This window comes from Sporosarcina trichiuri (assembly GCF_030406775.1).
Classification (GTDB): domain Bacteria; phylum Bacillota; class Bacilli; order Bacillales_A; family Planococcaceae; genus Sporosarcina; species Sporosarcina trichiuri.
In genome coordinates this window covers 962,730-1,020,400 of the sequence record NZ_CP129119.1, presented here as the reverse complement: position 1 = coordinate 1,020,400, position 57,671 = coordinate 962,730, and the positions used below count along the sequence as shown (strand labels likewise).

Annotated in this window: 55 protein-coding genes (2 of these 55 cut by a window edge); 38 read left to right on the top strand and 17 right to left on the bottom strand. The window is 54.5% G+C overall.

Annotation, left to right across the window (positions count from 1 at the left end; genetic code table 11):
- The 11 genes from QWT68_RS05405 to QWT68_RS05355 all read left to right on the top strand — a co-directional run.
- A protein-coding gene (locus tag QWT68_RS05405; RefSeq protein ID WP_290150062.1) for a bifunctional enoyl-CoA hydratase/phosphate acetyltransferase crosses the window boundary here: on the top strand, positions 1-235 show its end. Its footprint begins 698 nt before the window's first position; the window shows 235 of its 933 coding nt (coding positions 699-933); the start codon falls outside the window, past its left edge; it ends in the stop codon at positions 233-235.
- Position 236: 1 nt separating this feature from the next.
- Positions 237-1,334, top strand: a complete 1,098-nt coding sequence (locus QWT68_RS05400) for a Leu/Phe/Val dehydrogenase (RefSeq protein ID WP_290150060.1) — start codon at positions 237-239, stop codon at positions 1,332-1,334.
- 42 nt (positions 1,335-1,376) lie between these two features.
- Positions 1,377-2,495 (top strand): butyrate kinase, encoded by a 1,119-nt coding sequence (gene buk, locus QWT68_RS05395; protein WP_040286569.1) that lies wholly within the window; start codon positions 1,377-1,379, stop codon positions 2,493-2,495.
- Positions 2,479-3,906, top strand: coding sequence for a dihydrolipoyl dehydrogenase (gene lpdA, locus QWT68_RS05390; RefSeq protein WP_290150056.1), 1,428 nt, complete (start codon positions 2,479-2,481; stop codon positions 3,904-3,906). Before buk ends, lpdA begins: the two co-directional genes overlap by 17 nt.
- A 19-nt stretch (positions 3,907-3,925) precedes the next feature.
- Positions 3,926-4,933, top strand: a complete 1,008-nt coding sequence (locus QWT68_RS05385) for a thiamine pyrophosphate-dependent dehydrogenase E1 component subunit alpha (RefSeq protein ID WP_290150052.1) — start codon at positions 3,926-3,928, stop codon at positions 4,931-4,933.
- Positions 4,933-5,916 (top strand): alpha-ketoacid dehydrogenase subunit beta, encoded by a 984-nt coding sequence (locus tag QWT68_RS05380; RefSeq protein ID WP_040286566.1) that lies wholly within the window; start codon positions 4,933-4,935, stop codon positions 5,914-5,916. The genes QWT68_RS05385 and QWT68_RS05380 overlap by 1 nt, the downstream gene beginning before the upstream one ends.
- Before the next feature lie 21 nt (positions 5,917-5,937).
- Entirely contained in the window at positions 5,938-7,254 is a 1,317-nt protein-coding gene (locus QWT68_RS05375) for a dihydrolipoamide acetyltransferase family protein (RefSeq protein WP_290150049.1), read from the top strand.
- Positions 7,255-7,371: 117 nt separating this feature from the next.
- On the top strand, positions 7,372-9,051 hold the full coding sequence (locus QWT68_RS05370) for a methylmalonyl-CoA mutase family protein (RefSeq protein ID WP_290150046.1): 1,680 nt from the start codon (positions 7,372-7,374) through the stop codon (positions 9,049-9,051).
- Positions 9,038-11,197: a methylmalonyl-CoA mutase gene (gene scpA / locus QWT68_RS05365; protein WP_040286564.1), complete on the top strand. Its 2,160-nt coding sequence runs from the start codon at positions 9,038-9,040 to the stop codon at positions 11,195-11,197. Before QWT68_RS05370 ends, scpA begins: the two co-directional genes overlap by 14 nt.
- Positions 11,194-12,306, top strand: coding sequence for a methylmalonyl Co-A mutase-associated GTPase MeaB (meaB, locus tag QWT68_RS05360; protein ID WP_290150045.1), 1,113 nt, complete (start codon positions 11,194-11,196; stop codon positions 12,304-12,306). Before scpA ends, meaB begins: the two co-directional genes overlap by 4 nt.
- A 73-nt stretch (positions 12,307-12,379) precedes the next feature.
- On the top strand, positions 12,380-12,820 hold the full coding sequence (locus tag QWT68_RS05355) for a BrxA/BrxB family bacilliredoxin (RefSeq protein WP_040286562.1): 441 nt from the start codon (positions 12,380-12,382) through the stop codon (positions 12,818-12,820).
- Positions 12,821-12,876: 56 nt separating this feature from the next.
- Here QWT68_RS05355 and prli42 read toward each other — a convergent pair whose 3' ends face one another.
- Positions 12,877-12,972 (bottom strand): stressosome-associated protein Prli42, encoded by a 96-nt coding sequence (gene prli42, locus QWT68_RS05350; RefSeq protein ID WP_179860767.1) that lies wholly within the window; start codon positions 12,970-12,972, stop codon positions 12,877-12,879.
- A gap of 109 nt (positions 12,973-13,081) precedes the next feature.
- Between prli42 and mce the strand changes: the two genes are divergently transcribed.
- From mce to rnz, 6 genes are read left to right on the top strand one after another with little or no spacing between them, the layout of a single operon-like run.
- The gene (gene mce / locus QWT68_RS05345) at positions 13,082-13,495 is read left to right on the top strand and encodes a methylmalonyl-CoA epimerase (RefSeq protein ID WP_040286561.1); all 414 of its coding nucleotides are present in this window, start codon (positions 13,082-13,084) and stop codon (positions 13,493-13,495) included.
- A 1-nt stretch (position 13,496) separates the two neighbouring features.
- Positions 13,497-15,044 carry an acyl-CoA carboxylase subunit beta gene (locus tag QWT68_RS05340; protein ID WP_040286560.1) on the top strand — a complete coding sequence of 516 codons (1,548 nt, stop codon included), beginning with the start codon at positions 13,497-13,499 and terminating at the stop codon, positions 15,042-15,044.
- Between the two features lie 12 nt (positions 15,045-15,056).
- On the top strand, positions 15,057-16,193 hold the full coding sequence (locus QWT68_RS05335; protein ID WP_290150041.1) for a M20/M25/M40 family metallo-hydrolase: 1,137 nt from the start codon (positions 15,057-15,059) through the stop codon (positions 16,191-16,193).
- 1 nt (position 16,194) lies between these two features.
- Positions 16,195-16,671, top strand: a complete 477-nt coding sequence (locus QWT68_RS05330; RefSeq protein WP_290150039.1) for a chemotaxis protein CheW — start codon at positions 16,195-16,197, stop codon at positions 16,669-16,671.
- A 53-nt stretch (positions 16,672-16,724) separates the two neighbouring features.
- Positions 16,725-17,909, top strand: a complete 1,185-nt coding sequence (locus QWT68_RS05325; protein ID WP_290150038.1) for a DNA polymerase IV — start codon at positions 16,725-16,727, stop codon at positions 17,907-17,909.
- Positions 17,910-17,929: 20 nt separating this feature from the next.
- On the top strand, positions 17,930-18,883 hold the full coding sequence (gene rnz / locus QWT68_RS05320; protein WP_290150036.1) for a ribonuclease Z: 954 nt from the start codon (positions 17,930-17,932) through the stop codon (positions 18,881-18,883).
- 81 nt (positions 18,884-18,964) lie between these two features.
- Here rnz and namA read toward each other — a convergent pair whose 3' ends face one another.
- Together namA and proC are read right to left on the bottom strand one after the other, a co-directional pair.
- The gene (gene namA, locus QWT68_RS05315) at positions 18,965-19,987 is read right to left on the bottom strand and encodes an NADPH dehydrogenase NamA (RefSeq protein ID WP_290150455.1); all 1,023 of its coding nucleotides are present in this window, start codon (positions 19,985-19,987) and stop codon (positions 18,965-18,967) included.
- 55 nt (positions 19,988-20,042) lie between these two features.
- Positions 20,043-20,873: a pyrroline-5-carboxylate reductase gene (proC, locus tag QWT68_RS05310; RefSeq protein WP_290150034.1), complete on the bottom strand. Its 831-nt coding sequence runs from the start codon at positions 20,871-20,873 to the stop codon at positions 20,043-20,045.
- A gap of 149 nt (positions 20,874-21,022) precedes the next feature.
- Here proC and QWT68_RS05305 point away from each other — a divergent pair, with 149 nt between their 5' ends.
- Both QWT68_RS05305 and QWT68_RS05300 read left to right on the top strand, forming a co-directional pair.
- Positions 21,023-21,967: an MBL fold metallo-hydrolase gene (locus QWT68_RS05305; RefSeq protein ID WP_290150032.1), complete on the top strand. Its 945-nt coding sequence runs from the start codon at positions 21,023-21,025 to the stop codon at positions 21,965-21,967.
- A complete protein-coding gene (locus tag QWT68_RS05300; protein ID WP_290150030.1) occupies positions 21,954-22,712 on the top strand; it encodes an SDR family NAD(P)-dependent oxidoreductase in 759 nt (252 codons plus the stop codon). The genes QWT68_RS05305 and QWT68_RS05300 overlap by 14 nt, the downstream gene beginning before the upstream one ends.
- A gap of 76 nt (positions 22,713-22,788) precedes the next feature.
- Here QWT68_RS05300 and QWT68_RS05295 read toward each other — a convergent pair whose 3' ends face one another.
- Entirely contained in the window at positions 22,789-25,932 is a 3,144-nt protein-coding gene (locus QWT68_RS05295) for an efflux RND transporter permease subunit (RefSeq protein ID WP_290150028.1), read from the bottom strand.
- 114 nt (positions 25,933-26,046) lie between these two features.
- Between QWT68_RS05295 and QWT68_RS05290 the strand changes: the two genes are divergently transcribed.
- The 3 genes from QWT68_RS05290 to QWT68_RS05280 all read left to right on the top strand — a co-directional run bounded on the left by QWT68_RS05290 (position 26,047) and on the right by QWT68_RS05280 (position 28,443).
- Positions 26,047-26,892 (top strand): TetR/AcrR family transcriptional regulator, encoded by an 846-nt coding sequence (locus QWT68_RS05290; protein ID WP_040286551.1) that lies wholly within the window; start codon positions 26,047-26,049, stop codon positions 26,890-26,892.
- 427 nt (positions 26,893-27,319) lie between these two features.
- Positions 27,320-28,240, top strand: coding sequence for an HPr(Ser) kinase/phosphatase (hprK, locus tag QWT68_RS05285; protein ID WP_040286550.1), 921 nt, complete (start codon positions 27,320-27,322; stop codon positions 28,238-28,240).
- A 65-nt stretch (positions 28,241-28,305) separates the two neighbouring features.
- Positions 28,306-28,443 (top strand): YfhE family protein, encoded by a 138-nt coding sequence (locus QWT68_RS05280; RefSeq protein WP_082023329.1) that lies wholly within the window; start codon positions 28,306-28,308, stop codon positions 28,441-28,443.
- Between the two features lie 44 nt (positions 28,444-28,487).
- Here QWT68_RS05280 and QWT68_RS05275 read toward each other — a convergent pair whose 3' ends face one another.
- On the bottom strand, positions 28,488-29,396 hold the full coding sequence (locus QWT68_RS05275) for a S1 family peptidase (RefSeq protein ID WP_290150024.1): 909 nt from the start codon (positions 29,394-29,396) through the stop codon (positions 28,488-28,490).
- Between the two features lie 234 nt (positions 29,397-29,630).
- Here QWT68_RS05275 and QWT68_RS05270 point away from each other — a divergent pair, with 234 nt between their 5' ends.
- On the top strand, positions 29,631-29,870 hold the full coding sequence (locus QWT68_RS05270; protein WP_040286549.1) for a hypothetical protein: 240 nt from the start codon (positions 29,631-29,633) through the stop codon (positions 29,868-29,870).
- Positions 29,871-29,913: 43 nt separating this feature from the next.
- Here QWT68_RS05270 and QWT68_RS05265 read toward each other — a convergent pair whose 3' ends face one another.
- Both QWT68_RS05265 and QWT68_RS05260 read right to left on the bottom strand, forming a co-directional pair.
- Positions 29,914-31,410 (bottom strand): BCCT family transporter, encoded by a 1,497-nt coding sequence (locus tag QWT68_RS05265; protein WP_040286548.1) that lies wholly within the window; start codon positions 31,408-31,410, stop codon positions 29,914-29,916.
- A gap of 148 nt (positions 31,411-31,558) precedes the next feature.
- Positions 31,559-32,968 (bottom strand): purine-cytosine permease family protein, encoded by a 1,410-nt coding sequence (locus QWT68_RS05260; protein WP_290150020.1) that lies wholly within the window; start codon positions 32,966-32,968, stop codon positions 31,559-31,561.
- Positions 32,969-33,181: 213 nt separating this feature from the next.
- Here QWT68_RS05260 and QWT68_RS05255 point away from each other — a divergent pair, with 213 nt between their 5' ends.
- Positions 33,182-33,937, top strand: coding sequence for an SDR family NAD(P)-dependent oxidoreductase (locus QWT68_RS05255; protein ID WP_040286546.1), 756 nt, complete (start codon positions 33,182-33,184; stop codon positions 33,935-33,937).
- A gap of 32 nt (positions 33,938-33,969) precedes the next feature.
- On the opposite strand, the gene QWT68_RS05250 is transcribed toward QWT68_RS05255, so the two are convergent.
- The 4 genes from QWT68_RS05250 to QWT68_RS05235 form a co-directional block, all read right to left on the bottom strand.
- Entirely contained in the window at positions 33,970-34,977 is a 1,008-nt protein-coding gene (locus tag QWT68_RS05250; RefSeq protein ID WP_040286545.1) for a FecCD family ABC transporter permease, read from the bottom strand.
- Positions 34,974-35,969, bottom strand: a complete 996-nt coding sequence (locus tag QWT68_RS05245; RefSeq protein ID WP_290150019.1) for a FecCD family ABC transporter permease — start codon at positions 35,967-35,969, stop codon at positions 34,974-34,976. Before QWT68_RS05245 ends, QWT68_RS05250 begins: the two co-directional genes overlap by 4 nt.
- A gap of 70 nt (positions 35,970-36,039) precedes the next feature.
- Entirely contained in the window at positions 36,040-36,972 is a 933-nt protein-coding gene (locus QWT68_RS05240) for an iron-hydroxamate ABC transporter substrate-binding protein (RefSeq protein WP_040286543.1), read from the bottom strand.
- Position 36,973: 1 nt separating this feature from the next.
- Complete coding sequence (locus QWT68_RS05235) at positions 36,974-37,768, bottom strand: ABC transporter ATP-binding protein (protein WP_040286542.1); 795 nt, start codon at positions 37,766-37,768, stop codon at positions 36,974-36,976.
- A 119-nt stretch (positions 37,769-37,887) separates the two neighbouring features.
- On the opposite strand from QWT68_RS05235, the gene QWT68_RS05230 reads away from it, so the two are divergent.
- Positions 37,888-38,937, top strand: a complete 1,050-nt coding sequence (locus QWT68_RS05230) for an NAD(P)/FAD-dependent oxidoreductase (RefSeq protein WP_040286541.1) — start codon at positions 37,888-37,890, stop codon at positions 38,935-38,937.
- Between the two features lie 62 nt (positions 38,938-38,999).
- On the opposite strand, the gene QWT68_RS05225 is transcribed toward QWT68_RS05230, so the two are convergent.
- On the bottom strand, positions 39,000-39,350 hold the full coding sequence (locus tag QWT68_RS05225) for a DUF3307 domain-containing protein (protein ID WP_040286540.1): 351 nt from the start codon (positions 39,348-39,350) through the stop codon (positions 39,000-39,002).
- Between the two features lie 128 nt (positions 39,351-39,478).
- Here QWT68_RS05225 and QWT68_RS05220 point away from each other — a divergent pair, with 128 nt between their 5' ends.
- Both QWT68_RS05220 and QWT68_RS05215 read left to right on the top strand, forming a co-directional pair.
- On the top strand, positions 39,479-40,621 hold the full coding sequence (locus tag QWT68_RS05220) for a GAF and HD-GYP domain-containing protein (protein WP_290150017.1): 1,143 nt from the start codon (positions 39,479-39,481) through the stop codon (positions 40,619-40,621).
- A gap of 6 nt (positions 40,622-40,627) precedes the next feature.
- Complete coding sequence (locus tag QWT68_RS05215) at positions 40,628-42,394, top strand: adenylate/guanylate cyclase domain-containing protein (RefSeq protein ID WP_290150016.1); 1,767 nt, start codon at positions 40,628-40,630, stop codon at positions 42,392-42,394.
- Positions 42,395-42,508: 114 nt separating this feature from the next.
- Here the strand turns inward: QWT68_RS05215 and QWT68_RS05210 are convergent, their stop codons facing one another.
- On the bottom strand, positions 42,509-43,162 hold the full coding sequence (locus QWT68_RS05210; protein ID WP_040286537.1) for a TetR/AcrR family transcriptional regulator: 654 nt from the start codon (positions 43,160-43,162) through the stop codon (positions 42,509-42,511).
- Between the two features lie 249 nt (positions 43,163-43,411).
- Between QWT68_RS05210 and QWT68_RS05205 the strand changes: the two genes are divergently transcribed.
- The 6 genes from QWT68_RS05205 (at position 43,412) to QWT68_RS05180 (ending at position 52,698) form a co-directional block, all read left to right on the top strand.
- Positions 43,412-44,926 (top strand): BCCT family transporter, encoded by a 1,515-nt coding sequence (locus QWT68_RS05205; protein ID WP_040286536.1) that lies wholly within the window; start codon positions 43,412-43,414, stop codon positions 44,924-44,926.
- 18 nt (positions 44,927-44,944) lie between these two features.
- The gene (locus QWT68_RS05200; protein ID WP_290150014.1) at positions 44,945-46,990 is read left to right on the top strand and encodes a CocE/NonD family hydrolase; all 2,046 of its coding nucleotides are present in this window, start codon (positions 44,945-44,947) and stop codon (positions 46,988-46,990) included.
- Between the two features lie 151 nt (positions 46,991-47,141).
- Positions 47,142-47,495: a hypothetical protein gene (locus QWT68_RS05195; RefSeq protein ID WP_290150013.1), complete on the top strand. Its 354-nt coding sequence runs from the start codon at positions 47,142-47,144 to the stop codon at positions 47,493-47,495.
- Positions 47,496-47,622: 127 nt separating this feature from the next.
- Entirely contained in the window at positions 47,623-51,438 is a 3,816-nt protein-coding gene (locus QWT68_RS05190; protein WP_290150012.1) for an AAA domain-containing protein, read from the top strand.
- 13 nt (positions 51,439-51,451) lie between these two features.
- Positions 51,452-52,213 carry a helix-turn-helix domain-containing protein gene (locus QWT68_RS05185; protein ID WP_290150010.1) on the top strand — a complete coding sequence of 254 codons (762 nt, stop codon included), beginning with the start codon at positions 51,452-51,454 and terminating at the stop codon, positions 52,211-52,213.
- Between the two features lie 2 nt (positions 52,214-52,215).
- Complete coding sequence (locus QWT68_RS05180; RefSeq protein WP_290150008.1) at positions 52,216-52,698, top strand: cupin domain-containing protein; 483 nt, start codon at positions 52,216-52,218, stop codon at positions 52,696-52,698.
- Positions 52,699-52,752: 54 nt separating this feature from the next.
- On the opposite strand, the gene QWT68_RS05175 is transcribed toward QWT68_RS05180, so the two are convergent.
- Positions 52,753-53,754: an LCP family protein gene (locus QWT68_RS05175; RefSeq protein WP_082023326.1), complete on the bottom strand. Its 1,002-nt coding sequence runs from the start codon at positions 53,752-53,754 to the stop codon at positions 52,753-52,755.
- 325 nt (positions 53,755-54,079) lie between these two features.
- Here QWT68_RS05175 and QWT68_RS05170 point away from each other — a divergent pair, with 325 nt between their 5' ends.
- The gene (locus QWT68_RS05170; RefSeq protein WP_040286532.1) at positions 54,080-54,940 is read left to right on the top strand and encodes a YitT family protein; all 861 of its coding nucleotides are present in this window, start codon (positions 54,080-54,082) and stop codon (positions 54,938-54,940) included.
- A 50-nt stretch (positions 54,941-54,990) separates the two neighbouring features.
- Here QWT68_RS05170 and QWT68_RS05165 read toward each other — a convergent pair whose 3' ends face one another.
- Positions 54,991-55,146 carry a hypothetical protein gene (locus QWT68_RS05165; protein WP_179860766.1) on the bottom strand — a complete coding sequence of 52 codons (156 nt, stop codon included), beginning with the start codon at positions 55,144-55,146 and terminating at the stop codon, positions 54,991-54,993.
- 58 nt (positions 55,147-55,204) lie between these two features.
- Here QWT68_RS05165 and QWT68_RS05160 point away from each other — a divergent pair, with 58 nt between their 5' ends.
- The 4 genes from QWT68_RS05160 to QWT68_RS05145 all read left to right on the top strand — a co-directional run bounded on the left by QWT68_RS05160 (position 55,205) and on the right by QWT68_RS05145 (position 57,239).
- A complete protein-coding gene (locus tag QWT68_RS05160) occupies positions 55,205-55,549 on the top strand; it encodes a YunC family protein (protein ID WP_425313923.1) in 345 nt (114 codons plus the stop codon).
- 186 nt (positions 55,550-55,735) lie between these two features.
- Positions 55,736-55,915 carry a hypothetical protein gene (locus QWT68_RS05155; protein WP_144036083.1) on the top strand — a complete coding sequence of 60 codons (180 nt, stop codon included), beginning with the start codon at positions 55,736-55,738 and terminating at the stop codon, positions 55,913-55,915.
- 88 nt (positions 55,916-56,003) lie between these two features.
- Positions 56,004-56,513, top strand: coding sequence for an antibiotic biosynthesis monooxygenase family protein (locus tag QWT68_RS05150; protein ID WP_040286529.1), 510 nt, complete (start codon positions 56,004-56,006; stop codon positions 56,511-56,513).
- A gap of 129 nt (positions 56,514-56,642) precedes the next feature.
- The gene (locus QWT68_RS05145; protein WP_040286528.1) at positions 56,643-57,239 is read left to right on the top strand and encodes a superoxide dismutase family protein; all 597 of its coding nucleotides are present in this window, start codon (positions 56,643-56,645) and stop codon (positions 57,237-57,239) included.
- A 45-nt stretch (positions 57,240-57,284) separates the two neighbouring features.
- Here the strand turns inward: QWT68_RS05145 and QWT68_RS05140 are convergent, their stop codons facing one another.
- Both QWT68_RS05140 and QWT68_RS05135 read right to left on the bottom strand, forming a co-directional pair.
- Entirely contained in the window at positions 57,285-57,575 is a 291-nt protein-coding gene (locus QWT68_RS05140) for a DUF2653 family protein (protein ID WP_290150003.1), read from the bottom strand.
- Positions 57,563-57,671 carry the end of a hypothetical protein gene (locus QWT68_RS05135; RefSeq protein WP_040286526.1) on the bottom strand. Its footprint extends 329 nt past the window's final position, so 109 of the gene's 438 nt are visible here — the last part of the coding sequence; its start codon lies beyond the right edge, outside the window; the stop codon is at positions 57,563-57,565. Before QWT68_RS05135 ends, QWT68_RS05140 begins: the two co-directional genes overlap by 13 nt.

Genomic DNA, 57,671 nt, shown 5'->3' with positions numbered 1-57,671 from the left:
GACAGGACCGGCCGCAGGGAAAGCGGATATCCTGGTCGCACCGAACCTCGAATCCGCGAATATGCTCTACAAGTCGCTCACCTATTTCGCGAAAGCGAAAGTAGGCGGCATGATCCAAGGGGCAGCCGCTCCGATTGTCATGACATCCAGGGCGGACAGTGCCGAAACAAAACTGAACTCGCTGGCACTCGCCTTGCTTGTCAGCAAAAATCAAACCGAAAACGGAGGAAACTAAAATGGAAATCATGAAATATATGGAAACTTATGACTACGAACAGCTTGTGATCTGCCAGGACAAGACAACAGGCTTGAAAGCATTCATCGCCATCCATGACACGACACTCGGACCGGCACTCGGCGGAACACGTATGTGGACATATGACAGCGAAGAAGAAGCGATCGAAGACGCACTCCGTCTTGCGCGCGGCATGACATACAAGAATGCTGCAGCCGGACTGAACCTCGGCGGCGGCAAGGCCGTCATCATGGGCAATCCGAAAACCGACAAGAACGATGAGATGTTCCGCGCATTCGGCCGTTTCATCGAAGGGCTGAACGGGCGCTATATAACAGCGGAGGACGTCGGCACAACAGAAGAGGACATGGACCTCATCCATCTGGAAACGGACTATGTCACGGGTGTCTCCGCTGAATTCGGTTCCTCAGGCAACCCATCGCCGATCACTGCACTCGGCGTCTACAAAGGCATGAAGGCAGCAGCGAAAGAAGCATTCGGCAGCGATTCCCTGAAGGATAAAACGGTTGCTGTCCAAGGCGTCGGAAATGTCGCGTACACAATGTGCGAATACCTCCACAAAGAAGGCGCGAAACTGATCGTCACAGACATCAACCAGGACGCGGTCCAGCGCGCAGTCGACAACTTCGGCGCAACAGCAGTCGACATCGATGAGATCTACAGCCAGGACGCGGACATCTTCTCGCCATGCGCACTCGGCGCGGTCATCAACGACGACACGATTCCGCAGCTGAAAGCGAAAGTGATCGCAGGATCGGCGAACAACCAGCTGAAAAATCCGGAACACGGAGACAGAATCCATGAGATGGGTATCGTCTACGCACCGGACTATGTCATCAACTCAGGCGGCGTCATCAACGTCGCGGACGAACTGGATGGCTACAACCGTGAACGTGCTCTTAAGAAAGTCGACACGATCTACCAGACAATCGAAAAGATCTTTGCAATTTCCAAGCGGGACAGCATTCCGTCATACGTGGCAGCTGACCGTCTGGCCGAAGAACGGATCGAGCGTGTCGCGAAAGCGCGCAATCAGTTCCTGCAAAATGAAAAAAGCGTTCTGTCGCGGCGCAAGTAACAGACCTGCCGGACACGTGTACCGCGAAAGGAGAAAATGGCCATGGCTGCTTCAGGAATGACAATATTGACGATCAATCCAGGATCGACGTCAACAAAAATCGGGGTGTTTGATGACGGCCGGCTGATAATGGAAGAAACCCTGCGTCATTCGACTGAAGAACTTGCACCGTTTCCCAATGTCACCGCGCAGTACGGCTTCCGGAAAGAACTGATCATCCGGTCGCTCGCCGACCATGGAATCAGCACAGCAGCCCTTGCTGCAGTTGTCGGGCGCGGCGGACTGCTCCGCCCGATCGCCGGCGGTACGTACCGTGTCGACGGACAGATGCTGGAAGATCTGAAGCGGGGCGTTTCCGGCCAGCACGCCTCGAATCTCGGCGGCATCCTCGCGAACGAGATCGCCTCGGCAGAAGGGATCCCCGCGTTCATCGTGGACCCGGTCGTCGTGGACGAACTGCAGCCGGTCGCCCGGCTGTCTGGATTCAAACTGCTGGAACGGCATTCGATCTTCCATGCGCTGAACCAGAAAGCGGTCGCCAGGCGCTATGCCAAGGATACAGGCAGGAATTACAGTGATCTGAAACTGATCGTCGTCCATATGGGCGGCGGTATCACTGTCGGTGCCCATGAGTACGGCAATGTGATCGATGTCAACAACGGCCTGCACGGGGACGGACCATTCAGTCCGGAACGGGCAGGGACCGTCCCGGCCGGGGACCTTGTCGATATTTGTTTTTCCGGCAAGTATTACCGTCAGGAAGTGATGGAGATGCTCGTAGGCCAAGGCGGTATGACAGGGTATTTGGGCACGAATGATGCAGTGCAGGTTGAGAAACGGATTGCAGCAGGTGATGAGGAAGCGAAACGTGTCTACGATGCGATGGCCTATCAGGTCGCAAAAGAAGTCGGCAGTGCCGCTGCGGTGCTTCGCGGGAAAGCGGATGCCATCATCCTGACGGGCGGACTTGCATACGGCAGAGGATTTGTGGAAGAGATCAGGAACTATATCGAGTGGATCGCAGAAGTCGCCGTCTATCCGGGGGAAGACGAATTGCAGGCCCTTGCAGAAGGGGCAATCCGTGTTCTCACCGGTGAAGAGGAAGCGAAGACGTATCCCAGTATAGAACAGGAGGCAGCACACGATGGCTCAAGAATATGACGTAGTGATACTCGGAGGAGGGACCGGCGGATATGTCGCCGCAATCCGTTCCGCCCAGCTCGGTCTGAAAACGGCGCTTGTTGAAAAGGGGAAACTCGGCGGCACTTGCCTGCACAGAGGCTGCATTCCGAGCAAAGCACTTCTGAAAAGTGCGGAAGTGTTCCAGCTGGCAAAAGAGAAAGCCGGAGATTTCGGTGTGCGCACGGAACGTGTCTCACTCGATTTCCAGGCGGTCCAGCAGCGGAAACAGTCGATCGTCGACCAGTTGTACAAAGGTGTGCAGGGTCTCATGAAGAAAGGCAAGATCGATGTCTACGAAGGGACCGGCCGGATGCTCGGACCGTCCATCTTCTCGCCGATGCCGGGAACCATCTCGGTGGAGATGAACAACGGAGAGGAAAATGAGATGCTCATCCTCAAAAATCTGGTACTTGCCACCGGGTCCCGCCCGCGTACGCTGCCGGGCCTTGAACTGGATGAACAGCAGGTGCTGTCATCGGATGGGGCGCTTGCCATGGAATCACTTCCCGCGTCGATGCTGATCATCGGCGGGGGTGTCATCGGAATCGAATGGGCATCCATGCTGAATGATTTCGGTGTGGAAGTGACTGTCGTCGAATACGCTGACCGGATCCTGCCGACGGAGGATGCGGACATTTCGAAAGAGATGAAGAAACTGCTCGAGAAAAAGGGCATCCGTTTCGTCACCGGGGCAAAAGTGCTGCCGGATACAATCGAGAAGTCCGAAAACAGTGTTACGATCTCCGCGGAAACAGGCGGCGATCAGCAGACATTCACGGCGGAGAAAATGCTGGTCTCCGTCGGCCGTCAGGCAAATACGGAAGGCATCGGGATCGAGAATACGGATATCGAAATCGAGAAGGGCTATATTAAGACACTGCCCACGTTCCAGACGAAAGAAAGTCATATCTATGCGATCGGCGACTGCATCGGCGGTCTCCAGCTTGCCCATGTCGCTTCCCACGAAGGGATTGCGGCAGTCGAACATATTGCCAACCAGTCACCTGCACCGATGGATTATGAAAAGATTTCCCGCTGCATCTACTCGAGTCCCGAAGCGGCAAGCGTCGGAATCACCGAGCAGCAGGCGAAAGACCGCGGCTACTCAGTGAAAATCGGGAAGTTCCCATTCCAGGCGGTCGGCAAGGCGCTAGTCAACGGCAAAGCGGACGGATTCGTCAAAATCGTCGCAGACGAAGCGACAGATGATGTCCTCGGCGTCCATATGATCGGCGCCGGTGTGACGGACATGATTTCCGAGGCGGGGCTTGCGATGGTGCTGGATGCGACGCCTTGGGAGATCGCGGAAACAGTCCATCCGCACCCATCCCTATCAGAAGTGATCGGGGAAGCGGCATTGGCGGTAGACGGAAAAGCAATCCACATGTAACCAAAAAGGGGGAAACACCATGGCAACGAACCGGCACGAAGAGCTCGGTCTCACAAATGATGATGTGCTCAAGATGTATGAAACTATGCTGATGGCGAGAAAGATCGACGAACGGATGTGGCTGCTGAACCGGGCAGGGAAAGTCCCGTTCGTCATCAGCTGCCAGGGCCAGGAAGCGGCGCAGATCGGCGCAGCGTTCGCGCTCGACGAAGACAAGGACTGGATTGCGCCGTATTATCGTGATATGGGCGTCGTTCTCCATTTCGGCATGACGCCGAAAGATCTTATGCTGTCGGCGTTCGCCAAGGCGGAAGATCCGAATTCAGGCGGCCGGCAGATGCCCGGACACTTCGGGCAGCACAAAAACCGTATACTGACCGGCTCCTCCCCTGTTACGACACAGCTGCCCCATGCTGTAGGGGTCGCGCTTGCCGCGAAGATAAAAGGCGAAGATTTCATTACATTCTCGACACTCGGCGAAGGTTCTTCCAACCAGGGGGACTTCCATGAAGGCATGAACTTTGCAGGCGTGCATAAGCTGCCGACAGTCATCATGGTCGAAAACAACAAGTATGCGATTTCCGTGCCGCTTGAGAAGCAGATCGCCTGTGAGCATGTATCCGACCGTGCAGCGGGCTATGGCATGCCGGGCGTCACGGTGGACGGCACAGATCCGCTCGAGGTCTACAAAGTCATGAAGGAAGCAGCCGACCGTGCGCGGCGCGGAGACGGTCCGAGCCTTGTCGAAGCTGTCTGCTACCGTCTCACAGCCCACTCGTCCGATGACGACCACCGGCTGTATCGTGATGCTGAAGAACTGGAGACGGAACGCAGACTTGATCCGCTGCCGAAATTCGAGGCGTACCTGAAAGAGACAGGAGTCCTGACAGACGAAAGCCGGGATGAGATCGAGACGCGTATCATGAAAGAAGTGAACGAAGCGACAGACTATGCGGAACAGGCGCCGTATGCGGAGCCTGAGTATGCGCTCCGTCATGTCTATGCGGAACAAGGAGGGAACGACTGATGGCGGTCATTTCATATATCGACGCAATTACCAGCGCCATGGCAGAAGAGATGGAACGTGACGAGAACGTTTTCGTCATGGGTGAAGATGTCGGCCGCAAAGGCGGCGTATTCAAAGCAACGACCGGGCTGTATGACAAATATGGTGAATACCGCGCTCTTGATACGCCGCTGGCCGAATCGGCGATTGCCGGCGTAGCGATCGGTGCTGCCATGTACGGAATGCGGCCGATCGCAGAGATGCAGTTTGCGGACTTCATCATGCCTGCGGTCAATCAGATTGTCTCCGAAGCAGCCAAGATCCGCTACCGGTCCAATAATGATTGGTCGTGTCCGCTTGTCGTCCGTGCACCTTTCGGCGGCGGTGTCCACGGCGCGCTTTATCACTCGCAGTCAGTGGAATCCATGTTTGCCGGCACACCGGGACTTAAAATCGTCATTCCGTCGACTCCATATGATGCAAAAGGATTGCTGAAAGCGGCAATCCGCGACGAGGATCCTGTCCTGTTCTTCGAGCATAAGCGGGCGTACCGCCTCATCAAAGGAGAAGTGCCGGAAGAGGAATATGTTCTTGAAATCGGCAAGGCGGACGTCAAGCGTGAAGGCGAAGACATTACAATCATCACATACGGACTCTGCGTCCACTTTGCGCTGCAGGCTGCTGAACGGCTTGCAGAAGACGGAATTTCAGCGCACATCCTCGACTTGCGGACGATCTATCCGCTCGACAGGGACGCGATCATCGAAGCAGCGAAGAAAACAGGGAAAGTCCTTCTCGTCACAGAAGACAACAAAGAGGGCAGCATCATGAGCGAAGTGGCTGCCATCATCTCCGAGAACTGCCTGTTCGATCTCGACGCGCCGATCCAGCGGCTTGCCGGCCCGGATGTCCCGGCGATGCCGTATGCGCCGACAATGGAGAAGTTCTTCATGGTCAATCCGGATAAAGTCGAAAAAGCAGCACGCGATCTCGCTGAATTTTAAAAACGGACGGAGGGAATTCCAGTGGCAATCGAATCGATCAAAATGCCCCAGCTCGGTGAAAGTGTCACCGAGGGGACTATCGAGAAATGGCTTGTGAAACCAGGAGACCATGTAGAGAAATATGACTCGCTTGCGGAAGTGAACACTGACAAAGTGACAGCGGAAGTGCCATCTTCCTTCAGCGGCATCATCAAGGAGATCATCACCGAAGAAGGACAGACGGTCGCTGTCGGTGAAGTGGTCTGTACGATCGAAACCGAAGGCGGTGCCCAGGCGGATGAACCGGCAGCAGTGCCGGCAGCAGAAGAACCGGCCAGCGAAATGCCGGCTGCGGGTTCACAGAAGCCGTCGACGCCTTTGAAAAAGGAGAAAGGCGCGGCATCCGGACGCTATTCACCGGCCGTCCTCCGTCTTTCACAGGAGCACGATATCGATCTGTCGCTCGTAGACGGTTCGGGGCGTGACGGGCGGATCACACGCAAAGATATCCAGGCCATCATCGACAGCGGTGAAAAACCGCAGCCGAAAACAGAAGAATCGTCAGCGTCACAGCCAGAACCGGCTCCATCCGCCCCTGCACAGCAGGCTGCAAAAGCACCGGCCGCCAGCGGCACTGCGAACGTACCGACGGCTCCGGGAGATGTCGAAATCCCGGTAACCGGTGTCCGCCGGGCGATCGCAAACAATATGCTGAAATCCGTGCACGAAGCTCCGCATGCATGGACGATGGTCGAAGTCGATGTGACTCAGCTGGTGCAGTACCGTGACTCGCTGAAAGCCGACTTCAAGAAAAAAGAAGGCTTCAACCTGACATACTTCGCATTCTTCGTCAAAGCGGTATCCCAGGCGCTCAAAGAATTCCCGATGATGAATTCCATGTGGGCCGGCGATAAGATCGTCCAGAAAAAGGACGTCAACATCTCGATCGCTGTCGCGACGGAAGATGCGCTGTTCGTGCCGGTCATCAAACAGGCTGACGAGAAGACCATCAAAGGCATCGGCCGCGAAATCTCAGAACTTGCAGGAAAAGTGCGGTCCGGAAAACTGACGTCCGCTGAAATGCAGGGCGGCACATTCACTGTCAACAACACCGGATCGTTCGGTTCGGTCCAGTCGATGGGCATCATCAACCATCCTCAGGCAGCGATCCTGCAGGTGGAATCAATCGTCAAACGTCCGGTCGTCATGGAAAACGGTATGATCGCAGTGCGTGATATTGTCAACCTGTGTCTGTCGCTCGACCACCGGGTGCTCGATGGACTCGTCGCCGGAAACTTCCTGGCACGCGTCAAAGAGATCCTTGAATCTGTTTCCCCGGATAACACATCCGTTTACTGAAAAAGCATGCACCCCCCCGGCCAAGATGAACTGGACGCGGGGGTTTCTTTTCAATCAGGTGCAGCATGATGTACACTGGATTCATCAGTACTCATGAAAAGCCGAGGAGGGACAATGATGGGCAAGTCCGACATACATACGATGAAACAGCAGGAGTTCAGCCGGCCGACAGCAGAAGAATGGAGAGCCGCAGCGGAAACGTCACTGAAGGGCAGGAAGGTGGAGACGCTGGAGACGGAGACGATGGAAGGGATCCGCCTCAAACCGCTGTATATGGAACGGCCTGCCCGGCTGCCGGTGCGGCCGGATAACGGCAGCTGGGTGATTGCGCAGGGCGCAGGAGGCCAGACAGGGCAGGAATGGCTCACTGGTGTAAGGGAAGGGCTGGAGAAAGGCAATGAAGCGATCTGCCTGGACGGAAGACAGCAGAAGATCGAATGGGACGACACGTCGCTGGAGCAGCTTGCAGAACTGCTGACAGAGTCGCCGATCGCCTGGTTCCACATTGAAGAAGAGGACGAGATCCTGAAAGTGTTCGGGAAAGTGCAGGAAACGGACCGGAAATCGGTGTCCGGGCTTCTGTGCGCAGGTAATTTCCGCATGCCTGCAGGATATCCGAACGTCCGGACGGAAGGGATCGATCTCGAACCGATCCATATGAAAGGCGCCGACAGTGTGACTGAACTGGCATACGCTCTGGCAGCGGCTGCAGAACGTGCCGAGAAATCAGAGGACTTCGAACAGTTCGCGAACAGCGTGTTCTTCCGATTTGCCGCAGACACGCAGTTCTTCATGGAAATCGCCAAGTTCCGTGCATTCCGGTCGCTCTGGTCATTGTTCAGCAGTGCCTATGGAGCGGATGATGATATAACCATCCCAGTCTGCGGCATCACCTCCATGAGGTCATTCTCCAAGATCGACCCTCATGTCAACCTGCTGAGAGCGGCCAACAGTGCGTTTTCCGCCGTGCTCGGCGGTGCCGACTGGCTGATGGTGACACCATACAATGCATTGACCGGTGACACGCCGCAGTCGCAGCGCTATGCGCGCAGCATGCAGCTCATCCTCCGTGAAGAGACGCACGCCGGAAAGACCGCAGACCCTTCAGGAGGTTCATATTTCATCGAACAGCTGACGGACGAACTGATCCGGCGCGCATGGCAGCGCTTCCTCGATATGCAGGAGGCGGGGGGCACCGAAGGGTTCCTTGCCTCAGGCAGGCTTGAAGAGCTCGCGGACGAACGGAAAACGAAGGCGGCTGCAGGTGAGCTGCGGCTGATCGGAACGAATGTATACGCCGATCCGGAGGGTGCAGAACAGCTGTCGCTGACTGCGATCAGCGCGGAAGACCGGCCAGCCTATCCGTTCGAGCGTCTGAGGGAGAGGGCGAAAGGATGCAGACTCGACATCGTCCTCATTCCGTTCGGAAAGCTCGCAGACTACAAACCCCGCACTGATTTCGCAGCCGGCTTCCTTGCGGTTGCAGGGTTGACGGCACGAATGGCGCCGCCGTGCAGCAGCGGCTCGGATGCTGCTGCCTGGCTGAACAGTGAAACACCCGATTATGCTATTCTTTGTGCCGATCCCGCGAAATTGGAGTCAGTTACCGCCGATGTGCTTGCCAGAGTGGCGGACAGCATCCGTCTCGATGCAGCCGGTAAGGCAGCTCCGGCACTAGCTGAGCAGTGGCTCAGATCCGGGCTGAACGGTTTCATCCATGCAGGACAGGATAAGGTTATGAAACTCACAGAGATCATCAGTCTCAGCAAGGGAGGGATCACAGATGAAAAAGCCTGATTTCAGCCAAGTCAATCTTACAGGAGTGCTGAACGGGGGACAGCAGAGGGGGCAAGCATCAGACAGTCCATTCATGACCAATGAAGGGATCCCCGTCCGTCCCATGTATACTGCTGAGGACATGAAGGACGCCGGGCATTTGGACGGCTTTCCGGGGATCGCCCCGAACACACGCGGCCCGTACCCGACGATGTATGTATCCCGTCCGTGGACGGTCCGGCAATATGCAGGATTTTCGACGGCTGAAGAAAGCAATGCGTTCTACCGCCGCAATCTTGCGATGGGCCAGAAAGGGCTGTCCGTGGCGTTCGACCTCGCGACACACAGAGGATACGACTCGGACCACCCGCGGGTGACCGGCGATGTCGGGAAAGCTGGTGTCGCCATCGACTCCGTCGAGGATATGAAAATCCTGTTCGACGGCATCCCGCTCGACCAGATGTCTGTCTCCATGACTATGAATGGTGCCGTCCTGCCGATCATGGCCTTCTATATCGTTGCAGCGGAAGAACAGGGGGTAACGCCCGAACAGCTCGCCGGCACAATACAGAATGATATCCTCAAAGAATACATGGTGAGGAACACCTATATATTCCCTCCCGAAATGTCCATGAAAATCATTGCAGACATATTCGAGTACACATCCAAAAATATGCCGAAATTCAATTCGATCTCCATCTCCGGCTATCATATGCAGGAGGCGGGTGCCACAGCGGATATCGAACTGGCCTACACACTCGCGGACGGCCTGGAATACGTGCGGACCGGGCTGCAGGCAGGTATCGATATCGATTCGTTCGCACCGAGACTGTCGTTCTTCTGGGCAGTGGGCATGAACTATTTCATGGAAATCGCAAAGATGCGGGCAGCCCGTATCATTTGGGCGAAAATGATGAAAACGTTCGATCCGAAAAATCCGAAGTCCCTTGCCCTCCGAACACATTCTCAGACCTCGGGATGGAGCCTCACGGAACAGGATCCGTTCAACAATGTCGCCCGGACGCTGATCGAAGCGAATGCTGCGGCCATGGGGCATACGCAGTCGCTCCACACGAATGCGCTCGATGAAGCGATCGCCCTGCCGACAGATTTCTCTGCCCGGATTGCACGCAACACGCAGTTGTTCCTGCAAGAAGAGACACTGATGACCAAAACGATCGATCCGTGGGGAGGGTCCTATTACGTCGAATCGCTTACGGCGGAACTCGTGGACAGAGCATGGACACTTATCGAAGAGATCGAAGACCTCGGCGGAATGGCGAAAGCGATCGAGACCGGCCTGCCGAAGATGAAGATCGAAGAAGCCGCAGCAAAAAGACAGGCGAAAATCGACTCGAAAAGCGAGACGATCGTTGGAGTTAACCAATACCGGCTGGATGAGGAGGAACCGATCGACATCCTCGATATCGATAACACGCTCGTCCGGCAGAAGCAGATCGAGCGTCTCGGCAGGGTCAAGGAGAACCGGGACGGGCAGGCCGTCAAAACGGCGCTGGACCGCCTGAGCTCAGCGGCTGCCGATGGGTCAGCCAATCTTCTGGCACTCGCTGTCGATGCAGCTCGCGCCAGGGCGACCATCGGAGAAATCTCCGATGCCATTGAAGCGGTTTCGGGACGTCACAAAGCGGTCATCCGGTCCGTAAGCGGCATCTACAGCCAAAACTTCTCCAATTCCGAAGAGATTGATGAAGTCAAACTGATGACAGATGAATTCCTTGAAAACGAGGGGCGCCGTCCGCGCATACTCGTCGCGAAAATGGGGCAGGACGGCCATGACCGCGGCGCGAAAGTCATCGCCTCCTCATTTGCCGATCTTGGATTCGATGTGGACATCGGCCCGCTGTTCCAGACGCCTGAAGAAACAGCCTTGCAGGCGGCCGAGAACGATGTACATGTCATCGGTGTCAGTTCCCTTGCGGCAGGCCATAAAACCCTCGTACCCGCACTGCGCAGTGAACTCGCCAAGATTGGCAGACCGGACATATTGGTCATCGTCGGCGGTGTGATTCCCGCTCAGGACTATGAATTCCTGCGTGAGAACGGAGCGGCCGCAATTTTCGGTCCCGGGACGGTCATCCCTGTTGCAGCTCAAAAGGTGATTGAAGAGATCTACCGCCAGCTCGGTTACGAGGAAGTGATGGAGTGAGCAGCCAGGACAATGTCCGGGGTAAGGAAACGGCACTCAATATAGCTGAGGGTGTCACCTCCTCCCATGACGGCATGCGCCGGACGGGACGCAAGGTGTTCAGGAAAAGCTCTGGTCCGCTCGATATCGGTGCGCTGACTGCAGGCATTTCTTCAGGCGACCGGCTGAGCCTCGCTAAGGGGATCACTCTGCTAGAAAGCACCGCTGCCAAAGACCGGCCGGCTGGCCAGGAGCTGCTGCTGAGCCTCCTGCCGAAAACCGGGCGCAGTGTGCGGGTCGGCATCACCGGAGTCCCGGGAGCCGGCAAAAGTACATTCATCGAAGCGTTCGGACTGATGCTGACGGAGGCCGGTCACCGTGTCGCGGTTCTTGCCGTCGATCCGAGTTCCACCGTTTCGGGTGGCAGTATTCTTGGTGATAAGACACGGATGGAGCTGCTTGCACGCGAGCCGAAGGCATTCATCCGCCCGTCACCGTCCGCTGGAACCCTCGGCGGCGTCCACAGGAAGACACGGGAGACGATGCTGCTGTGTGAAGCTGCCGGCTATGATGTCATCTTAGTGGAGACCGTGGGCGTCGGGCAATCGGAAACAGCCGTCAGGGAAATGACGGATTTCTTCCTGATGCTGGCGCTCACCGGTGCGGGAGACGAGCTGCAGGGGATGAAAAAAGGAATCATGGAGCTGGTGGATGGAGTCCTTGTCCACAAAGCCGACGGCGGCAATGAACGGCTGGCCAAAAAGACCGTACGGGATTACCGGCAGCTCGCACACTTCCTGCAGCCTGCCACCCCCGGCTGGACTACACAGGCGCTTGCCGTTTCTTCCATCGAGAAAACAGGACTTGCGGAAACCTGGGCGATGATCGAATCATTCAGGGACCAGATGCAGTCCGCAGGTTACTGGACCCAGCGGCGTCAGGAACAGACACGGAGCTGGTTCCATTCCATGATCGAAGACCAGCTGATCCATTCGTTCTACGAGACACCGGGCAGGAAGGAACTTGTTGCTGCGCTCGAAGCGAGAGTTCTTGCAGACGAGCTGACCGTAGCCGGAGCGGTGAAGCGGGTATTCAGTGAGGATGAGGGTGCCCCCGAGGAAAACAGCTGAGCGGCTGAACGGTTTTCATCAGCCCCGTAAACTGGTATGATAGAGATATCTTGCAAGGAGGAGGACAACTGTTATGACTATGGATTTCAATTTCTATATGGACGATATAACCGGCCAGGCACGCAGTGAAATGGAAGCGGGCGGCTATGAGCAGCTGAAGACGGCTGAAGAGGTGGAAACGGCGTTCACGCGCCCCGGCACGACGCTTGTGATGGTGAACTCCGTATGCGGCTGTGCAGGCGGAATCGCCCGTCCCGCAGCGCTGCATGCCATCCACTACGATAAGCGGCCGGATCACCTTGTCACGGTCTTTGCCGGTCAGGATAAGGAAGCGACTGCACAGGCACGGATGCATTTCGGTGAGTATCATCTGCCTTCCTCGCCGTCCTTCGCGCTCATGAAAGATGGGGAGATGGTCGCTGAAGTAGGCCGTCACGAAATCGAGGGGCACGATCCGATGTCCGTCGTCATGAATCTGCAGGAACAGTTCGATAAGTACTGCGACGAACTCTGATTGAACAAACAGGCCGGCATCAGATTACTGATGCCGGCCTGCATATTCGAGCGTGATCAGAACAGGGTGCTGATACCTATGACGACAGTGGAGATCACCATAGTTGCGATCATGACATAGACGATTACTTTCTGGACTTTCTTGTTGCTCATGAGCGATAACCCCTTAATTGGTTTGATATCTCCATTCTAACAGAATCAGCGGAATTCTCAACAGGCAGTCTGTCTTTTTATTCATATACATCAGAATAGGGGTGGGACTTTGGAAAAGGTGGATCACATCGGGATTGCCGTGAAAAACATGGACGATTCGCTTTCGTATTACATACATACACTGGGCCTGGAACTGCTCGGCACTGAAACGGTTCCCGAGCAGCAGGTGACCGTTGCGTTCCTGGATGCCGGCAACATCAAACTGGAACTGCTCGAGCCGATCGGAACAGATGGCCCTGTCGCTAAATTCATCGAGACACGCGGTGAAGGGGTGCATCACATCGCATTCGGTGTCCGGGATATCCGCGGACGCATGGAAGAGTTGCGATCGCATGGTGTGCGGCTCCTCCAGGAGGAGCCGAAAGAGGGTGCAGGCGGCGCAGAGGTCGCTTTCCTGCATCCGAAGTCATCGTTCGGCGTCCTGTTTGAATTATGCTCGAAACGCAGACTGGGGGATGAGTAAGATGGATATCTATGAAAAGATCAATGAGTTGTACGACAGGAAACGGAAAATCGAACTTGGCGGAGGGGACGAACGGATTGCCAGGCAGCACGAAAAAGGGAAGCTGACTGCCCGCGAACGGATCGATCTGCTTGTCGACGAAGGGACGTTTGTCGAGCTGAACCCGTTCGTCGCACACCGGACACAGGATTTTGGCATGGACAAACTGGAAGGACCGGGTGATGGTGTCGTGACAGGCTATGCGAAAGTCCATGGCCGGCCGATCTATCTGTTTTCCCAGGACTTCACCGTGTTCGGCGGGGCGCTCGGGGAGATGCATGCCATGAAAATCGCCAATGTCATGGACTTGGCCGCCAAGAACGGAGCACCTTTCATCGGGCTGAATGATTCAGGCGGCGCCCGGATCCAGGAAGGCGTTGTGTCACTGGATGGCTATGGGGAAATCTTCTACCGGAATTCCATCTACTCCGGTGTGATTCCGCAGATTTCCGTCATTCTCGGACCATGTGCCGGAGGGGCAGTCTATTCTCCCGCCATCACTGATTTTGTCTTCATGACCGATGAGACGAGCCAGATGTTCATCACCGGCCCCAAAGTCATTGAAACCGTGACAGGCGAAAAGATCACATCAGAAGACCTGGGCGGTGCGGAAGTCCATAACAGTATCAGCGGCAACGCCCACTTCCGGGGGGCATCCGAACAGGAAGTGCTGGAAGACGTTCGGCGCCTGCTGACGTACCTGCCGCAGAACAATAAGGAAAGGACCCCTGTTGCAGAAACAGGCGGCGGCGATGATTACCGGCCGGATCTGGCCGATGTCGTGCCGTATGAAACAATCCGCCCGTACGATGTCAGGAAAGTGATCGAGCAGATTGCAGACGCTGGGTCCTTCATGGAAGTCCAGAAGGAATTCGCCCGCAATGCAGTCGTCGGCTTCGCCCGCATCAAAGGCGAGTCCGTCGGGTTTGTCTGCAACCAGCCGAAAGTGATGGCGGGCGGTCTCGATATCGATTCGTCGGATAAAATCTCACGGTTCATCCGCACATGCGATTCCTTCAACATTCCGATCATCACGTTCGAGGACGTGACAGGCTTCTTCCCGGGTGTCAAACAGGAACACGGCGGAATCATCCGCCACGGAGCGAAAATCCTGTATTCCTACTCGGAAGCGACAGTACCGAAAATCACGGTGATCTTACGGAAAGCATTCGGGGGAGCCTATGTAGCACTCAACTCCAAAGCAATCGGCGCAGACCTCGTGTTTGCGTGGCCGAACGCGGAGATTGCCGTCATGGGGGCGGAAGGGGCCGCCAACATCATCTTTGCCCGTGAAATATCAGCAAGCGGGGATCCGGAAGCGACGCGCGCGGCAAAAATCGCGGAATACCGGGAAAAGTTCTCGAATCCGTATGCAGCTGCCGCGAAAGGGATGGTCGACGATGTGATCGACCCGCGCGAGACGCGCATCAAACTCGTGCAGGCGCTTGACATGATGCGGACCAAAGAGGAACAGCGTCCGAAAAAGAAACACGGAAATATGCCACTATAAAGGAGCGATTCGATGAATTACCAACGTATGCTGGATGAGTTTTTTGAACTGGTGAAGATTGATTCGGAAAGCGGGCACGAGGAAGCGATTTCAGCAGTGCTGAAAAAGAAACTGGAAGACCTCGGATTCGAAGTGGTCGAAGATTCGTCGAAAGAACGTACCGGCCATGGAGCGGGCAACCTGATCGCTACGATGAAAGGATCCGTCCCTGAGTCGGATCCCATCTACTTCACATCCCATATGGACACCGTCACACCGGGGACAGGTATCGAACCTGTACTGAAGGACGACGGATATGTGTACTCGGCAGGCGAGACGATTCTCGGTGCGGATGACAAAGCAGGGCTTGCCGCCTTGTTCGAAATGATGCGGACATTGAAAGAGAGCGGGGAAGCGCACGGGGATATCCAGTTTGTCATAACGGCAGGCGAAGAAAGCGGCCTTGTCGGAGCCCGGGAGATCGACCGTGACCTGATGCATGCGAAGTACGGCTATGCGGTCGACAGCGACGGGAAAGTCGGCGGCATTGTCACAGCAGCACCGTACAATGCAAAACTGAAGACGGTGATCCATGGCCGTACAGCACATGCAGGTGTCGAGCCGGAAAAAGGGATTTCAGCGATCACGATTGCTGCGAAATCCGTCGCGAAAATGAAACTCGGCAGACTTGACTCCGAGACGACTGCGAATATCGGCCAGTTCACAGGCGGCCAGGCGACCAATATCGTCTGCGACGAAGTCCATATCCTGTCGGAAGCGCGCTCGATCGACCGTGCGAAACTGCAGGAACAGACCGACCATATGGTCAGCGCCTTCAAGGAGACTGCCGAAGAGATGGGCGGCTCTGCGGAGACCGATGTCAAACTGAACTCACCGGGCTTCCGGTTCAGCGAACAGGACGAGGTCGTGCAGGTCGCATCGGAAGCGATCCGGGCAATCGGCCGGCAGCCTGAACTGCTGACGAGCGGCGGGGGAAGCGACGGTAACATTTTCAATGGACATGGGTTCCCGACGGTCACACTGTCCGTCGGCTACGAAAAGATCCACACAAAAGAAGAACGGATGCCGGTCGAAGAGCTCAACAAGCTGGCTGATCTGCTGCTTGAAATTGTCCGGACAGTCGTGAACAAAGGGAAGAAGGAACAGTAATATGGAAGATTTCAAAGCGATTGTCGTCCGGTGCGGAAACGAAGAGTATGCGCTTCCTGTCGAAAAGACGGTATCCATCGAAGAGCTGGAGAAAATCAATCCGATCCCCCATCTGCCGGACTACTTGCTCGGTCTCATGAGAATCAGGGGAGAGCTTGTGCCGATCCTCGATTTCCAGCAGATCCTATACAATACGTCTGCAAAGGATGAGCCGGATGCGAAGGTCGTCGTCGTCCAGACTGGGGACTTCTTTTACGGGCTGCTCGTATTGGAAGCGAAGGAAATCCTCGATATCCCGGCAGACCGGCTGACGACACAGGGGCTGATGGCCTATTCACGGACACCGTATTTCTCATCGGTAGCCAATCTGGAAGATCGGATCATCACGGTGATCGATCCTCGAGTATTGACCGAAACACTTTCCGGAATGCAGGATATTGCAGACTATGTCCATTCCCGGGAAGCCAACGTAAAGTGATTAACACGGCCGGGCGGCTTGCTGCCTGGCCTTTTCGTAAAGGAGGCGCCCGTATGGCGGACAATGGACAGAAGACACCGAGAGTCATTTTGCATCTGGATATGAACTGTTTCTTTGCCTCCGTCGAACAGGCCCACAACCCGGACCTGAAAGGTCTTGCCATGGCGGTCGCCGGCAACCCGAAAGCGAGGAGGGGCATCCTTGTCACGTGTTCCTATGAAGCTCGTGCGAAAGGTGTATATACGACGATGACTGTCGGGGAAGCGAAGCGTCTGTGCCCGGAACTGGTCCTCGTTCCGCCGGATGGTGAGAAGTACAGGCAGGCATCACAGGCGGTTTTCGGCATTCTCCGGACATATACCGATCTCGTAGAGCCGGTTTCCATCGATGAAGCCTATATTGATATCACGGCAATCGGCGGGCTGACGAATGCGATCGGGCTGGCAAAGGATATGCAGGACCGTATCCTCCGGGAACTCGACCTGCCCTGTTCAATCGGAATCGCCCCGAATAAGTTCCTTGCCAAGACGGCATCTGATATGAAAAAACCGATGGGCATCACAATATTGCGCAAACGGGAATTGCCGGAACTGCTGTGGCCGCTGCCGGTCATCGATATGCATGGCATCGGCAAGAGCAGCGCCCAGAAGCTGGAGGACAGCAAGATTCTCACTATTGGGGATCTTGCCTGCGCTGAGGACTTACTCGTCAAACAGGTGCTCGGCAAGCGTGGACTGCGTCTGAAGGAGCGTGCAAACGGATTTGACAGCCGTCCGGTGGATCCGGAGGCGGCGGAAGAACGGAAAAGCGTCGGCAGCTCCACCACGCTGCCTGTCGACGAAACAGAGCTCCCTGCCTGCCTGCGTGTGCTGGAGGGGCTGGCGGAACGGGTCGAGGAACGGCTGGCCAGACGCAATCTGGCAGGCCCGCTGCTGTCGATACAGATCCGGACAGCCTCCTGGCGCAATCAGTCGCGGAGCCGGACGCTGCTTAATCCGATCTACCGGAAGGATGATATTTACAAGGAAGCGGCAAGTCTGTTCAAGCAGCATTGGGACGGAGAGCCGATCCGTCTGCTCGGCATCACTGTTGGAAATGTCATCCCCCGTGAGGAATTGTACGAGCAGCTGTCGTTCGATAACTACGAACGTCACGAAAAAGAAGTGGCCATGGAGAAGCTGGTCGTGCGCATGAACGATCAATTCGGCGAAGGGGCTGTCCGGAAAGGCCAGCAGTAAATTGAAAGGAGCAGATCGAAATGGAAGTCCAATTTTTAGGGACAGGGGCAGGCATGCCGTCAAAACTGCGCAATACGACATCGATCGTGCTGAATCTTTCTGCAGAGGAGCGCGGGTACTGGATGTTCGACTGCGGGGAAGCGACCCAGCATCAGATGCTGCATACGACGCTGAAACCGCGGAAAGTGAATAAACTGTTTGTCACCCATCTGCACGGGGACCATTTGTTCGGGATCCCGGGATTCATCGGTTCCCGCTCGTTCCTCGGCGGGAACGAGCCGCTGGATCTCTATGGGCCGCCCGGTATCAGGGAGTGGGTGGAAACGACACTCCGCCTGACGAGGACTCATCTCGCTTATCAATTGAGGATCCATGAGATCACCGAAGAAGGAATCCTGTATGAAGATGATGAATACAAAGTGACCGCCCGGCTGCTCGCGCATGTGATCCCAAGCTTCGGCTTCCGGGTGGAACAGAAGCCGCTCGCCGGCAAGCTGCTCATCGACGAAGCGACAGCAGCCGGTGTGCCCAAAGGACCTCTTCTTCAGCAGCTGAAACTCGGCAATGATATTACACTGGAAGACGGCACCGTGGTGACCAGTGCCAGTGTGCTCGGGGAACCGAAGAAGGGGTTCATTGTGACGATACTCGGCGATACACGTGTTTGCGAGGCGTCCCGGGTCCTATCGGAGAATGCAGATATTGTCGTGCATGAAGCAACGTTCGACGCAGAGACGGGACAGCTTGCAGAAGACTTCGGGCATTCGACGATCCAGCAGGCTGCTGCGGTTGCGAAGGAAGCCGGAGCGAAGGCGCTGATCGCCACTCATATCAGTTCCCGGTTCCTGCCCTCCGATATGGAGGCGTTCAGGCGGGAAGGGCAGGCCGTCTTCCCGAATGTATTCGTGGCGGAGGATTTCTCGCAATATACACTGCAGGGCGGGGAAGTCGTCGAAAGCTCATTCAGAAGGTAAAGCATGCCGTATAGGAAAGCGCTTGGATGGATATCTCAGTATCCGTCCAAGCGCTTTTATGTTGGGTTCAGCCAGTGGCTGTTAGAACGTCCAGCCGCGGCTGTATTGCACGGGAGGCTCGATTTCAGTATGGAGCTCCCGGGCAGCTTGGTATGGCCAGTAGGCATCGCGGAGCATTTCCCGGCCGATCAATATGAGATCCGCCCGTTCGTTCTGCAGGATCTCTTCCGCCTGCAGTCCCGATGTGATGAGTCCGACGGCGCCAGTCGGAATGTCCGCACCTGTCCGGATCGTTTCCGAGAAAGGCACTTGGTACCCCGGGTACGGACGTATTTTCGCTGGGACGACTGCACCCGAACTGACATCGATCAGGTCGACCCCCTGTTCTTTCATCCATTCCGCCATCTGGACATATTGGTCAGCCGTCATGCCGCCGTCCGCGTAGTCTTCAGCGGAAATCCGGACGAACAGGGGACCCTGCCAGACGGAGCGGACGCCGTCGATGATTTCCCTGAGGAACCGGTAGCGGTTTTCTGCGGATCCGCCGTACTTGTCGTTCCTGTGATTCACGAGCGGAGACAGGAACTCATTGATGAGGTAGCCGTGCGCTCCGTGCAGTTCCAGCAGATCGAAACCGGCGCTGCCGGCACGGCGGGCGGCAGCTGTGAATGCCTCGACGGTTTCCCTGATGTCCTCTGTGCTCATCTCGACAGGTGTTTTATAGTCCTCGCTGAACGCAATTGCGCTCGGTGCCTGGATCGGTCCGTCGACTTCCGATTTCCGTCCGGCATGGGCGAGCTGGATGCCCGCGGCGGCTCCATGCTGGCGGATCAGCGACGTGACCTGCGACAGCCCCTCCACATGATCATCACTCCAGATGCCGAGATCCTGCGGGCTGATCCGTCCCTGCGGCTGGACTGCGGTCGCCTCCAGGATGATGAGACCGGCCTGGCCGACAGCCCTGGAAGCGTAGTGGACGCGATGCCAGTCCCCTGCGATGCCGTCTTCATCCATGCAGGAATACATGCACATCGGCGCCATAGCGATACGGTTCTTCAATGTAAGATTGCGGATCGTATAGGGTTCGAATAGTTTGGTCATTATCTGCTCACACCTTTCTGCGAATGACTTCATTGTAGCAGAAAGTGCCAGTCTGTCATCAGCTGCGGCTTACGGGCTGGCCGAAACCGGCCCCCAGTTCCCTTGAGCGCCGCTCCGCCTGCCGGATACAAGCGTCCACGGCGGCCTGAAAGCCGTGATCGTCCAATGCCTGCAGACCGGCTGCCGTCGTGCCGCCCGGGCTCGTGACGTCATTCCTGAGCACGGCAGGCTCCTTTGCCGTCTGCCGCAGCATGGCTGCAGCCCCTTCGATCGTCTGGATGATCAGATCCCGTGCGGTCCGCTGCTTGAGCCCTGCCTGTATAGCCGCTTCCTCAAGTGCCTCCGCCAAGTAATAGACATACGCAGGACCGCTTCCTGATAAAGCGGTCACTGCGTGCAGATCATCCTCCTCCACCTCGGCAACCATGCCGAACGATCGGAGAAGTGTCAGGATGAACTCTTTCTGGCAGGCCGTCACTTGACGATTCCAGGCAATCCCGGTGGCGGACAAACCTGCAGCAGCGGATGTGTTCGGCATGGAACGGGCGATTCCCCTCACGCCGAGTCCCGCTTCAATCGCTGCGATCGGTATACCTGCAAGGACGGACAGCACCACTGCATGGGACGGGATAGCCGATGCGATTTCCTGCATGGCGCTCTCCGCATCCTTCGGTTTGACGGCAAGAACGATGAGGTCGGCCTTTGTCAGCACACTGCGGTCCTTCAGCACAGGAGATACACCGTATTCCGTCTTCAGATAATTGAGCCGTTCATCGTCGGACTTATTCAGCACATGGATGCCGGACGGCTCCACTGTCCGTTTGGCGCAGATGCCTGCAATGACGGCTTCAGCCATCGATCCGGCGCCGATAAATACGATCGTCTTCATGGTAGCTCCCTCTTTCCGCAAAGGCTGTTTTGTACCAGTTTAGAGGATTCGGAAAATAAGTCAACTGCTGTGTAAGACGGCGGGACATGACGAACTCAGGGAAAAGAGGTACAATGACTGAATAGTGATTCAGTATTGGAGGAAACAGAATGATTCATCAACTGACAATCCCGACACCGTACGCAGTGGGCGATGTGAATGCATTCCTTGTGAAAGGGGATGCACTGACACTTGTCGATGCAGGACCGCGTACAAAGGAAGCCTATGGAGTTCTTGAGAACCAACTTGGTGAACTCGGTGTGAGGATGACGGATATCGAGCAGGTGCTTCTGACCCATCATCATCCCGATCACAGCGGGTGGACAGACGCATTTCCGAACGCCGTGCTCCTCGGCCACGAATATAATAACAATTGGCTGACCCGCGATGGTGGGTTCATCGAACGGCATGACCGTTTCTATATGGACCGGTTTGTCGAACAGGGTGTGCCCGAACAGTATCTCGGTCTTGTGAAAAAAATGAAACGGGCCGCGGAATTGATGGGGCAGCGCAGGCTCGACCGGATTCTGACCGAAGGCGATGAACTTCCCGGCCTGCCCGGCTGGACAGCACTGGAAACATTAGGCCATGCACAGAGCCATCTTTCCTTTTGGAATCCTGGGAAGCAGGTGCTGATCGGCGGGGACCTTCTGCTGTCGAAAGTATCATCCAACCCGCTCATCGAACCGCCGCTTTCACCTGATGAGGAACGGCCAAAAACACTGCTCCAGTACAACCGCTCCCTGGAACGGCTGCTGGAACTGCCGGTCGGAATCGTCTTCAGCGGGCATGGCGATCCTGTCACCGACGTTCATCCTCTCATCCGGCAGCGGCTTGAGAAACAGCACGAACGGGCGATGAAAGTGCACGGCATGCTCGCGGACGGCCCTAAATCGGTCTTCGAACTGACCACGCAGCTGTTCCCGAAAGCCTATCAGCGGGAGCTGGGACTGACCTTATCCGAGACTCTCGGCCAGATGGATTACCTGATGGAACAGGGGCTCATCAAGCGGAATAGGGACGATCGGGGGATCGATCGGTATGAGCAGTCGTAAGAAAGTGCTCATCACCGGCGCGACGAGTGGTGTCGGATTCGAGACGGCAAAACGGCTTGTCACCGAAGGGCACGCCGTCCAGGCGACCGGGCGGAATCCGGCCAGGCTGGCTGAACTTGAACAATATGGTGCGGTTGTCTATAGGGAGGATCTCAGCTTGGAAGGGGCTGCCGACCGACTGATGAAACTGATCGATATGCCGGATACCGTCATCTTTTCCGCAGGGGTCGCCAAGTTCGCGCTTGCAGCGGACACAAGCGATGAGGACATTGACCGGATGTTTACGGTCAATGTACAGAGCGTGATCCAGCTCACGCAGCGGATCCTTCCGGCGTGGGTCGCGAGACAGAGCGGCCACTTCCTCTTTATCGGCTCGCAGGCCGGAAAAGTGGCCACACCAAAAGCTGCGGTCTATGCAGCAACGAAGCACGCGCTGATCGGTTATACGGATGCACTCCGCATGGAAGCCGCACAGTCCGGAATCGATGTGACCGTCGTCAATCCGGGTCCCATCGATACAGCGTTCCTCGACACGGCAGACGACACGGGGAACTACCGGACGTCGGTCGGGAGACATCTGCTGACGGCGGATGAGGTGGCTGCCGCTGTCGTGGCGGCGGTCAAACAGCCGGTTCGGGAAATCAGCCTTCCGAGAATCATGGGGGTGACGAGCCGGCTGCATGCACTCGCTCCTGCGCTGACCGAGCGGATCGGCAAGAAATATTTCATGAAGAAGCTGGAATGACGGAGATGTCCTGGACGAACGAAAGCCCGCCGGCCCCATTATGGGGCTGGCGGGCTTTCATTTGTGCAGGGACGGTTTACATCCGGGCTGCAGTTTTTTTCCTTCTGAACTTACCGAGGAATTCATAGACAATCGGTACGAAGACCAGTGTCAGCAATGTGGAACTCACCAAACCGCCGATAACGGTAACGCCGAGTCCTTTCGAGATCAGCCCGCTGCCTTCCGCGCCGATCGCTAACGGTATGAGTGCACCGATCGTAGCCAGTGCGGTCATCAGGATAGGGCGCAGACGTGTGGCGCCGGCTTCGAGGAGTGCTTCACGGGTCGGTGAACCGGCCTGTTCCTGGTGGATGACCCTATCGATCAGCACGATGGCGTTCGTGACGACGATACCGATGAGCATCAGCAGTCCGATCATCGCGGATACACTGATCGTTTCGCCTGCAATCAGCAGACCGACGAGGGCTCCGATGACTGTGAATGGCAGCGAGAAGAGAATTGCAAGCGGCGCAAGTCCTCCGCCGAACGTGATGACGAGAATCAGATAGACAATTGCGATGGCAGCAAGCATCGCCAGTCCGAGCTGGGTGAAAGCTTCCGCGATATCTTCTGTCACACCTGCTGATTTCACCTGGACGCCGGACGGCAGATCGAGTTTGTCGATCTGTTTCTGAACGTCGGCCGAGACACTTCCGACATCTTTGGAGGTGATGTCCGCTGTCACACTGGCGTACAGCTTTCCGTCTTTCCGGGACACTGTATCCGATGTAGTGCCTTCCTTGACAGTGACCAGGTCGGAAACCGGAATTTCCTTGCCGAGAGGGGACATGACCGTCTGTTTCAGCAGGTCGTCGATCGATTTCAGTGACTCGGTATCCTTATGGATGACCACATCGATGGAACGGCCGTCCTGATCCAATTTGGTCAGAACATCTTTCCGCGTATCCGGATACAGCACACCGCCGATCTGTGCAGTCGTCAAGCCGGCTTGCGTCAGTTTCTCCTGATCGGCTTCCAGTGTGTATTCCTTGTAGGTGCGGGATAAGCTGGTTTTCGGATCTTTCAGTTCCTTGTTATCTGTCAAGACAGTTTCGACTTCTTCAGCAGCGGCCTGCAGATCTTTCAGGCTGCTGCCATAGATGCCATAGCTCACCTGGCTGCTCGCTCCGGTTGCTGCGAAATCCTGGGATTTCCATTCACCGTCCGTCTTCATATTCTGCAGTTCCGCAAGCGTGTCATCTTTCACTTTCGTGAATTCCGGTGTATCTTCATCGAATGTGACGAATAGCAGGCCGCCGTTTGACGCTCCCGGCGCCATCGGGTTCTGCCCGCCGACTGATACTTGAACCGTTTCCACATCGTCCTTACCGAGCAGCAGATCTTCCGCTTTCTCCGCATTTTCATCCACGGTTTCAAGCGGCTCGCCAGGTGCTGGCGTATAGGTGATGTACATCGTTTTCTGCTCTTCATCCGGCAGGAAGCTGACGCCCACTTTCGGGATGAGGAAAAGACTGCCGACGAGCAGGGCGATCGAAATCAGCGCTGTAATCACTTTATGGTTCAGCGACCACTCAAGCATCCGCCTGTAGCTGAGTGCGAGTCTGCCATGGTGCTCTTTCTTCGCCTTCACCGTTCCGTCCAGTTGTTTCCGGAACAGCGAGTGGGCCATCATCGGAACGATCGTGATGGCGACAAGCAGGGAAGCGAGCAGTGCGAACACGACAGTCAGAGCGAACGGCATGAACAGCTCACCGACCATACCGCTGACGAGTCCGAGCGGTACGAAAACGGCAATGGTCACAAGGGTGGAGGACAAGATCGGCCGGATCATCTGTTTCGTCGATTCCCGTATGAGCTCCCGGCCCTTCAGCTTCTCATCCGGGAGATGCATGCGCCGGTAGATATTTTCGACGACGACAATCGAGTCATCGATCACCCGGCCGATCGCAACGGTCATGGCACCGAGCGTCATGATGTTGAGTGTAATGTCCATCTGATTCAGCAGAAGGACTGCAATGAGCAGGGACAGCGGTATCGAGATGATCGAAATCAGGGTCGACTTGAAATTACGCAGGAACAGCAAAATGATGACGACTGCGAATAATGCACCGAATATCGCTTTGCTGAGCATCGTTTCGATGGATTGTTCAATCGGTTCCCCCTGATCGAGCGTAGTGGAAATCGTGAAATCCTTATTGTCTTTCTGATATTGCTCAATTTTATCCTTGACGCCATTGGCAACTGTTACAGTGTTGGCATCCTGCGATTTCGTGATTTGCAGGGAGATCGCTTCTTTTCCGTTCGTGCGGGAGATGGACTCGGCTTTGCCGACCTCTTCGATATCCGCAATGTCGCCAAGTGTTACGGCAGGCAGTTGGATGTCAGCAGGCATCTGACCCGGCATCTGTCCGTCGGGCTGCCCGGACAGCCCGCTCTGCAGAGCAGCACTGTCAGCTGCCCCGGCAGCAGGGGCTTGCGGTGTAATCGGGATTTCAAGCTTTTTCAGCTCTTCAATGGTGGTCAGTTTACCATCAACGACGACTGATTGTTCTTCACTGCCGAATCCCAGCAGTCCGAGCGGCATTTTCATATCAGTTGCCTGAATCAGCTGCCTGACCGTCTTTTCATCCAGATTATACTGCTTCAATTTGTCAGGGAGGAACGTAAGCTGGACTTCCTCGACCTGCTGGCCGGTCACTGCGACGTCCGATACACCGTCGATACCTTCCAGAGATGGCACAAGGTCGTTCTGGACATGGCTCGTGAGGTCTTCAAGCGAAGCTCCTTCTTCTGAGACACTCAGTCCGAGGATCGGAAACGCGTTGATGCTGATTCTTCCTACCGATGGTTCTTCCGCGTTTTCCGGAAGATCGAAGCTGCTGAGGGATTCTTTTACGTCTTCTTCAGCGGCCTTCATATCCGTGCCGAATTTGTACTCGATCTGGAGGGAGGAGGCATTCTGGTAGGACGTGGAACTGACTGCGGAGACGCCTTTCAAGTTGCGCATCAGCCTCTCAAGAGGTGCTGCCAGTTCATCATCGACCTGCTGGGGGGGCGCTCCTGGATAGATGGTCGTCACACTGACGATCGGCACTGTGATATCCGGAATGGTTTCGAGTTTCATTCGCGTGCCGGAATAGATGCCGGCCGCTGTAATGATGATTGTCAAGATCCATACCGCTAACTTGTTCTTCATGACAAAATTGATGATCGGGTTCATAATAACCTCCATAGCGTTAATTTTAACAGTTTGCTATAATACGTTGTAATGATAACTGACCGGTCAGTCAGAGTCAATAATTGGACGTCCATATCAGACGGAGGAGGCGTATCTGTGACAGAAAAAAAGGAAATGATCATCAAGAAAGCGGCGGAACTGTTTGCAAAGAATGGGTATGACGCAACATCCATCCAGCAGATCACCGATGCCTGCGGAATATCGAAAGGCTCTTTTTATTTATCATTCAAATCGAAGGAAAGTCTTCTTGGGGGTATCATCACGTATTTCAGTGAAAAAATCGTCAATCGGATCGAGGGTGTGTTCATCGGGGAAAGCACAAGTGCAAGCCGGTTTGAACACTCGCTATCCATCTATTTCGAGGAACTGGATGACTACTCATCGTTCATCCTCACCCTGATCAGGGAGCAGGCGAATCCGATGAATGAATCTATGAGGGACCAGATGGAAAGTATGCGGAAAAAGATGTATCTGACACAGGAAAAACTGCTGATCGATCTGTACGGGGAAGAGTATCGGGACCGGATGCCTGATCTGATCACGATGCTGAATGGCATCATTAAAGGGTATATTGAACTGATTGTAATCAGTAACGGAACGTTGGATCATAAAAATCTGCCAGCATTCATCCGGAATACGATGGATGCGATCGCATCGGCTGTCGAGACACCTTTTCTGACCCGAGATCAGCTGATCGAGTTTCAATTCACGGAGGGGCCGGCGGAGATGACGGCCGAAGAACTGGTCGCCGCACTTGAAGAGGTCATGAAAGACCCTGACGCACCTGAAGAGGAAATTGTCAGCGCGGAAATGATCCGCACGGAGCTAATGACAGGCAAGCCGAGGCGGGCTGTCCTCTCCGGCATGGCAACCAATCTGACAAAGAGCAGGTCAGCGAAACAGGCAGCAGAAGGACTTTCCGTCTGGCTTTCCGGTGAGTAAGTCGCAGCAGACAAAAAGAAGAGGCATCCAGAATTCGGATGCCTCTTCCGCTGCGGAAAATTTTATGGTTCTGAGATGCATGCTGCTGACGTTTCTACCGTTAGCTGACTGGCATACCTCTTGCATTCAATCCGTACAATCCATCATGCACTTGCACAAAAAACTTACAATACACTGTCTTTCTTCCACACGTTCTTCTAATCACGGTGATAGATCGTCAGTTCAGCAAATTTTCCGCCAAGGCTGTGCATTTCTCCCGGTCGGCGTATGACGCGTATCCGGATTTCGCCTTGTAGTAATCGATACCCCGCATTCACATACCATAAACCTTGTTTTCAATTCTTTTAGTAAAACTTTTCCCGTCTGCATAGCGCAGGCAATTATGCTACACTATTGTCACAACCAGCAGCAGGAAAGGTGTTCCGTCATGAAACAACTAACAGTGCAGGATATTGTGCAGAAATTTACGTTTGAACTGCTTTCCGGGCAAGATCATCTCACAAGGCCCTTGAAGAAGACAAAAGTCCGGCGCCCGGGATTGGAGTTCATGGACAACTTCGAATTCATTGCACGGGGGCATATCCAAATCCTCGGGAAGAATGAAGTCAACTATCTGCACACATTGACCGATGAAGAATGCAAATGCAGGATTGCCAATCTGGTGGAATATGATCCGCCATGCATCCTGATCACATCCGACCAGGAGCAGCCATACGGTCTGCATACATACTGTACGGAGAACGGGATACCTGTCTTGCGGACCCCGGATTCCATGGGGGTGGCGAGCGCCAAACTGGATGCGTTCGTCATCAGTTCGATGGCTGAAGAGATTGCGGTCCACGGGGTCATCGTCAATGTGTCGGGAATCGGGATTCTGCTGCGCGGGAAGTCGGGCGTCGGCAAGAGCGAAACGGCGCATACACTGATCGGGCGCGGCCACCGTCTGGTCGCTGACGATATCGTCGTACTCCGCAAACTGAGTCCGCAGACCCTGCTCGGCACCCATAACGAAACGAATAAGGAGTTCCTGGCGCTGCGGAGTATCGGCCTCCTGAATGTTGTGCGGCTGTACGGCCGTGCTGCGTTCCAGGAAGAGACGCGGATTGCGCTCGATATTGAACTGACGGAATGGAAGGACAACTCCCTGAACAACGAACTGGAACTCGATGAGAAATTCACGGAATACATGGGAGTGCCGGTCCCGTATATCCAAATCCAGCTGCAGCCCGGCCGCGATGTGGCGGGCCTGATTGAAGCGGCGGCGAACAACTGGTACCTCCAGCAGCAGGGGTACAGCGCCCTGGATGAGTTCATGGAGCGGCTGGAGCCGAAATTCACGGAAGACTGACTGGAATGTTTACTCTGTGTCCTGGCGGGAAAACTGTTGAAACAACGGGTAAAGGAGGATGCATCATGGAAGAGAAGAAACAACCGCACGAAACATTGACAGACAAGAACAATGAGTTATCCTCGGCTCAGGAAGTCGAGTATGCGAGTGATTTCAAGAAGGCGGATCGAGCAGCCGAACAGGAAGACAAGAAGAGCGAATAAAATAACCCGGCCGTTCCTGTACCATCAATACAGGAACGGCCGGGTTATTTCGTTGTGCCGAGAAGGTACAGCACTTCCTCGATGCGGATGAACATCCCCGCTTTGCCGTATTTGTCCAGATCCGTTACTGCAAAAATGACACCGATGACTTCCTTGTCCTGAAAAACCGGACTGCCGCTGTTCCCTCTGTAAACAGGTGCAGCCAGCAGGATGACGGGGGTTGTCCGTCCGGCCCATCGTGTTTCTCCGATAAGTTCCCCTTCGTTGGCGATCCCATAGAAGTTCAGCGGATTTCCAATGAACCGGACGGCCTCGCCTGGGGAATAATCCGGTGATTTGGCCAATGGCAGGGGCGGGACATCCGGAGGATCTTTCATTTGCAAAACAGCCAGATCGTTGACATTGTCTTCTGCGATAATGTCAGCGGCATACCTGCCATTCTTATCGAACGAGACGGTGATCTGTTTCCGGTTTTGGACGACATGATGATTCGTGATGACTTTCCCATCGCCGGATACGACAAACCCGGTCCCTTTGCCGTCCTCGGTCAGGATGACTGCGACCGACTGCTTCCACTCTGCGATGTCCGGCTGTTTCGACAGGCGGGCGGACGTTTTCAGGAAGTCGATGGCAGGAAGTGAATAGATGTCGAACAGGAATGCGATGGGCTGGAACAGCAGGACCAGGGCCATCACCCAGATGGCGGCACGGGGCACTTTCCGCCGTTTTGCCGGTGCGTGCCTTTCCGCCCGTTCTTCCTCCAGTGCTTCCTGCTGCGCCTGCAGGACCATCAGCCGGAATTCCTCCTCCTCGAGTTCCTCCGGGGTCAGAGGAACGTCGGTTACATCCGGCTGCTCTTCCCCTAGCTGACCAGGATGGTCCGGATGATCCGCACCGAAGTTGTCTTCAATTTCACAGTCCGGATGACCCGGCTGCGTTCCTTCCTCTTTCATCATACACTCTCCTTGCTGGCTGAACTTTTATATGGACGGTCATACGACAGCAGCATCCTCAAGCAGGCTGGAATACAGGACACGCAGATTTTTGCATACATGCTCTCTCCAAGCAAAGTGTATCACAAACCGTCCTGGAAAGTTTAGCCGCATAGCTGAACTATAGCTTTCTCGGAGTCAGAATAATTGGTATAATGGAAGTGATACTATGGAAAATTCAAAAGGGGATCATTCATGATGGAAGAGACCAACTTGCCGGACGTCACCAAGGAGCATCTGCCAGCACGCACGGAGCGGGATGTCCGCCTGCTGACAGAGCAGGTGAAAGAGCTGGAGGACGAAGTGAGGGAGCTGAAAAAAGACCTGCATGCGATCGACCTGTTCCAGAAGAAACCTGTCATTTCAACCGACGCACTCGCCATCAGCGGATTCTGGATCGTTGCCGCTCTTGTCGTCATTGGCATCTTCTACTGACAAAAAGCCCCTTCTCCTATGACGGAGAAAGGGCTTGTTTAGATTATTTCCGTTTTGCCCGCATGAGATCCAGTTCGGCGCTCAGGCCTTTCATCAATGAAAAGACCATGAGCAGTATGACGAACGAGAAGGGCAGGGCGGCGATGATGATCGTGTTCTGCAGAGCGGTCAGACCGTTGACCGACAGCAGGATGAGGGCGATCGCCGACTGGAGGACACCCCAGATCATCTTAATGCTGTTCGGCGGGGTCAGGGACCCGTACGAACTCTGCATGCCGAGGACGAACGTCGCCGAGTCCGCAGATGTGATGAAGAACGAACCGATCAGAACGATTGCTACGATGGAGATGAACACACCCCAAGGCATCGTGTTGAACAGTTCGAAGATGACGAGCTCCGTCGCCTGATCAGCCAAGTTTGCAACTCCGGCCTTCTGTGCTTCGATCGCTGTCGTGCCGAATGTCGTGAACCAGAACGTACAGAGGATGGTCGGAGCGATCATCACACCGACGATGAACTCACGGATCGTGCGGCCTTTCGACACACGGGCGATGAACATGCTGACGAACGGCGCCCAGGAGATCCACCAGGCCCAGTAGAAGATCGTCCAGTCATCGAGCCACTGACGGTTCTCTGTATTGAGCGGGGATGTGCCGAAACTCATTTTGATGAAGTTCGTCAAATATCCGCCCAGCGAATCGGAGTACATGTTGAAGATGAGCAAAGTCGGTCCGAGAATGACGACGAGCACGAGGAGCAACACTGCCAGCACCAGATTCAGGTTGGACAGATACTGGATCCCTTTGCTCAGACCGCTCCAGGCAGAAGCGATGAACAGTACAGTGACGACCAGCACGATGTAGAACTGGGACTGTGTGCTGATGGAGACTCCGAAGAGGTAGTTCAGCCCTGCATTAATTTGTACAGCACCAAAGCCGAGAGTCGTCGCAACGCCGAAAGCGGTTGCAAAGACAGCAAGGACATCGACAAGAACCCCCCAGGGGCCGTTCATCTTGTCGCCGAAGATCGGCTTCAATGTTGAAGAAATTAACCCAGGCTCCCCTTTGCGAAATTGGAAGAATGCGAGTGCGAGTGCAACGAAACCGTACATTGCCCAGACATGGATGCCCCAGTGGAAGAACGACTCTCTCAATGCGTCTTTGAAGGCAGCCGGTGTGTTGATCTCCCCGGTTGCAGAGTAGACCGCATAGTGGGAAATCGGTTCAGCAGCACCATAGAAGACGAGTCCGATGCCCATTCCGGCGGAGAACAGCATGGCAATCCAGGAGACCGTGGAGAATTCCGGTTTATCGGTGTCTTTCCCAAGACGGATCTTGCCGTATGGGCTGAAGACCAGGAAAACACAAATCAGAACAAGTACAGATAAAAGCATGAGGTAATACCAGCCAAATCCAGAAGCGACAAAGTTTTTGATCATACCAGTTTGTTCAGCAAAGCTTTTCGGCGCGAGAACACCATAGCCTACTGCCAAGACGATCAGTCCGATCGTAATGTAAAACACGTTTGAAATTTTTCTCATGATTCCCCCTAAGATCTTCGTAGTATACAACGGTTATATACTATAACAATCCTTTTTAAAAATTGCAAAATAAAAAGAAGAAGGGCATGGCCCTTCTTACGAATTATGCAAAGCTGTACGTACCTGCCTGCTTGAGGCAGCGGGGGAGTTACGAGAGCCGGTCATCCTGGTGGATATGTTCCGGTTCCCGGATGAGATAATACTTTCCTTTCGTCATCACGGCGATCACGATTGTCAGAACAGCCGCAAGCAATGCTGCGAAGAAAGCGGCCGTCGACTCGAGGAACACGCCCATATAGCCAAGTGCGGCCAGTGTACCGAGAAGACTCGCGATCAGCAGGGACGCGACACCGACAGGATTCCATTTATACAGGTATTCCTGACGGGCGACATAGTAGTCCGGACCGATCTTCAGAAGCTTCTTGACGACGAGTGCATCCGTCACGAGGATCGCCGCCCAGGAAAGCAGGAACACACCCTGGAAGGTCATCATCGTATCCAGATGATCGACGATGTCGGCGAGCATGAGTAAAATAGCCGCAACTCCTGATACGACAACCCAAAAACGGCGTCCCGGCGTGAAGCGGATCACGTTTTCAAAGAAATTCGACAGCGACAGCGAACTGCTGTAAATGTTCGTGACATTGATGCGCAGCTGCGTCAGCATGGTGAAGAGCGCTCCGAAAATACCGAGCAGCAGGACGATATAGACACCTGGGTCCGGTTCCATGAAACGGACCCCGAACCAGATGCCGAGCCCGCCCATCATGCCGAAACAGAATATCTGCGGGATGAATCCGATCATGACGGAACCGAGTTTGATATCTTTCGGTTTCAGGAAGCGGGCGTAATCCGATGCGAGCAGTGCGGTAAGCCCCATAATGCCGTTGTGCATGCCGATGCACATCAGAAGTGCTGTACCGCCAACTGTCACACCTTCAGGCATATAAGAAAATACAGATCCCGCATACGCCGGCTCCTTCATGAACGAAATGACGATAGCCGCCAGCAGGAACACGACGAATAATGGCATGGACCATTTTTGCAGCTTATCGAGCTGCTCGATTCCGAACCAATTCAAGGGGATGACGATTGATCCGAAAATGATGATGAAAATCCACTTTGGGAGGGATGGAAAAAAGTGGTGGACTGCAGAAACCAAAATCAGTCCTTCGAATGCGCAGTACATAATAAAATTGGATGCGTAGATCAATGATGTCAGGGAAGATCCTATATATCCAAAACCGCCGCCGCGCGACAGCAGATTGACGTTCATGCCTGATTTGGCGGACAGGAAAGCGATCACTGTTCCGAGAATCCCTGCCACGACGATGGCATACGCGGAAGAGATCATTGCATTGACTGCCCCGTAGGATAAGGCCATGACACTGCCCATCTGGAAATAGAAAATGGCGGTTGCAATTCCGAATGTGATGTTCGTGATGCTCAGCCAGCTCTTGTTCCGCTCGCTCCGCGGCACACGGTCAAGGGAATAATCACTTTCAAGTTCTTCCATTTCTTCGTTGTAATCGTTTGTCGTTTCGTCGATTGTCTTCATTCAATTCCTCCTCTATGTAGGTACATGCATCTCCTTCCTGCTGAGTCAGGTACTCGTACGCAAAGCATTTTCTTCAATAGCATACCAAAAAAGTTGCCTTTTTATCAAGAAAGTGATCTGTATACGTACTTTCGTTAACGGCTGGACAGGCAGATTAATTTGAAGACCAATAGTTAGGTGTTAAACTTGTCTTGTAGAAAAGGAGTGATCACAATGGGAAGATTAGAGGGTAAAGTAGCGATCATCACAGGCGGTGCCGGCGGCATCGGCAGCGGTATGGCGAAAGCTTATGTAAAAGAGGGTGCAGTCGTAGCGATTGTGGACCTGAATCCTGAAACCGGGAAAGCGATGGAGAAGGAGCTGCAGGCGGTTCAGCCGGACAGCATGTTCATCCAGGCGGATCTGACAGACCGTGCAAAATTGAAGGACATCATCAAGGAAGTGACTGACCGGTATGGCCGTCTCGATATCCTCATCAACAACGCGCACGCATCCCGTCAGGCTCTGATCGAGGATGTGAAACAGGAAGACCTGGACTTCTCGTTCAATACAGGATTCTATCCGACATTCTACCTGATGCAGGCAGCGCTGCCATTCTTGAAAAAATCAAAAGGAACGATCATCAACTTCTCATCTGGCGCAGGCATCAACGGAGATGTCATGCAGTCCACGTACGCGGCAGCGAAAGAAGCAATCCGCGCGATTACACGGGTTGCAGCTAACGAGTGGGGCCAATACGGTATCAACGTCAACCTTATCTCGCCGATTGCAAATTCGCCAGGTATCCAGCAGTGGAAAAAAGATCAGCCAGACGCATATGATAAGATGATCAATAACATTCCAATGCGCCGTCTTGGCGAATTGGAAGGAGACATCGGCCGTGTGGCGGTATTCCTCGGCAGTGAAGATGCTTCCTACATCACCGGTCAGACAATCATGGTCGACGGCGGAGCAACAAAATTACGGTAATGAAAAAACGGTCCCTCAGCTGAGGGGCCGTTTCATTTTTTCATGAGCAGATATAGGAAATACGGAGCGCCAATGAGAGCCACTGCCAAACCTGCAGGGATCGTGCCGGCATCCGTGATGTTGCGGCCGAGCGTGTCGGCGAACAGCAGCAGCCATCCGCCGAGGACGATGGAGAGCGGCAGATGCAGCTGGCTGCGCGGACCGACGAGCGCCTTGGCGATATGGGGCGCCATCAGTCCGATGAACGCAATTCCTCCTGTGACAGATACTGCGGAAGCGGCGAGCGCGACAGCCGTCAGCAGTAGGATGGTGCGTTCCTTTTGAACGGAGACGCCGATCCCGATAGCCACCGGCTCGCTGAGGGACAGCAGGTTTAGCCGGCTCGCTTTATAAAACGCAAATGGTACGAGTATGATCAGCCATGGAGCAAGCGCCAGGACGAACGTCCAGTCGGACCCCCATACATTGCCGGCGATCCACTTCGCTATGAAATCCACCTTCTGCTGTTCAGCGGACGACATTAGAACGATCATCGCACCAGACAGCGCCAATGAGAAGCCGACGCCGATCAGCACGAGACGGACCGGCTGCAGACCGGTCTTCCGGTCCCAGGCGAACAGATAGATGAGCACCGCTGTCAGAAGTGCGCCGGCGAACCCGACGACCGGCAACAGATAGACGAATTTCCCGGCTTCAACAGGGATGAACAGGAATAGCACGGCAATTGCCAAGCCGGCACCGGAATTGATGCCGATGATACCGGGATCCGCAAGATCATTCCGGGTGATGCCCTGCAGGAGGGAGCCGGAAAGGGCCAGCGCCGCCCCGGCGAGGAACGTGATGAAAACCCGGGGCAGACGGATGGAGAACAGGACAAAGTCCTCTTTGAATGTCCCGTCACCGAACAGGGCAGGCAGGATGCGCCCGGGCTCGATGGAAGCGGGTCCGATGGTCATAGCGGCGGCAGCGGTCGCTGCAGTCAGAATGAGGAACAGTGTCAGGTAGATGCGCTGCCGCCGTTTCAGCTGTGCAGATATCATGAGAAGGCCCTGCCTCCTTTCTTCACGATGATGAGGAAGAACGGCAGACCGATGACGGAGACTAGTGCCGCTGTCGAAATCTCATATGGTGCGTTCAGCGTCCTCCCCAATGTGTCCGCAAGCACCATGAACATACCGCCGATCAGTGCGGACATCGGCAGGATGAACCGGTAATCCGTGCCGACGACCGCCCGTGTGATATGGGGGATCATCAGGCCGACGAACGCCAGGTTTCCGACAAGTGCGACCGCCGCTCCTGCCAGAACCGTCAGCAGGATGAACAGCAGCACTTTGATGCGCAGCGTGTGCTGGCCGAGGCCGACTGCGACTTCCTCGCTCAGGCTCAGGAGGGTCAGCTGTTTCGACAGCAGCAGGCTGATGAGGATTCCGATCACGATGACCGGGACGATCAGCTGCAGCTGGTGCCAGGTCGTTCCGTTGACACCACCCGCGGTATACATGGAGATGTCCTTGGCAACACGGAAGAAAATGCCGATCCCCTGTCCGACAGCAAGGAAGAAGGCGGAAACCGCTGCGCCGGCCAGGACAAGCCTGAACGGTGAAAACCCGCCGCGTTGCACAGCGGCGATACCGAAAACGATTCCCGCTCCGCCGGCAGAGCCGATGAAACAGGCAGCCATGATGCCGATCGTCGACAGGGAAGGGAAGAAGGCATACGCGGCAGCCAGGGCCGCGTTCGCGCCCCCCGTGAGGCCGAGAAGCCCCGGATCCGCGAGCGGGTTCCGGGTCATTCCCTGCATGATTGCCCCGGAGACTGCAAGGGCCGATCCGACGAAAAGGGCGGCCAGTTCGCGCGGAATCCTGATTTCCCGCAGCAGCAGGTTGTTTTTCGTTGCGCCCCCGGTGACCGCCCCAAACAGATCGGATACCGAGACAGGTGCCGCACCGAGCATCACAGCGCCGAAGAAGACAGCGGCAAGAGCGGCTGCGGCCAACAATATTTTCACGCCAAATGAAGCGGTTTTGTTCATGATCTATGTACACTCCTATCAGCAGAAAGGGGATCCTTTCATAAGTTGAAAGAATCCCCATTGTACCAGGTTATTTCAAGAAGTTCTCTTTGAAGAATTCCAGCTGGTAATCGAGCGACAGCGGATCGTTGAAGTAGAACTCATCTGCATTCGCTACAAATACGTGCCCGTTTTTGGCGGCTTCCGTATTCTTGAAGGACTCCGTTTCCATGAAGGAATTATCAGCGGCGCCGTTCTTACTGAGGATGACGTAGTCGCCCATGTATTCAGGCAGGACTTCCGCCGACAGATCGAAATAGCCTTCTTTCTCAGTATCCGCTTTAACCTTTTCAGGCATCTTCAGCTTCATCTCCTGATAGAGGATCTCCGTTCCGCGGCCCCAGCTGTCGCCGAAGACATACAGCTGCTTTTCGAAATTCTCGATGACAGATACGGTCTTGTCCTCGCCGATCTTCGCTTTGACTTCTTCACCGGCTTTGTGTGCGCGATCTTTGAAGTCGGCGACCCAGTCTTTCGCTTCCTGTTCCTGGTTCAGCAGCTTGCCAATTTCTTCGAACTGTGCCAGGTAGTCGAGCTTGTTATACGTGTAAGTGACCGTCGGTGCGATTTCTTTCAGCCGATCGAGATTATTCGTCGTGGAGTATCCGATGATCAGGTCGGGTTCCAGTTCGAGGATCTTCTCCAGATCCTCATCTGTCACTTCCTGAGCGTCCTTCAGCGTGTCCTGGAAACGCGGATTGTCTTTCGACCAGGAGTCAACGCCGACAATCGGCACATCCAACGCCATTACGTGACCGGCGAACCCGGACAGGACGACGACCCGTTTCGGATCTGCCGGAACTTCCACAGGTCCGTTTTCGGATTCATAAGTGATCGTGCCGGTCTTATTCTCCTCGGATTTAACCGGTTCTTTCTCCTTCTTGCTGCTGTCATTGCTGCCTGACGAACAGGCGCCCAGGACGAGCACGAGCAGCAGGGTGAATACGAGTGTAAGTTTCTTCATGTCAACGTTCTCCTTTTAGCAGATCATAGGTGATGCACATAGGTTTACCGCTCCTAGGGTCCACACCGATCTCCGCATCGATTTTGAAAACTTCGCGCAGGACGGACGGTTCGATGACCTCGGCCGCCGGTCCCGCCTTTACGACTTTCCCATCTTTCATGGCGATCAGATAGTCGGCGAACCGTGCCGCCTGGTTCAAGTCGTGGAGCACCATAATGATGGTGCGGCCCTGCTCGGCGTTCAGGTTCTCCAGCAGTTCCAGCACTTCGAGCTGATGGGCCATATCCAGGTAGGTCGTCGGTTCATCCAGGAAGATGATCTCGGTCTCCTGGGCGAGCGCCATCGCAATCCAGACCCGCTGACGCTGACCGCCGGACAGGGCGTCCACTTGACGGTCCCGGAACTGGATCGTGTTGGTGACGGTCATCGCCCAGTTGATCATCTCGTAGTCGGCTTTCGTCAGACGGCCGAGACCTGACTGGTAGGGGAAGCGGCCGTAGGAAACGAGTTCTCCGACCGTCAGGCCGCTTGCGGCCTCCTGCGTCTGCGGCAGGATCGCCATCCTGCGGGCAAGGGCTTTCGTCTTTTCTCCTGCAATATCAGCACCATCGAGGAGCACTTTTCCGGAATGCCGGGGAATCAGACGGGTCATCCCTTTCAGGAAAGTGGACTTGCCGCAGCCGTTCGCACCAATAATCGCGGTGACCTGATTGTTAGGAATACCGACGGTCATATTGTCTACGATGATCTGATCTCCGTATGCGATCTGAAGTTGTTCAGTTGCCAGCCTCACCATATTGAACACTCCTATTCTGAATATCCACAAAAACATTGATAATGATTATCATTCGCGGTATAGTTATGACTATAAAGTCCGGAAGACGCATTGTCAAACAATTATTGAGGGGGATATAAATGTCACAATCATCAGTTACCGACGTTACGGTAATCGGCGGAGGGCCTGCCGGTCTCTATTCCGCATTCTACAGCGGGCTCCGCGGAATGACTGCGCGGATCATCGAATTCCAGCCGGAACTCGGCGGCAAGCTCCATGTCTATCCTGAGAAGATGATCTGGGATATCGGCGGCATTACCCCAGCACCGGCTGCAGATATCATCGCGCGTCTCGTTGAACAGGGGCTGACATTCGACCCTGAAGTGGTCCTCAATGAGAAGGTTGTCCAAATTGAGAAAGATGCAGACGGCTTGTTCACAGTGACCGGACATTCCGGTGAAACGCACAGAAGCCGGACGGTGATCCTTGCGATCGGCGGAGGGATCCTGAAACCCCAGAAGATCGAAATCAGCGGCGCTGAACGGTTTGAAGTGACGAACCTCCATTATACTGTTAAATCGCTGCAGCATTTCAAAGGTAAACGTGTTCTGATTTCAGGAGGCGGAAACGCGGCAATCGACTGGGCGAATGAGCTGGAGCCGATTGCAGAGCAAGTGATGCTCACCTATCGGAAATGTGATCTGAACGGCCATGAAGCCCAGGTCGAGCAGCTGCTGCAAAGCAAAGTGGAATGCCACTTCAATACCCATATTACAAAACTGATCGCTTCGGATGATCATCATTCCGTTGAAAAGGTGGAGCTCAGTGATTGTACGGGAGGAGATGCCAAACTGCTGGAAGTGGATGAAATCGTCATCAATCATGGATATGAGATCGATACATCCCTGATTGGAGGAGGCGGAGTGCAGCTTGAACTGACAGCGGATCACCGGGTAGCCGGTACTGGAATGAGCGCAACATCAGTTCCGGGAATTTTTGCAGCAGGGGATGTCCTCTTCCATGAGAGCAAGGTGACATTGATTGCCGGAGCCTTCCAAGATGCAGCGAATGCTGTCAACAGTGCGAAGATGCACCTGGATCCTGAAGCGACACAATGGGGTATGGTGAGTTCCCATAACGAACTGTTCAAGGAACGCAACAAGGAACTGGTCAAGCAGCTGATCGGCTGAGTCCTTCCATAAGAGAAACGAACCGCCCTGCAGGAATTTGCCCCCTGCAGGGCGGTTCGTTTTCATGACCAGAAATGTGCAATGACCGCTAAAACGATGACGTGGAAAACCTGATCGGCCATGATCAGCAGCCATGCAGGCTTACCGCCTGCCGTCCCCATGACGTTCCGCGCCCACCAGGCAACGAACGTCCGGCGATCAAGGAATACGTGGCTGGCAAAGATGAAAGCCGCCGCAATCCAGGAAAATGACCCGCTGCCGATCAAGAAAGCACCGATTATGACGATGGTATACACAAGGCAGTGAGCCAGGAGCGGCAGCCATTCCGCTGCCTTCCGCTCTGCCATCCAGCGCGTCTGCAGCAAGTAATCACCAATCAGATGACCGACCAGAAGATATGAGAATAAAGTCACTTGTAGTTCCTCCGGATCGTAAAATAATCATTAAAAGATTACTTTGGATGTGTGTTCGTGTTGTTTTCATGATACTATTATTACAGATTGCTGGATTGCTGACAATAGGTTTAGAAAGGGCTTGACGAATGATCAACCAACATACGCGGGAAGTGAACCGCTCCAAGGGGGCCGCGAACTCCGATATCCTCTTAGCCACTATTTTTGAATACATGGGAAAAATGTCACTGGAAACCGACATTCATAAAATGCTCCTTCTGCTCGCCGATTTAGGCACCAAGCTGGTGCAGGCTGACCGCTGCACCGTATGGCTGCATAATCGTGATCGGCATACAGTGTGGACTGTCGCTGGCCATGGTGTAGAACGGATCTCCATACCGGACACAAGCGGGTTTGTCGGCCGAAGTATCCAGACAGGTGTGACATTGAACATCGGAGATGCCTACTTAGATGAGCACTTCAACAAAACCGTCGACCTGGAGACGGGTTACAGGACACGTTCCATACTCTGTATGCCGATCAGTAATCAGGAAGGGACCATCATCGGCGCTTTCCAGGCCATCAACAAAATCGGCATGCCCTCCTTTACGGCTAATGATGAAAAAATATTGACGTTCGCTGCCACCTATGCGGGGAAATCCCTGGAATCCTTCCTTCTTCAGGACGAACTCGCAGAAACGCAGAAGGAGATCATCGAGACACTTGGCGAGCTCGGTGAAAGCCGTTCCCAGGAAACGGGCAATCACGTGAAACGGGTCGCAGAATATTCCTATGCCCTGGCAAAACTGGCAGGATTACCGGAAGAGGAAGCGATGGAGCTGCGGTATGCCTCCCCGATGCATGATATCGGCAAAGTCGCCATTCCGGACGCCATCCTGCTCAAACCCGGGAAGTTGACAGATGCGGAGTATGAAACGATGAAGAAACACGCTGTCTACGGCTATGAGATTTTCCGGAAATCGGGGCGTCAGCTGCTGAAGACGGCTGCCATCATTGCACACCAGCATCATGAACGGTGGGACGGTCAGGGATATCCGTCCGGACTCAAGGAAGACGGAATCCATGTATATGGAAGGATCACGGCTGTCGCTGACGTGTTTGACGCACTGGGCAGTGACCGTGTGTATAAGAAAGCATGGCCTCTCGAAAAAATAAAAGCATACTTCCTGGAGCAGCGTGACCGGCAGTTTGAAGGCAGACTCGTGGATCTGTTCCTGGACCATCTGGATGAGTTCCTCGCCATCCGGAACAAATATGCAGACAGAGGGTGACGGATGTTGGGGAAACAACTGGAACTGGAGCAATCACAAATCATCGAAAGGCCGATCGCTGAAGTCTGGGATCTCCTGGCGGATACAAATCGGCTGAACCGTTCCATCGGATTGTTCCCGGTCACGTTTTCACCATTCAGGACGGAGGCTCGCCGGCTTTTCAGGGAAGCACGGGGCAAGGCATACGGACTGCTCGATATCCAATGGAAGGAGCACGTCTTCGAATGGGTGAAGGGATCGTATTATTCAATCGAACGCAACTATACGAAAGGGCCGGTGGACAGGGTCATATGGAAAGTGGCGGTCGAGGAATTGACCAGCCTGGCAACCCGGGTGACGCTGTCGGGTTTGTTCGTCTATAAAAACGGAATTGGGAAGCTCGCTTTGAAGAAAGGGATCATTCCGCAGCTTCTGAAGACGTTCGAGTATGCCAGGGAGGCGGAGACGGATGGACATATACCATCTGGCAGAAAGTCTTCTCCTGCCAATGAAGTATTGCTGGCAGAAGCGAAGGACCATCTGTATGCATTAGGCATCCGGGAACCGCTTGTCGATTCCCTGATCAGCACAATCACGACAGCTGATGATAGTGAAGTGACCCATATGCAGCCGTACAGGTGGGCGGAGGAGCATGGGGTGGCCAAAGAGGAGGCTGTCGATCTGTTTCTTTTGGCGAGTGATGCCGGCATTCTCGATTACGAATGGAACCTCATGTGTCCGAACTGCCGTGTCTCCAAGATGCAGACAGCCCATCTTGCGGATGTGCATAATGCGGTCCATTGCGATCTCTGCGGGGTCGATTTCGACGTGGATTTCGACCGCTATATCGAAATGCGATTCAAAGTCAACGGAGCGTTGAGGGAGACCGTTTCCCAAGTGTTCTGCTTGAATGGTCCTGCCAACTCACCACAGACGGCGGCCCAGTTCAGGATAGGTCCAGGTACGACGAAAACGATCAGCTGGACGCCTGACAAAGTGGACCTGCAGCTGCGTGTGCTGAAACATAACTTTGTGGTTCCGTTCACACATCAGCATATAGGACCTTATGCGTCACTGCACATAAGTTCCGATGGTTTCCTGGAAACGACTGTTCCGCAAGCAGACGAGATAACGATCAGGAACAGCACCGATGAGGAAATGATCCTGGCTGTCGAGACACTTGAGTGGGATCCCTATGCGCTGACCGCTCGGGATGTCACAAGCATGCAGCTGTTCAGGGACCTGCTTCCGAAGGAGGTCCTCGCAGCCGGCATGCAGATCGGCGTCGGCAAACTGACGATCATGTTCACCGATCTGAAAGATTCCACACGTCTCTACGAACAGGCTGGAGATGCGGCCGCATACAGTGATGTCCAGCGGCATTTCACGGAACTGGGACAGATCATACGCAAACACCGGGGGACGATCGTCAAGACGATCGGCGACTCCGTCATGGCGGCATTCAGCAATCAGATACATGCACTGCAGGCAGCTCTTGACATACAGTCATCGGTGGACCGTCTGAATACGGCACTCCGCAATCCGGTGACCATCAAAATCGGACTTCACGAAGGTCCGGTCATTGCCGTCAATGCGAACGGCGTACTGGATTACTTCGGCCGCACTGTCAATATGGCAGCACGGGTCCAGCAGCAAAGCATCGGGGATGACATCGTCATGGATCGACAGTTCTATTCGGCCGTTGCACCCGGGCTCGGTCTGCACAAAGCAGAACCGTTTACCGCAGCCCTCCGCGGCATGTCCGGTGATACCGAGCTCATCCGGGTCACATGACTGCCTGAGGCTGGTCAGATATTATAAAGAAGCTGCATGGGCATAAATCCCGATGCAGCTTTTTCGATTTGAAAATCAAGATTCCCGGCTGCTTAGGTTGCTTCTGCAGGCCAATCAGTCAGTTTCCCGGCCGATAATGCCGAGTATATACGTCATCGTCCGTTCGTGGGCCTCCTCGGCAGTAATGTCCAGCCGCTTATTCAGGAAACTCATCATCATGCCCTGCCAGATAAGGATGGTTACCTCATTCAGTGAATCCCGCTTATCCGCCGCCAGGCTGCCTTCTTCCACAGCACGGACCAAAATCGGATTTCCGCGCTTTTCGACACTCGGTTCAAGCAGGCTGCTGCGTATCTCCTCAGGCACATCCACCAGATCGGAAGGGTAGAAGCCGTAATATTTCTCAAGCAGGTTGTCGGGATTGTCGCCGAGATCCCGGATGAATACCGTATAGAAGATTTCCGGGCTGCGGAACGAGTATTCGGAGAAGCACTGCCACGCGGCGCGGTATTGCGCCAGCGCACTGTCCGCCTGTTCGATCCGTCGCGCCACTTCCTCTGTATACTCCTTCATGAGCCGCATGGATGCGAAGAACAGCAAATGTGAGAACTCCTCGAAATAGTTGTAGATGGTCGCGCTGTTATACCCGGCACGGTCTGCGACTTTCCGGATCGTAATATGCTCTGTGCCTTCTTCCTTTATGATATCGGTCGCCGCCTCCACAAAGTACTTCCACATACGCCCTTTTTGAAGCTTTTTCTTATCCAATGAAGAACCCTCACTTTTTGAATCCGCTTAACAGCAGATCGTTTGTATGTCCAGTATACAGGCGCGCCTGCCACTTGTCTTGGAAGATTTATTCTGATATTATGAACAAGGTCATATTGTAATCATGATTATAAGTTAGATACATATAGTTGGCAATCCTTTGAAGACAGGATTTACTTTTGCAGCTGAAAGGAGGAATGGAAGCGTTCTCAACTTGTAATTATGGACAAATCATAAGGAGGTCGTTTGATGCAGAAAGCTAAATTGGATCCATTCGTATTCTGGACATCCATGATTTTCATCCTGGTGGCCACCGTCATGCTCGTTGTTTTCCGGCACAGCGCGGAGCCGGTACTCGATGATGTGATGAGTTTCATCACATTCAAAATGGACTGGGCGTTTCAGTTCCTGACATTCGGCTTGTTCGTGTTCCTGATCTGGCTGGCGTTCAGCAAGTATGGAAAGATCAAACTCGGGGAAGGCAAGCCGGAGTTTTCGAGCTTCAGCTGGGGAACGATGCTGTTCACTGCAGGCATGGGGACCAGCATCATGTATTGGTCGATGATCGAACCGATCTCATACTTCGACGGACCGCCGTTCAGCATTGCTCCTGGCAGCGGGGAGGCGGCCGAATGGTCCCTGACATACGGACTGTTCCATTGGGGAATTTCCGCATGGTCCCTGTATGCATTCCCGACTGTCGTCATCGCATATTCCTATTTTGTAAAAAAACGGCCGTCCCTCAAGATCAGCACCGCACTGAGCGGAGCGCTTGGCAAGTATGCTGACGGGTGGGTGGCGAAACTGATCGATGTCCTTGTCATCTGGAGTCTGGTCGGAGGTCTCGGTACGTCACTGGGTCTCGGTGTGCCGATGGTTTCCGCAGTGGTCGGTTCCATTTTCGGTATCGAGCCATCTTTAGGAATGGATGCGGTCATCGTCACGCTTATCACGATCATCTACTCCTCAAGTGCCTATCTCGGACTGCATAAAGGGATCCGCCGTCTGAGTGATATCAACATCTACTTGGCGGTCGCTCTGGCGCTGTTCGTCTTTATCGCCGGACCGACGTCGTTCATCCTCACGTATTTCTCGAACAGCTTCGGCATGATGCTTCAGAATTTCACCTTCATGAGCTTCCATACGGACCCGATCGGCCAGGGAGGATTCCCCCAGGCATGGACGGTGTTCTACTGGGCCTGGTTCGCAGCGACGGCCATGTTCATGGGCCTGTTCGTCGCCCGGATCTCCAAAGGGCGCACGCTGCGTGAGCTGATCACCCATATGCTTTTGTGGGGTTCGATCGGCGGCTGGGTCTATTTCATGGTCTTCGGCGGCTACTCGATGAATCTTCAGCTGGAAGGCATCACGGATGTTGCGAAAACACTGGCGGAACAAGGCGGCCCGGCAGCGGTTGTCGACATACTGCGCTCGCTTCCACTGGACGTTCTGGTGCTGCCATTCTTCGTCATCGTCGGTGTCATCTTCCTGTCGACCTCGATGGACTCCGCCACGTATATACTGGCAGCTGTCGCGACGAAGGAACTGCAGCCGGGGCAGGACCCGGCGCGCTGGCACCGCATGGTCTGGGGGGCTGTCATGGCCGTCCTGTCGATGTCACTGCTCCTGGTCGGCGGTCTGCGGGTCATCCAGACGTCAGCTGTCGTCGTGGCCGTTCCGATCTACATCATCTATCTGCTGCTGCTCGTATCACTGATCCGCTGGCTGCGGGAGGATTACCCCGGCGGCAGAGCCAAATCTTGAATCTGGAGGACTATTACTATGGTTTTTAACGTACGAGAAACAAACCGCACGAACAGGACGGAGTATCCGTATAAGGTGAAAGAGCTGTCCAGCGTCATGATTCCGCTCTCTGACGGCACGCAGCTGGCAGCCCACATCTGGCTGCCGGAAGACGCAGAGCAAAATCCGGTGCCGGCTGTGCTGGAATATCTGCCGTACCGGAAGAATGATTTCACCGCACTGAGGGACTCTCTCCGTCATCCGTATTTTGCCGGACATGGCTATGCGAGCATCCGTATCGACATCCGGGGCACCGGTGATTCGGACGGGATCCTGTACGATGAATATCTGAAACAGGAACAGGACGACGCACTGGAAGTGCTGGACTGGATCGGCAAGCAGCCATGGTCTGCCGGGAAAGTCGGCATGATCGGCAAGTCGTGGGGCGGATTCAACGGGCTTCAGATTGCTGCACGGCAGCATCCGGCATTGAAAGCGATCATCACCCTTTGCTCCACGGATGACCGATACGCAGATGATGTCCATTACAAAGGCGGTGCCATGCTCGCTTCCGACATGCTGTGGTGGGCGTCGACCATGTTCGCTTACAACGCCCGTCCGCAGTTCCCCGAAGCGCGCGGCGAATCGTGGCGTGAAAACTGGCTGGAACGGATGGAACTGACGCCGCCATACGCCGAGGCTTGGGTCCGTCATCAAAGACGGGATGCCTACTGGAAGCACGGATCCGTCATCGAAAACTACGATGATATCGAAATCCCGGTGTACGCTGTCGGCGGCTGGGCAGACGGCTATACCAATGCAATCCCCCGCCTGCTGACAGGCCTGAAAGGACCGAAAAAAGGACTGATCGGCCCATGGGCGCATGAGTACCCGGAAATGGCAGTTCCGGGTCCGCAGATCGGCTTTCTCCAGGAAGCCGTCCGCTGGTGGGATGAGTGGCTGAAAGAGGAAGAGACCGGCATCATGGACGAACCAATGCTCCGTGTCTATATGCAGGACAGTGTTTCCCCGCAGACCGATTATGCCTGCCGTCCCGGCCACTGGGCGGCCGAAGAGCAATGGCCGCCTGCAGCCATCAAGGAAAAGCAATTCTTCCTGAACGGCAGGGAATTGGCCGGACGGGCAGGAGGCAAAGATGTCATCGTCTCCTCGGTCCAGCAGCATGGCCATTATGCAGGTGTCTTCTGCCCATTCGGCCAGCCGGGCGATCTTCCGGCGGATCAGCGGATTGAAAACGGCATGGCTGTCGTCTTCGATGCGTCGCCGGCAGAGGAAGACGAAGCGATCCTCGGCGAGCCGGAATTCCGCTGCCGTATCACACCTGATAAGAAAGCTGCACACTTGGTCGTCCGCCTGAACGACGTGGCACCTGACGGGTCGTCCACCAGGGTCACATGGGGAGTGCTGAACCTGACGCACAGGGACAGTGACGAGCATCCGTCCTATCTCGAACCGGGAAAAGCGATCGACATCAGTGTGAAGATGAATGTCATCGGCCATACACTGCAGAAAGGGCACCATTGGCAGCTGGCGGTATCACCGAATTACTGGCCGCACATCTGGCCGTTCCCCGAAGAGGTGACATTCACCCTTGAAACCTCGGAACGGACAGCATTGGTCCTCCCGATCCGCGAGCCGAAAAAGCTCGATCGGGAACTCAAGCCGTTCCCTCAAGCGGAAACGGCACCAGTTCTTGGAAAAGACATATTGCGTGAAGCCGGACGGACGCGTGAAGTCAAGCAGGACGCAGCGACGGGAATCTGGGTGCTCGATGACTTTTCGGATGAAGGCAAAAGGAAGCTGCACATCAACGGAATCGAATATGGCAGCACGAACCGCAACGTCTACACAATCCAGGAGAACAACCCGCTGAGCGCACGTGTGGAATGCGACTGGACCCTGAGCGTCGGAAAAGGGGACTGGCAGACATACCTGGAAACCAAGAGTACGATGTCTGCGGACGAATCGTTCTATTATCTGATGAATGAATTGAAAGCTTGGGAAAACGGAGCTGAAGTGTTCCATAAAGTATGGGAAGAGAAAATCGAACGGGATTTCACCTGACCGAGAGGTGCCGTCCGGACATGCCAGCAGATGCTGGCATGCCCGGACGGTTTTTTATAGTTCCCGGATGGGAGCCGGGCTCCCTGACTTTTGTTTAACAGACATCCGCTTAAGGGAATAGTGAAGAAGAGAATCAGTAGGAGGTGGCGTCTTGAAACAGCCGAAGTCATTGGAACAGTTTTGTGAGTACGCACAGCAGCTGGGAGGCAGCGGAAGGACCTTGCTCGTGAACCAGGCCGATTACACACCGGAAGATGCGATCGTACCGGACGAAGATACGTCAGGAGGAGTCAATATGCAGGTCGTCAGGCTGCTCGCCTGCACAGGGGAAGACGCTGTGTATTGGGCTGAACCGGTGTATGACAGCGGGGAACTGGAGCAGATGAACGTGAAACTGGCCGTATTGGCTGATTTCGACCGGGAAGTCGTGACGGAAAACGAATTGAACAAACGGAAGAACGAAACCGGACTGCACGAAAACAGTATCCAGAAAGAGGCCGACTGATCCGCGGAGTACTTTTCCTCTCGCAGACTTCGTCGATTTCCGGTATAATGAAAACAGGGTACCACACACGGACAGGTTCAGCCATCACCATATGGCTGACCTTTTTTTACGGAAAGAAGTGACCATCATGAACCGCAATACATATGAGGATACAGTGACGTGTGAACTGGCGATGACGGCAAGCGCACGCAAAGGGATCGGCAAAGTGGCCCGGGATGAGCACGCTTTTTTTGCTGTTCAAAAATCCTTCACTGTCCATATCGAAAAGCGGCCCGACAACCAGCATGGCAGCCAGTCATTCTCCTTCTTCTTCGATAATACGGAAAATGCAAAACTCTCGCAGCTGCTGGAAGGCAGAGTGGCTGTTCTCGACTGCGTAGTGAAGAATGATGGCTTCCTGGCTGTCGGCTTCCATGTCAGAGGGAAACGGGAGCCTGCCGCAACAAACCGCCGGCTGCGTGCGTCCGTCCGTTTCAGAACCGGCAAAAGCACCGGCCGGACACTGCCCGTCGAATTCGCAGCACTGGTCCGGGAGCTGCCGGTTGCGGAAGAACGTTCTGAATATGTGAAAAAGCGGATCGGCGGCTGGGAAGGCTACTTGCGGATCATGGAAAAGAATGCCGACGTGGAGGATATCCATGTGCCGGTCCGGTCGGTATCGGTCAGTGCGGATGTGAAGAAAGTGTCCGTCGGGATTTCGGGTATGCAGGCAAAACACTGGAAACGTATTCAAGGGTTTTCAGCGAAGTTTGACGGAGCCGCCTACGACCTTGGGAACGTTATCTCGGCAGACCGGAAAAGGAACCGGGTCGAGATCGAACTGAAAGCCTCAGCGGTCGCGCAGGCGCGCAAAACAGGCTTTCAAGGCCAAGAATCCAGCTCGATCATCTTCAGTAATTTTGCCGAGCTGAGCCAGGTCAGGCGGCTGCGGAAAGGGTTCAAAGACCTGCAGGACGGCCTTGCAGCCAATGGCAACCTTGAAAAGATACTGTTCGAGGAACGCCCGGTCGTCCGTATCAACAACCGGAAAGAGCCGCTCGAGTACAGCACGCAGCTGAACGAGTTCCAGGAGGAAGCCGTCTCCGGTGCCATGAATGCGAGCGATATCTATGTCATCCAGGGGCCGCCGGGTACAGGGAAGACGACAGTGATCTCGGAAATCTGCAGCCAGGCGGTCAAAGCGGGGATGCGGACATTGGTGGCGTCCCAGGCGAACTTGGCGGTCGACAATGCACTCGGCCGTCTGCTGGACCATCCGGAGATCCGCATACTCCGTTATGGCCGGACAGAGAGCATCGAGGAAGAAGGCCGCAAGTTCATCGAAGAAAACGTGGCGGAGCACTGGCGCCAGCAGACGCTGGAAACGATCGAAGGAGCGCTCGCTTCCCACAGCAGTCTGGCGGAACGCCTGGAACAGGAAATCGACGCAGCCGGAGCCCGCTTGGCTGAACTGGACGCGGAAGAAGCGGAATTGAAGCACCGCCTGCAAGTGAGACGGGAGCAGAAAGAGGAGTTGGCATCCCTTGAGCAGGGCGTAAAAGAAATCGAGCGGACTCTTCGCAATTTTTCCCTGGAAAGCGAGAAGAACCACAGCCGGGAAACGTCATTGCAGAAAAAGATCGATTCCATCCAGCAGGACTGTGACAGCTGCAAGGCTGCGCTCGCCGGTCTGGCAAGTGCAGGCCGCCCCCTGGCGGAACTGAATGCGGAGCAGAGCCGTTTGGCTGACAGGCTCAGGCTTCTGAAGGAGGCCCGGTCGATCGGAGAACTCGAAGAGAAGCTGAGCGTCTCTGAAAACGACTATGAGCAGCTCTTCCAACGTCACGAAGCGGTGGCTGCCGTACTCGGGAAGATTCCCTCGGCAGCTAAGCTGAACGATCTCAACGACCTTCTGGACAGTATCATGTACAGCCCGTCCAACCAGGTCGATCAGCAAATGACAGCACTGATCCGGCAGATCGACAGCCTCCAGGAAGCCGGCGGCAGCGACGGGGCGACGGCGTGGTCGGAGACATTGGCGCGGGTGGACAAAGCGATCCGCACAGTGACCGATATACTGCGCACCCACCACTTCCAGAACCGGATCACAGTACCGACCGGTTTCCGGAACCGGCACTCCATCGACTCCATCCAGGAGACGGTAAGCCGAGTCGGGAGATACCTGATCCAGCCGTCCGTCAAAAAGATCCTTGCAACGACGTCATTTTCAGTGGAAGCGTACGACTGTCTCGAGAATCTGACGAAAGCGGCAGCCCTGCTGCATGATAGACGGAATTTCATCCTGGCCTATTTGTCCGAAGCGAAATCGGCAGCATCGCTTTTCCGTGACATACGGGAAGGAGCGGCTGCCGAAGTTGCTGCCGAAGCGGAAACACTATCGGTGCGACTGACTGAACACAGCCGCCGGATCGATGAACTGAAGCAGCAGCTGGCGTCGATCCGGCAGGAAGCCGGCCCTGCCCAGGAACGGGCGCTGCCGGAAGTTCTGGCTGAGACGGAGGCTGCGTACAAGTCCGTCACGGAGGCGATCAGGAAAGCTGCCGGGCAAGAGGCGGAAAGAGAGGCCGTCCTGTCGGAACACACAGCTCTGTCCAGTCAGCTGTCCGGTCTGCAGGAGGAATTGGAATCATGCCAGCAGCGTAAGCGATCACTCCAGGATGAGCTGGGACGGACGGAGAAGACTGCTGCAGACAGCCGGCAGAAGATCGAATCGCTGCGCTCCGGGCTCATCAGTGATCCGTCACCGCGTCTCTTGCAGGTCAAGTCCGAACGGGAAGAAACCGCCCGTTGTGCCGAGTCAGCGAAGGGCAGGCTTGCGAATGTGCCGGTCATCCAGTCATTGCAGGCGGAATGGCAGAAGATGCTGAAAGAGGCGAGCCCATATGATCTGGATGAAATCCGCAAATTGTATGTGAAACACGCGAACGTGATCGGCACGACTTGTGTGGCGTCTGCAAGGAAAGGATTTGCAGAAGATTATCCGCAGTTCGACCTTGTCATCATTGACGAAGTCTCGAAGGCGACGCCTCCTGAACTGCTGCTGCCGATGCTGAAAGGCAAGAAGATCATCCTTGTCGGCGACCATCATCAGCTGCCGCCGCTGGTCGGCCAGGAAACGATGGAGGAGTTCCTGGAAGAAATGCCCGAGGATGCTCAGAAGAAGGAGATGGAGATGCTGCTGAAAGAGTCATTGTTCGAGAGGCTGTTCCGCACACTTCCGAAGCAGAACAAGACGATGCTCGGCAAGCAGTACCGCATGCATGAAAAAATCATGCGCACCATCACGCCGTTCTATAACGGAAACGGCTATACACTTGCATGCGGTCTCGCCGATTCGGATGCCGCTCGTGCGCATAACCTGGAAACTCCGCTCATCCAAAGAGACAGCCATGTCATCTGGCTGGATCAGCCGAATACGCCTGCCTGTTATGAGGCGAAACCGAAGGGCGGAACGAGCCGCTATAACGAAAGTGAGCTGGAAACAATCCGGAATCTTCTTTTGGAACTCGAAGAGGGGACCGAATTGGCCATCCGGAATGGCACGCTTCCTGCAGGTACGAAAAAACGGATTGGTGTTATCAGCTTTTATGGAGAGCAGGTCAAACGGATCGATCACCTGATCCAGGAAGAGTATTCATTCGGCAATCTTGAATTCAGGACGGGATCTGTCGATAAGTTCCAAGGTATGGAGATGGATATCATCATCGTCAGCTTCGTCCGCAATCATGGGGATGCCGGCGGGGATATCGGGTTTGCGAAAGACTACCGCCGGCTGAATGTCGCACTGTCGAGGGCAAAGGAACTGCTCGTCATCGTCGGCAGTTCGGAAATGTTCACCAGAAAGCCGAAATCTCCGCAAGTCCGCAAGATGTACAGCCAGCTGTATGAGACGGTGAAAAATCTTGACGGTATCCGTCCAATCGCGGAACCGGCAGTTAATTGAAGGAGGCGGTCTTATGAAAGCCAGCCAGGCAGAGCTTCGTGCGCAAGTGCTCCAATCACAGGACGTCCGGCTGCTGGAGGAGCAGAGCTGGATGCTTCCCGCAGTGCGGCTTGCAGTAAGCTTCGAGACGATCACGAAGACGACAATGGATATCCTGATGAATATGACATTGCTGACGCTGCAGCGCCTGCCGCTGGAACAGGAGACCGATATTGCCCGGCTGCTGGGTGTGGAGGCCCTGTTCGTTTCGGATCTTCTGAAGATGATGGAAGCGGATGGACTGGTGGTCCGCCATAGGCAATGGACTATCACGGAAAAAGGGAAGACCCAGCTGCAGGAGGGGCACTATACCCATGCAGCCGAGAAGGAACAGGCGATCCTGATGTACAGTCCTCTGCTGGACGTTTTTTTCAAGGAACCGGAGACAGACGCATCGGCGGCGCCGGAAAACGACTTTCGCTACACTTGGGAAGAGGAATCGTGGAATCCGGGGATGATACCGAAAGACCGTCTGGAAGCAGCCCTGGCGGAGACGGTCGGCCTTGACAACTCGGAGAATCGGACGAAGACTGTAGGTGCTGTATTGGAGATCACCCAAGCCGGGCAGGCTGAGTACCCTTGTTACGAGTACAGGCTCTATGAGAAACGGACGGATTCACTGTTCGTCCGCGTATGGAATACTGCAGCCGGACAGTGGGATGAAACGCTTGAAGAGTACATTTTGACGAGAGAGCGCGGCGATTGGCGGCAACGCTATCTGACAAAGGAGGAGTAATGATGGAACGGAATGCGGAATACTGGAAAACACAGTTAGGACTTGAGAGTCATCCGGAAGGCGGCAGCTATGCAAGCACGTTTCGATCCGGGCAGGATAGTGAAACTGAGCAGGGCATGCGCCCGCTCTATACGAGCATCTATTTCCTGCTCGAAGCTGGCGAGGTCTCGCATTTCCATCAGCTGGAATCGGATGAGCTGTGGTATTACCACGACGGCGCGCCGCTTACAGTGCACATGATTTCCGAAGAGGGTGTCTATACAGCAGCTAAGCTTGGTCTTGCGATCGAGGAGGGGGAGAGACCGCAGATCCTAGTTCCTGCAGGTACGATTTTCGGTTCATCGATGACCGGTCCCGGACAGTGCTCCCTCGTCGGCTGCATGGTGGCGCCCGGCTTCGACTTCGAGGATTTCAAGCTGTTCGGAACGGACGAACTTCTGAACCGTTTCCCGCAGCACGAGGCGATCATCCGCAAGATGACATAAAGAAGGCTGGTCGGGCATGCAAATCGCTGCATGCCCGACCAGCCTTCTGTTCTGTTACTCGTTGTCTGTTTCTGTCCGGGAACCGTCAGCGTCACTTTGATCCGTATCAGCTGTTACCGGTTTTCCTTCCAGGAAGTTATTCAGTGCTTCCGTGTTTTCTTCGAAGTCGATATCGAGCACCAGTCCCGCTCCTTCCACCCGTCTGTCTTCATACGAGTCATCGAGCGGAATCCTGAGAGATTCGATGCCGGCATCCTTATTGTCGAGCAGCCCCTTGCCGATGGACAGCATCGTCCGCTTGTCCAGGTTGGTTTTCACATAGCTGTCCGCCATACCGAGAAGTTTCGGAAGGCTGAGCAGACTGTGCAGGCTGACCGCTTCCTTCTTCAGTTTGGCGAGCGCTTCCTGCTGTCTTTCCACCCGGCCGAAGTCGCTCTTGCTGTCGTGACGGAAACGCACATATCCGAGAAGTTCCTTGCCATGCAGACGCTGTACGCCGGGTTCCAATGTCATATTGATGCCATGGGACATCTGATAGGGAATGTCGACTTCTATGCCGTCAGGCGCGATGACATCGACGACTTTCGGGAACCCGTCGAAATTGACCTCGGCATAATAATGCACATCGAGTCCGAAATTTTCCTTGATCGTCTGGCGGACAAGTTCCGGGCCGCCTAAAGAGTAGGCGGCGTTCATCTTATGCTTGCCGTGCCCCGGGATCTCTACATAGATATCACGCATGACGGACACGGTCTTCAGTTCCTTCGTATCTTGGTTGTAGTGCGCGATCATGAGAGAGTCCGAACGGCCGTCATCGTCTTCGGGACGGGCATCCGAACCGAGCAGGAGTATATTGATTTCTCCATATTGAGGTTCAGGTGCATCGAAGATATCCTCATCGCCGTCATCAGGCGTTTCTCCGGCAAGCGACTGCCCTGCATTATATTCGGAAAACCAATAGAGTGCGATGCCTCCTCCGACTAGCAGAAGGAATACAAGCAGTCCCACCCAAAGTTTACGTTTCTTTTTACGGGTTCTGATTTCAGAACGTTTCATAGTGCCACCACCTGTAGTTGGTACCGCGTAAGTGCGGGTTCCTGCTGTCTGTAGGACGCATTTCAAGAGGAAATGTTTTCTCAGCAGCCGGATTATTTCCTAACTAATGAAGCATACGACGTCCGGACATAATTTGCAATATGCAATCAGCCGTCTTCCTTGCGGGAAGACGTTTGCAACTCAGCGGATCCCCCGATATAATAACAGGAGAATAAAGTTCCGCAACCTGCAGGAAGCTGCAGGAACTGGGAGTCTGCGTCAGCAATGCCTGTCGCGACTTTTTTTATTTGACTATAGAAATTTATGTATTGAAAGGAGACCATGCATGTTTTTCATTGAAGCGAAGCGGATTGCGGTTGTCATTATCGGCGCCCTCCTTCTTGCGGTATCCCTTAACCTGTTCCTCATCAACGCGAACGTCTATGCAAGCGGTTTTTCAGGAATGGCACAGCTTTTGTCGAGTGTATTGGATGATTTTGCCGGGCTCACGATTTCCACAGGTATCCTGATTTTGCTGCTGAACATTCCTGTGTTCGTGCTCGGATGGTTCAAAGTCGGGAAAGGCTTTACGATCTACAGTATCGTTTCCGTCATTTTCACGACAATCTTCATGGGAATCATCCCTGTCATGTCCATGTCGGATGATATCATTCTGAATGCCGTCTTCGGCGGTGTGATCGGCGGTGTTGGTGTGGGGATCTCCCTCAAGCTGGGGGCATCGACCGGCGGTATGGATATCGTCGCCATGGTGCTGTCGCGCCTGCAGGACAAACCGATCGGCACGTATTTTCTGCTGCTGAACGGTGTAATCATCGTGGCGGCCGGTATTCTGTATGAACCTGAAAACGCCCTCTATACGATGGTGGCACTTTATGTATCGACTGCTGTGATCGATATGATCCATACGCGCCATGAGAAAGTGACGGCCATGATCGTCACCCGGAAGGCGGATGAACTGCAGGAAGCCATCCATGAAAAGATGGTGAGGGGTATCACGATCATCCCTGCAAAGGGCGGGTATACGAAAGAAGAGAAAAACATGATGTACCTTGTCATCACACGCTATGAACTTTATGACTTGGAGAAAATCATCAATGAGGTGGACCCGAAAGCATTTGCAAATATCGTGCAGACGGTCGGCATTTTCGGATTCTTCCGCCGGGAAGGCGAATCGGTTCCATCTTGACCATACATCAGCACCGGATGCCGTAACGACGGCTTCCGGTGCTGTTTTGTTCATTTCTCTTCTTTTTGCTTCTGTGATTGGCGGTACAGGTCTTTCATCGCTTCCCGTTTTTCTCCATACGTCAGAAATTCAGGTGCGACTTCTTCGAGACCGGGTTTTTTCACCCGGTACTCTTGTTTTTCTCCATCGATATTCCGTTTGGCCATGCGGATCCCTCCTTTTGAGTGCAGTATGGTTTCTGAACGGGCTTCCTAATCACCCTTCATGAGGAGATGCCATACGTATAGAGGGAAAGGGGAGGATCTATTGGTCACCGTAAACACGATTACAATTGAAGGGCACAGTTTCACGGCCGTTTCCGTCTCACTTCCAAAGACGACGCTGCTCACCGTATCCAACGAGCACGGCTATATCATGTGCGGAGCGCTCGATGTCGGACTGCTCAACCGTCTGCTGGCTGATCGAAAAATCATCGCAGGCCGTGCGACAGGGGTGAAGACGATCGATGAGCTTCTGGCTGCCCCGCTGGAGTCGGTTACATTGGAGGCGGAAAAGAGAGGGATCACCGCCGGCATGACAGGTGAGCAGGCGCTGCTGAAAATGTGCTGATCCAAAACAATCGGGGAGGGTGAGGCATATGGCTTCACCTTTTTCGTATTCTTTTTTCCTATCAAACACACCAGCGGTTGCGCATCGCTGATACATCCATTACAATGAGAATGAGAAACAATCTCAATGAATACATACCAGCCATGCGGCATTCATGATGGCGGATGGGCGGGAAAGGTGAGTGCGATGAAAAAAGTTATCGTAGCAGCAGTACTTTGCGGTGTATTGTCGGCTGTACTGGCAGCAGGCGGTTTATCGAACTACTTCTCGGATGGTCTGATCCTCGGAGCCATCACCATCATTGTACTGGCAGCCGGGTCTGCAGCAGCTGTGCGAAAAGACCGCAAACGGCACGCATGGCACTGATAGAAGCATAGGAACACCGGCGGACTCGGTCTGCTGCTTTTCCCATTCCGGCACTCGTGCCATTCTATAATCAGACAGGAGATTGAAGATGAATTTACATGTAACATACGGAGATCCCGCAGCCTTGAAAGCTATTTTGAATGGTCTCGCAGACGACGAAATCGTCTTGATGGAACAAGGCAACGAAGCGGTCCTTATCCAGGAGAATGAAGCATCCGCAAGTTTTGCGGACGCGGATTCCTACACCGTCCTTGATACTGCCGGAACGCTGACAGACGGAGCATTCGCGGTATTTAACAACATTCCGGTGACTGCGGAAGGCCAGGAGCTGTTCGAGGAGCGGTTCATGGGTCGTGCACGGAGAATCGAAGACACCGAAGGGTTCGGCGCAATCCGGGTGCTGCGTCCGCTTGACAGCGATACGTATGTGGTCCTGACAATCTGGAAAGACGAACAGGCTTTCAAGGACTGGCAGACGTCCGATGCGTACGCGCATGCCCATAAAAAACGAGGCACTGAAGAAGGAATCGACAAGAAACCGAATATTTTTGCCCGTCCGTCTTTCTTGACAACTTATAAAAAAACGGAACAGGTGTAACACACTCCAAAAAGCCGTCCGCAGCGTATCCACTATACGCTGCAGGACGGCTTTGCCGTTCAGCGGAATGTTTAGAAGGGACCGGTATGTGTAAGAGAGTATGGAGGACTATATAGGGAGGAATTCATATTGAAGAAAACAGCGATCTTTCCGGCGTTCCTGCTGATGCTTGCACTTGGGGCATGCAGTGCAGACAAAGAAGACAGCAGTGCACCTGCGGACGAGACTGCATCCGATGATACAACAACCGGTACTGAAAATACGAATGAAGTGAAACCGTACTCTGTGCTCGTCGATCTGAAAGATACTGACGGCAAGACGACCGGGACTGCAGAATTGTCGGAGACGAAGGAAGGCGTGAAAGTCCATGTGGAAGCGGAAGGCCTGTCACCGGGTAAGCACGGTATTCATTTCCATGAAACAGGAGTGTGCGAAGCGCCTGATTTCAAATCGGCAGGCGGCCATTTCAATCCTGCAGACAAAGAGCATGGGCTTGACACGGAAGGCGGACCGCATGCTGGTGATCTGCCGAATCTGGAAGTCGGTGATGACGGCACAGTGGATGATGAGTTCACAACGAAACTCGTGACGCTGCAAGACGGCAAGAAAGATTCTCTTCTGAAAGACGGGGGGACCGCTCTGGTCATCCACGCCGGTGAGGATGATGGCGAATCACAGCCATCCGGGGATTCAGGCGATCGGGTTGCCTGCGGCGTTATCAACTAATAGCAAAAGGACAGCGGCCGGTGAAAACGGAGCTGTCCTTTTTGATCAGAGAAGCGCAGCGACAATGCCGAGTTCATCATCCAGTATAAGTTTTATCCCTGCAGCATATGGATCCTGATGGAGCTGCTGCTCAATCCACATCCTCAGTGCCTGCGTCATCTCGAATGTATTCATATGGATTTCCATCCGGTTTACATAGACATTTGCAAAAAAACCTTCGTCGTCATCGTAGCATAGCTCGACTTCCACCGATTCAGGTGCGATGTTCTGACGGTCGGCCTGGTACAAACAGATTGCGTTGATGATATCCTGCTCTTCGATCATCAGTTCTGCCATCGCCGCATATCATCCTCACGGGATTTCTTTTTCTTGAAATGCGTGAAGACCATACGGATGATACCGATGATCGCAATGATCGCGAACACGTTGATC

Bases quoted from the DNA above. Each gene is read 5' to 3' on its own strand.
- QWT68_RS05400 (WP_290150060.1), top strand. From the start codon at position 237: ATGGAAATCATGAAATATATGGAAACTTATGACTACGAACAGCTTGTG.
- buk (WP_040286569.1), top strand. From the start codon at position 1,377: ATGGCTGCTTCAGGAATGACAATATTGACGATCAATCCAGGATCGACG.
- lpdA (WP_290150056.1), top strand. From the start codon at position 2,479: ATGGCTCAAGAATATGACGTAGTGATACTCGGAGGAGGGACCGGCGGA.
- QWT68_RS05385 (WP_290150052.1), top strand. From the start codon at position 3,926: ATGGCAACGAACCGGCACGAAGAGCTCGGTCTCACAAATGATGATGTG.
- QWT68_RS05380 (WP_040286566.1), top strand. From the start codon at position 4,933: ATGGCGGTCATTTCATATATCGACGCAATTACCAGCGCCATGGCAGAA.
- QWT68_RS05370 (WP_290150046.1), top strand. From the start codon at position 7,372: ATGGGCAAGTCCGACATACATACGATGAAACAGCAGGAGTTCAGCCGG.
- scpA (WP_040286564.1), top strand. From the start codon at position 9,038: ATGAAAAAGCCTGATTTCAGCCAAGTCAATCTTACAGGAGTGCTGAAC.
- QWT68_RS05355 (WP_040286562.1), top strand. From the start codon at position 12,380: ATGACTATGGATTTCAATTTCTATATGGACGATATAACCGGCCAGGCA.
- prli42 (WP_179860767.1), bottom strand. From the start codon at position 12,972: ATGAGCAACAAGAAAGTCCAGAAAGTAATCGTCTATGTCATGATCGCA.
- QWT68_RS05340 (WP_040286560.1), top strand. From the start codon at position 13,497: ATGGATATCTATGAAAAGATCAATGAGTTGTACGACAGGAAACGGAAA.
- QWT68_RS05335 (WP_290150041.1), top strand. From the start codon at position 15,057: ATGAATTACCAACGTATGCTGGATGAGTTTTTTGAACTGGTGAAGATT.
- QWT68_RS05330 (WP_290150039.1), top strand. From the start codon at position 16,195: ATGGAAGATTTCAAAGCGATTGTCGTCCGGTGCGGAAACGAAGAGTAT.
- QWT68_RS05325 (WP_290150038.1), top strand. From the start codon at position 16,725: ATGGCGGACAATGGACAGAAGACACCGAGAGTCATTTTGCATCTGGAT.
- rnz (WP_290150036.1), top strand. From the start codon at position 17,930: ATGGAAGTCCAATTTTTAGGGACAGGGGCAGGCATGCCGTCAAAACTG.
- proC (WP_290150034.1), bottom strand. From the start codon at position 20,873: ATGAAGACGATCGTATTTATCGGCGCCGGATCGATGGCTGAAGCCGTC.
- QWT68_RS05305 (WP_290150032.1), top strand. From the start codon at position 21,023: ATGATTCATCAACTGACAATCCCGACACCGTACGCAGTGGGCGATGTG.
- QWT68_RS05300 (WP_290150030.1), top strand. From the start codon at position 21,954: ATGAGCAGTCGTAAGAAAGTGCTCATCACCGGCGCGACGAGTGGTGTC.
- QWT68_RS05295 (WP_290150028.1), bottom strand. From the start codon at position 25,932: ATGAACCCGATCATCAATTTTGTCATGAAGAACAAGTTAGCGGTATGG.
- hprK (WP_040286550.1), top strand. From the start codon at position 27,320: ATGAAACAACTAACAGTGCAGGATATTGTGCAGAAATTTACGTTTGAA.
- QWT68_RS05280 (WP_082023329.1), top strand. From the start codon at position 28,306: ATGGAAGAGAAGAAACAACCGCACGAAACATTGACAGACAAGAACAAT.
- QWT68_RS05275 (WP_290150024.1), bottom strand. From the start codon at position 29,396: ATGAAAGAGGAAGGAACGCAGCCGGGTCATCCGGACTGTGAAATTGAA.
- QWT68_RS05270 (WP_040286549.1), top strand. From the start codon at position 29,631: ATGATGGAAGAGACCAACTTGCCGGACGTCACCAAGGAGCATCTGCCA.
- QWT68_RS05265 (WP_040286548.1), bottom strand. From the start codon at position 31,410: ATGAGAAAAATTTCAAACGTGTTTTACATTACGATCGGACTGATCGTC.
- QWT68_RS05260 (WP_290150020.1), bottom strand. From the start codon at position 32,968: ATGAAGACAATCGACGAAACGACAAACGATTACAACGAAGAAATGGAA.
- QWT68_RS05255 (WP_040286546.1), top strand. From the start codon at position 33,182: ATGGGAAGATTAGAGGGTAAAGTAGCGATCATCACAGGCGGTGCCGGC.
- QWT68_RS05250 (WP_040286545.1), bottom strand. From the start codon at position 34,977: ATGATATCTGCACAGCTGAAACGGCGGCAGCGCATCTACCTGACACTG.
- QWT68_RS05245 (WP_290150019.1), bottom strand. From the start codon at position 35,969: ATGAACAAAACCGCTTCATTTGGCGTGAAAATATTGTTGGCCGCAGCC.
- QWT68_RS05240 (WP_040286543.1), bottom strand. From the start codon at position 36,972: ATGAAGAAACTTACACTCGTATTCACCCTGCTGCTCGTGCTCGTCCTG.
- QWT68_RS05235 (WP_040286542.1), bottom strand. From the start codon at position 37,768: ATGGTGAGGCTGGCAACTGAACAACTTCAGATCGCATACGGAGATCAG.
- QWT68_RS05230 (WP_040286541.1), top strand. From the start codon at position 37,888: ATGTCACAATCATCAGTTACCGACGTTACGGTAATCGGCGGAGGGCCT.
- QWT68_RS05220 (WP_290150017.1), top strand. From the start codon at position 39,479: ATGATCAACCAACATACGCGGGAAGTGAACCGCTCCAAGGGGGCCGCG.
- QWT68_RS05205 (WP_040286536.1), top strand. From the start codon at position 43,412: ATGCAGAAAGCTAAATTGGATCCATTCGTATTCTGGACATCCATGATT.
- QWT68_RS05200 (WP_290150014.1), top strand. From the start codon at position 44,945: ATGGTTTTTAACGTACGAGAAACAAACCGCACGAACAGGACGGAGTAT.
- QWT68_RS05190 (WP_290150012.1), top strand. From the start codon at position 47,623: ATGAACCGCAATACATATGAGGATACAGTGACGTGTGAACTGGCGATG.
- QWT68_RS05185 (WP_290150010.1), top strand. From the start codon at position 51,452: ATGAAAGCCAGCCAGGCAGAGCTTCGTGCGCAAGTGCTCCAATCACAG.
- QWT68_RS05180 (WP_290150008.1), top strand. From the start codon at position 52,216: ATGGAACGGAATGCGGAATACTGGAAAACACAGTTAGGACTTGAGAGT.
- QWT68_RS05175 (WP_082023326.1), bottom strand. From the start codon at position 53,754: ATGAAACGTTCTGAAATCAGAACCCGTAAAAAGAAACGTAAACTTTGG.
- QWT68_RS05170 (WP_040286532.1), top strand. From the start codon at position 54,080: ATGTTTTTCATTGAAGCGAAGCGGATTGCGGTTGTCATTATCGGCGCC.
- QWT68_RS05165 (WP_179860766.1), bottom strand. From the start codon at position 55,146: ATGGCCAAACGGAATATCGATGGAGAAAAACAAGAGTACCGGGTGAAA.
- QWT68_RS05160 (WP_425313923.1), top strand. From the start codon at position 55,205: ATGAGGAGATGCCATACGTATAGAGGGAAAGGGGAGGATCTATTGGTC.
- QWT68_RS05155 (WP_144036083.1), top strand. From the start codon at position 55,736: ATGAAAAAAGTTATCGTAGCAGCAGTACTTTGCGGTGTATTGTCGGCT.
- QWT68_RS05150 (WP_040286529.1), top strand. From the start codon at position 56,004: ATGAATTTACATGTAACATACGGAGATCCCGCAGCCTTGAAAGCTATT.
- QWT68_RS05140 (WP_290150003.1), bottom strand. From the start codon at position 57,575: ATGGCAGAACTGATGATCGAAGAGCAGGATATCATCAACGCAATCTGT.